General features: G+C 72.4%; 50 protein-coding genes and 3 tRNA genes (2 of these 53 running past the window's edge). 22 read left to right on the plus strand and 31 right to left on the minus strand.

All coding sequences use genetic code 11. The features are described from left to right. Positions 1 to 263: the 5' end (the start) of a 3-hydroxyacyl-CoA dehydrogenase family protein gene (locus BEP24_RS01210; protein ID WP_065959432.1), read on the minus strand. It extends 601 nt beyond the left edge of the window; the window shows 263 of its 864 coding nt (coding positions 1–263); its start codon is at positions 261 to 263; the stop codon falls past the left edge of the window. A gap of 123 nt (positions 264 to 386) precedes the next feature. Between BEP24_RS01210 and BEP24_RS01215 the strand changes: the two genes are divergently transcribed. Together BEP24_RS01215 and BEP24_RS01220 are read left to right on the plus strand one after the other, a co-directional pair. Then, a complete protein-coding gene (locus BEP24_RS01215) occupies positions 387 to 1,145 on the plus strand; it encodes an acetoacetate decarboxylase (protein ID WP_065959434.1) in 759 nt (252 codons plus the stop codon). Between the two features lie 9 nt (positions 1,146 to 1,154). Then, a complete protein-coding gene (locus BEP24_RS01220) occupies positions 1,155 to 1,784 on the plus strand; it encodes a TetR/AcrR family transcriptional regulator (protein WP_065959436.1) in 630 nt (209 codons plus the stop codon). Between the two features lie 175 nt (positions 1,785 to 1,959). On the opposite strand, the gene BEP24_RS01225 is transcribed toward BEP24_RS01220, so the two are convergent. Further along, positions 1,960 to 2,802, minus strand: a complete 843-nt coding sequence (locus BEP24_RS01225) for an SDR family NAD(P)-dependent oxidoreductase (protein ID WP_065959438.1) — start codon at positions 2,800 to 2,802, stop codon at positions 1,960 to 1,962. A gap of 300 nt (positions 2,803 to 3,102) precedes the next feature. On the opposite strand from BEP24_RS01225, the gene BEP24_RS01230 reads away from it, so the two are divergent. Further along, entirely contained in the window at positions 3,103 to 3,297 is a 195-nt protein-coding gene (locus BEP24_RS01230; RefSeq protein ID WP_065959440.1) for a hypothetical protein, read from the plus strand. Positions 3,298 to 3,363: 66 nt separating this feature from the next. On the opposite strand, the gene atzF is transcribed toward BEP24_RS01230, so the two are convergent. The 4 genes from atzF to BEP24_RS01250 form a co-directional block, all read right to left on the minus strand. Continuing rightward, positions 3,364 to 5,112 carry an allophanate hydrolase gene (gene atzF, locus BEP24_RS01235; RefSeq protein ID WP_065959443.1) on the minus strand — a complete coding sequence of 583 codons (1,749 nt, stop codon included), beginning with the start codon at positions 5,110 to 5,112 and terminating at the stop codon, positions 3,364 to 3,366. 38 nt (positions 5,113 to 5,150) lie between these two features. Then, complete coding sequence (uca, locus tag BEP24_RS01240; protein WP_065959445.1) at positions 5,151 to 8,810, minus strand: urea carboxylase; 3,660 nt, start codon at positions 8,808 to 8,810, stop codon at positions 5,151 to 5,153. A gap of 91 nt (positions 8,811 to 8,901) precedes the next feature. Then, a complete protein-coding gene (locus BEP24_RS01245; RefSeq protein WP_065959447.1) occupies positions 8,902 to 9,618 on the minus strand; it encodes a GntR family transcriptional regulator in 717 nt (238 codons plus the stop codon). Next, positions 9,615 to 11,309: a cytosine permease gene (locus BEP24_RS01250; RefSeq protein WP_083229979.1), complete on the minus strand. Its 1,695-nt coding sequence runs from the start codon at positions 11,307 to 11,309 to the stop codon at positions 9,615 to 9,617. The genes BEP24_RS01245 and BEP24_RS01250 overlap by 4 nt, the downstream gene beginning before the upstream one ends. A gap of 267 nt (positions 11,310 to 11,576) precedes the next feature. On the opposite strand from BEP24_RS01250, the gene BEP24_RS01255 reads away from it, so the two are divergent. Continuing rightward, entirely contained in the window at positions 11,577 to 12,227 is a 651-nt protein-coding gene (locus tag BEP24_RS01255) for a biotin transporter BioY (protein ID WP_065959449.1), read from the plus strand. A 176-nt stretch (positions 12,228 to 12,403) separates the two neighbouring features. Here BEP24_RS01255 and BEP24_RS01260 read toward each other — a convergent pair whose 3' ends face one another. Beyond that, the gene (locus BEP24_RS01260) at positions 12,404 to 13,069 is read right to left on the minus strand and encodes a hypothetical protein (protein ID WP_065959450.1); all 666 of its coding nucleotides are present in this window, start codon (positions 13,067 to 13,069) and stop codon (positions 12,404 to 12,406) included. Positions 13,070 to 13,412: 343 nt separating this feature from the next. On the opposite strand from BEP24_RS01260, the gene BEP24_RS01265 reads away from it, so the two are divergent. The 3 genes from BEP24_RS01265 (at position 13,413) to BEP24_RS01275 (ending at position 16,216) form a co-directional block, all read left to right on the plus strand. Continuing rightward, entirely contained in the window at positions 13,413 to 14,189 is a 777-nt protein-coding gene (locus BEP24_RS01265) for a Sua5/YciO/YrdC/YwlC family protein (protein ID WP_065959451.1), read from the plus strand. Positions 14,190 to 14,734: 545 nt separating this feature from the next. Continuing rightward, complete coding sequence (locus BEP24_RS01270) at positions 14,735 to 15,628, plus strand: NAD-dependent epimerase/dehydratase family protein (protein ID WP_065959454.1); 894 nt, start codon at positions 14,735 to 14,737, stop codon at positions 15,626 to 15,628. 105 nt (positions 15,629 to 15,733) lie between these two features. After that, complete coding sequence (locus BEP24_RS01275) at positions 15,734 to 16,216, plus strand: DUF4265 domain-containing protein (protein ID WP_065959457.1); 483 nt, start codon at positions 15,734 to 15,736, stop codon at positions 16,214 to 16,216. Positions 16,217 to 16,372: 156 nt separating this feature from the next. Here the strand turns inward: BEP24_RS01275 and BEP24_RS01280 are convergent, their stop codons facing one another. From BEP24_RS01280 to BEP24_RS01290, 3 genes are all read right to left on the minus strand, one after another. Further along, positions 16,373 to 18,178, minus strand: a complete 1,806-nt coding sequence (locus BEP24_RS01280) for a histidine-type phosphatase (protein ID WP_083229967.1) — start codon at positions 18,176 to 18,178, stop codon at positions 16,373 to 16,375. A 161-nt stretch (positions 18,179 to 18,339) separates the two neighbouring features. Beyond that, positions 18,340 to 18,412 (minus strand) — tRNA-Val (locus BEP24_RS01285). A 12-nt stretch (positions 18,413 to 18,424) separates the two neighbouring features. Beyond that, a complete protein-coding gene (locus tag BEP24_RS01290) occupies positions 18,425 to 20,014 on the minus strand; it encodes a long-chain fatty acid--CoA ligase (protein WP_065959460.1) in 1,590 nt (529 codons plus the stop codon). 225 nt (positions 20,015 to 20,239) lie between these two features. Between BEP24_RS01290 and BEP24_RS01295 the strand changes: the two genes are divergently transcribed. From BEP24_RS01295 to BEP24_RS17340, 3 genes are all read left to right on the plus strand, one after another. Continuing rightward, positions 20,240 to 20,782: a MarR family winged helix-turn-helix transcriptional regulator gene (locus tag BEP24_RS01295; RefSeq protein ID WP_065959462.1), complete on the plus strand. Its 543-nt coding sequence runs from the start codon at positions 20,240 to 20,242 to the stop codon at positions 20,780 to 20,782. Between the two features lie 79 nt (positions 20,783 to 20,861). Then, positions 20,862 to 21,011, plus strand: a complete 150-nt coding sequence (locus BEP24_RS17335) for a hypothetical protein (RefSeq protein ID WP_171898689.1) — start codon at positions 20,862 to 20,864, stop codon at positions 21,009 to 21,011. Continuing rightward, positions 21,008 to 21,178 (plus strand): hypothetical protein, encoded by a 171-nt coding sequence (locus tag BEP24_RS17340; protein WP_171898690.1) that lies wholly within the window; start codon positions 21,008 to 21,010, stop codon positions 21,176 to 21,178. Before BEP24_RS17335 ends, BEP24_RS17340 begins: the two co-directional genes overlap by 4 nt. A gap of 92 nt (positions 21,179 to 21,270) precedes the next feature. On the opposite strand, the gene BEP24_RS01300 is transcribed toward BEP24_RS17340, so the two are convergent. Continuing rightward, entirely contained in the window at positions 21,271 to 23,067 is a 1,797-nt protein-coding gene (locus BEP24_RS01300; protein WP_083229968.1) for an AMP-binding protein, read from the minus strand. Positions 23,068 to 23,136: 69 nt separating this feature from the next. Here BEP24_RS01300 and BEP24_RS01305 point away from each other — a divergent pair, with 69 nt between their 5' ends. From BEP24_RS01305 to BEP24_RS01315, 3 genes are all read left to right on the plus strand, one after another. Beyond that, on the plus strand, positions 23,137 to 23,664 hold the full coding sequence (locus BEP24_RS01305; RefSeq protein ID WP_065959464.1) for a hypothetical protein: 528 nt from the start codon (positions 23,137 to 23,139) through the stop codon (positions 23,662 to 23,664). Positions 23,665 to 23,909: 245 nt separating this feature from the next. Then, entirely contained in the window at positions 23,910 to 24,548 is a 639-nt protein-coding gene (locus tag BEP24_RS01310) for a sigma-70 family RNA polymerase sigma factor (RefSeq protein WP_083229980.1), read from the plus strand. Then, positions 24,545 to 25,441 carry a hypothetical protein gene (locus BEP24_RS01315; RefSeq protein ID WP_065959466.1) on the plus strand — a complete coding sequence of 299 codons (897 nt, stop codon included), beginning with the start codon at positions 24,545 to 24,547 and terminating at the stop codon, positions 25,439 to 25,441. The genes BEP24_RS01310 and BEP24_RS01315 overlap by 4 nt, the downstream gene beginning before the upstream one ends. Positions 25,442 to 25,513: 72 nt before the next feature. On the opposite strand, the gene BEP24_RS01320 is transcribed toward BEP24_RS01315, so the two are convergent. Further along, positions 25,514 to 26,800 carry an APC family permease gene (locus BEP24_RS01320; RefSeq protein WP_065959468.1) on the minus strand — a complete coding sequence of 429 codons (1,287 nt, stop codon included), beginning with the start codon at positions 26,798 to 26,800 and terminating at the stop codon, positions 25,514 to 25,516. 84 nt (positions 26,801 to 26,884) lie between these two features. Between BEP24_RS01320 and BEP24_RS01325 the strand changes: the two genes are divergently transcribed. Both BEP24_RS01325 and BEP24_RS01330 read left to right on the plus strand, forming a co-directional pair. Further along, positions 26,885 to 27,865 carry an aldo/keto reductase gene (locus BEP24_RS01325; protein ID WP_065959471.1) on the plus strand — a complete coding sequence of 327 codons (981 nt, stop codon included), beginning with the start codon at positions 26,885 to 26,887 and terminating at the stop codon, positions 27,863 to 27,865. Beyond that, a complete protein-coding gene (locus BEP24_RS01330) occupies positions 27,862 to 28,476 on the plus strand; it encodes a hypothetical protein (RefSeq protein WP_141693311.1) in 615 nt (204 codons plus the stop codon). Before BEP24_RS01325 ends, BEP24_RS01330 begins: the two co-directional genes overlap by 4 nt. Positions 28,477 to 28,591: 115 nt before the next feature. Here the strand turns inward: BEP24_RS01330 and BEP24_RS01335 are convergent, their stop codons facing one another. Both BEP24_RS01335 and BEP24_RS01340 read right to left on the minus strand, forming a co-directional pair. Continuing rightward, complete coding sequence (locus tag BEP24_RS01335) at positions 28,592 to 29,533, minus strand: alpha/beta hydrolase (RefSeq protein WP_171898691.1); 942 nt, start codon at positions 29,531 to 29,533, stop codon at positions 28,592 to 28,594. A 62-nt stretch (positions 29,534 to 29,595) separates the two neighbouring features. Beyond that, entirely contained in the window at positions 29,596 to 30,084 is a 489-nt protein-coding gene (locus BEP24_RS01340; RefSeq protein ID WP_065959476.1) for a peroxiredoxin, read from the minus strand. A 246-nt stretch (positions 30,085 to 30,330) separates the two neighbouring features. Between BEP24_RS01340 and aceE the strand changes: the two genes are divergently transcribed. The 6 genes from aceE (at position 30,331) to fabF (ending at position 38,097) form a co-directional block, all read left to right on the plus strand. Beyond that, positions 30,331 to 33,075 carry a pyruvate dehydrogenase (acetyl-transferring), homodimeric type gene (gene aceE, locus BEP24_RS01345; RefSeq protein ID WP_065959477.1) on the plus strand — a complete coding sequence of 915 codons (2,745 nt, stop codon included), beginning with the start codon at positions 30,331 to 30,333 and terminating at the stop codon, positions 33,073 to 33,075. A gap of 34 nt (positions 33,076 to 33,109) precedes the next feature. Then, a complete protein-coding gene (locus BEP24_RS01350) occupies positions 33,110 to 34,312 on the plus strand; it encodes a PucR family transcriptional regulator (protein WP_171898692.1) in 1,203 nt (400 codons plus the stop codon). Positions 34,313 to 34,390: 78 nt separating this feature from the next. Next, a complete protein-coding gene (locus BEP24_RS01355; RefSeq protein WP_065959483.1) occupies positions 34,391 to 35,353 on the plus strand; it encodes an ACP S-malonyltransferase in 963 nt (320 codons plus the stop codon). Continuing rightward, the gene (locus BEP24_RS01360; protein WP_065959484.1) at positions 35,350 to 36,405 is read left to right on the plus strand and encodes a beta-ketoacyl-ACP synthase III; all 1,056 of its coding nucleotides are present in this window, start codon (positions 35,350 to 35,352) and stop codon (positions 36,403 to 36,405) included. The genes BEP24_RS01355 and BEP24_RS01360 overlap by 4 nt, the downstream gene beginning before the upstream one ends. A gap of 83 nt (positions 36,406 to 36,488) precedes the next feature. Then, positions 36,489 to 36,737, plus strand: a complete 249-nt coding sequence (locus tag BEP24_RS01365; protein ID WP_017886710.1) for an acyl carrier protein — start codon at positions 36,489 to 36,491, stop codon at positions 36,735 to 36,737. A gap of 115 nt (positions 36,738 to 36,852) precedes the next feature. Beyond that, positions 36,853 to 38,097 carry a beta-ketoacyl-ACP synthase II gene (gene fabF / locus BEP24_RS01370; RefSeq protein WP_065959486.1) on the plus strand — a complete coding sequence of 415 codons (1,245 nt, stop codon included), beginning with the start codon at positions 36,853 to 36,855 and terminating at the stop codon, positions 38,095 to 38,097. A 261-nt stretch (positions 38,098 to 38,358) separates the two neighbouring features. Here the strand turns inward: fabF and BEP24_RS01375 are convergent, their stop codons facing one another. The 6 genes from BEP24_RS01375 to BEP24_RS01400 all read right to left on the minus strand — a co-directional run bounded on the left by BEP24_RS01375 (position 38,359) and on the right by BEP24_RS01400 (position 43,480). Next, positions 38,359 to 38,838 (minus strand): DUF3145 domain-containing protein, encoded by a 480-nt coding sequence (locus BEP24_RS01375; RefSeq protein ID WP_083229970.1) that lies wholly within the window; start codon positions 38,836 to 38,838, stop codon positions 38,359 to 38,361. Between the two features lie 240 nt (positions 38,839 to 39,078). Next, complete coding sequence (locus tag BEP24_RS01380) at positions 39,079 to 39,882, minus strand: DUF1684 domain-containing protein (RefSeq protein WP_065959494.1); 804 nt, start codon at positions 39,880 to 39,882, stop codon at positions 39,079 to 39,081. A 10-nt stretch (positions 39,883 to 39,892) separates the two neighbouring features. Continuing rightward, on the minus strand, positions 39,893 to 41,020 hold the full coding sequence (locus tag BEP24_RS01385) for an AI-2E family transporter (protein WP_083229971.1): 1,128 nt from the start codon (positions 41,018 to 41,020) through the stop codon (positions 39,893 to 39,895). 54 nt (positions 41,021 to 41,074) lie between these two features. Then, positions 41,075 to 41,149, minus strand: a tRNA-Ile gene (locus BEP24_RS01390). 10 nt (positions 41,150 to 41,159) lie between these two features. Continuing rightward, the gene (locus tag BEP24_RS01395) at positions 41,160 to 42,371 is read right to left on the minus strand and encodes a glycosyltransferase (RefSeq protein WP_065959495.1); all 1,212 of its coding nucleotides are present in this window, start codon (positions 42,369 to 42,371) and stop codon (positions 41,160 to 41,162) included. Between the two features lie 197 nt (positions 42,372 to 42,568). Then, positions 42,569 to 43,480, minus strand: a complete 912-nt coding sequence (locus tag BEP24_RS01400; protein WP_065959496.1) for a multidrug DMT transporter permease — start codon at positions 43,478 to 43,480, stop codon at positions 42,569 to 42,571. A gap of 39 nt (positions 43,481 to 43,519) precedes the next feature. Between BEP24_RS01400 and def the strand changes: the two genes are divergently transcribed. Beyond that, positions 43,520 to 44,095 carry a peptide deformylase gene (gene def, locus BEP24_RS01405; protein WP_065959498.1) on the plus strand — a complete coding sequence of 192 codons (576 nt, stop codon included), beginning with the start codon at positions 43,520 to 43,522 and terminating at the stop codon, positions 44,093 to 44,095. 115 nt (positions 44,096 to 44,210) lie between these two features. On the opposite strand, the gene BEP24_RS01410 is transcribed toward def, so the two are convergent. The 11 genes from BEP24_RS01410 to dusB all read right to left on the minus strand — a co-directional run. Then, complete coding sequence (locus BEP24_RS01410) at positions 44,211 to 44,699, minus strand: hypothetical protein (RefSeq protein ID WP_065959500.1); 489 nt, start codon at positions 44,697 to 44,699, stop codon at positions 44,211 to 44,213. Positions 44,700 to 44,845: 146 nt separating this feature from the next. After that, positions 44,846 to 44,918: transfer RNA gene (locus BEP24_RS01415), tRNA-Asn, on the minus strand. 115 nt (positions 44,919 to 45,033) lie between these two features. Beyond that, positions 45,034 to 46,053, minus strand: a complete 1,020-nt coding sequence (locus BEP24_RS01420) for a D-isomer specific 2-hydroxyacid dehydrogenase family protein (RefSeq protein ID WP_141693313.1) — start codon at positions 46,051 to 46,053, stop codon at positions 45,034 to 45,036. Then, on the minus strand, positions 46,050 to 46,988 hold the full coding sequence (locus BEP24_RS01425; protein WP_065959502.1) for a dipeptide/oligopeptide/nickel ABC transporter ATP-binding protein: 939 nt from the start codon (positions 46,986 to 46,988) through the stop codon (positions 46,050 to 46,052). Before BEP24_RS01425 ends, BEP24_RS01420 begins: the two co-directional genes overlap by 4 nt. Positions 46,989 to 47,159: 171 nt before the next feature. Next, a complete protein-coding gene (locus BEP24_RS01430; RefSeq protein ID WP_083229972.1) occupies positions 47,160 to 48,947 on the minus strand; it encodes an ABC transporter ATP-binding protein in 1,788 nt (595 codons plus the stop codon). After that, entirely contained in the window at positions 48,944 to 49,939 is a 996-nt protein-coding gene (locus BEP24_RS01435) for an ABC transporter permease (RefSeq protein WP_065959504.1), read from the minus strand. The genes BEP24_RS01430 and BEP24_RS01435 overlap by 4 nt, the downstream gene beginning before the upstream one ends. A 2-nt stretch (positions 49,940 to 49,941) precedes the next feature. Further along, positions 49,942 to 51,012, minus strand: coding sequence for an ABC transporter permease (locus tag BEP24_RS01440; RefSeq protein ID WP_253181527.1), 1,071 nt, complete (start codon positions 51,010 to 51,012; stop codon positions 49,942 to 49,944). Between the two features lie 96 nt (positions 51,013 to 51,108). Continuing rightward, positions 51,109 to 52,725, minus strand: coding sequence for an ABC transporter substrate-binding protein (locus BEP24_RS01445; RefSeq protein WP_065959510.1), 1,617 nt, complete (start codon positions 52,723 to 52,725; stop codon positions 51,109 to 51,111). Positions 52,726 to 53,374: 649 nt separating this feature from the next. After that, complete coding sequence (gene dnaG / locus BEP24_RS01450; RefSeq protein WP_065959512.1) at positions 53,375 to 55,294, minus strand: DNA primase; 1,920 nt, start codon at positions 55,292 to 55,294, stop codon at positions 53,375 to 53,377. A 74-nt stretch (positions 55,295 to 55,368) separates the two neighbouring features. Continuing rightward, positions 55,369 to 56,655 carry a deoxyguanosinetriphosphate triphosphohydrolase gene (locus BEP24_RS01455; RefSeq protein WP_065959514.1) on the minus strand — a complete coding sequence of 429 codons (1,287 nt, stop codon included), beginning with the start codon at positions 56,653 to 56,655 and terminating at the stop codon, positions 55,369 to 55,371. Beyond that, positions 56,652 to 57,389: the 3' portion of a tRNA dihydrouridine synthase DusB gene (gene dusB, locus BEP24_RS01460; protein WP_065959516.1), read on the minus strand. The gene runs 435 nt beyond the window's last position; only the last 738 of its 1,173 coding nucleotides appear in the window; its start codon lies beyond the right edge, outside the window; its stop codon occupies positions 56,652 to 56,654. The genes BEP24_RS01455 and dusB overlap by 4 nt, the downstream gene beginning before the upstream one ends.

A 57,389-nucleotide genomic window follows, 5' to 3' on the forward strand; every position in this document is an offset into this window, starting at 1 on the left:
AGCCAGGCGCCCTCGACGGCCGAGGCGAGGTCGCCGTCACCGCGGACCGAACCGGCGACCGCGCCGTCCCGCGCCGCGACGACCTCGGGCAGCGTGGCCTCGACGTAGGCGACCGCGTCGTCCCGGACCTGCTCGGAGCGGTCGTGGACGCGGACCTCGGCACCCCCGCTCGCGAACATGAGCGCGATGCGGCGGCCGAGCGTGCCGCCTCCGATCACGGCGACGGGGCGGGACCGGTGGTCTGCGGGCAGCTGGTACGCCATCTGGGCTTCCTCTCGGGTGCGGGGTCCCTCGTGGGGACGGATGGGGCCCGGGACTTGTCACTCCGGACCTCTCGATACAGACTGTACTCGATACGATCTGTACTGCAATCGGAAGGACGACCCATGGATCCCCTCGACGCGCTGCGCCGCGGCACCACCCCGCTCACCGCCCCCGTGTACCCGCTGCGCGCCACGCGCTTCCGGGACCGCGAGTACCTCAACGTCGTCTACCGCACCGACCCCGAGGCGCTCCGCGCGGTCGTGCCCGAACCACTGGTCGTCGAGGAGCCCCTCGTCCGGTTCGAGGTCATGAAGATGGGCGAGGTCGACGGCTACGGCCCCTACGTCGAGTCCGGGCAGGCGATCCAGGTCACCCACGACGGCGAGCACGGCGAGTACCTGCACGCCATGTACCTCGACAACTTCGCCGCCACGGTCTCCGGCCGCGAGCTCAGCGCGTACCCGAAGGTGCTCGGCACCCCGCGGCTGCGCGTCGACGAGGGCGCCCTGGTCGGGACGCTCGACCGCGGCGCCGAGCGTGTGGCGACCGCGACGATGGCGTACGAGTGGGAACCGCTCGACCTCGACGAGGCGCGGGCGCAGATCGCGGTGCCGACGTTCATGGTGAAGTTCGTGCCCGACGTCTTCACCCAGGGCCTGCGGGCCGCACACCTCGTGCGCACCGAGATCACCGACGTCACGGTCAAGGAGGCCTGGACCGGACCGGCGCGACTGCAGCTCTTCGAGCACGTCATGGCACCGATGGCCGACCTGCCCGTCCTCGAGGTCGTGAGCGCGTCGCACGTCCTGACCGACCTGACCCTGGCCCCGGTCCGGCCCGTCCACGACTACCTCGCCGCGGTGCCGCCGACGGCTCAGTAGCGTGGACGCATGAGCACTCCCCCTCCGGCAGCCGCGCGACCGGTCCGACGGCGCAGCAGCACCCGGGCGCAGCTCGTCGCGGCCGCCGAGGCGGTGTTCGACGAGACCGGCACCACGGCGGTGAGCGTCGAGGCGGTCGTCAGCCGCGCGGGGTTCACCCGCGGCGCGTTCTACTCGAACTTCAGCAGTGTCGACGAGCTCTTCTTCGCCGTGTACGAGCAGCAGGCGGCCCTGGTGTTCGAGCTGCTCAGCGGCGTGCTCGAGCGCGCCGAGACCGCCGACGACCCGACCATCGACGACGTCGTCCGCGGCGTCGTGTCGGGGCTCCCGCCGGAGGAGAAGTGGTACGCGATCCGCTCGGTGCTGATCACCCGCGCGCGGCACGACGAGGCGCTGAACCGGCTGCTGCGCGAGCACACCGACCACTTCCACGACACCCTGCAGCCGCTGCTCGTCGGCAGCCTCGCGCGGATCGGGCGACGACCGACCGTCGACCCGGCACTGTTCACCCGCGCCGTCGTCGCCGCGCACGTCGGCGCGGTCAGCCAGAGCGTCCTGCACGACGACACCGAGCGCGTCCGCATCGCGGCGGTGGAGGGCTGCATCCTCGGCCTCACGGAACCGGTCCCGCAGCGCTGACGGCGCCGCCTGCGCGCCGCCGCGATGACGGCTTCGGTCGGTGACCGGAGGACGGACGGGAGGCGCGGTGCGGGCCCGCACCGCGCCTCCCGTCCGTCCCGGCGTCCGTCCCGCTCACGGGTGTCGGCCCCGACGACCGGTCACCCGTCACCGGTCCGGCCCCGGCGTCGCCGGGTCAGCGTCCGGAGGACGCCAGTCCGACCATCGCGGCGCTCCGCTCCCAGAGTCCTGCGGCGAGGGCAGGGTCGGCTGCCTGCGGGTTGGTCCGCGCCACGACGCCCTTCTCGTAGTACTCGCCGGAGGTCCAGTCGACGCCGGGCTCCCCCTCGGCGAACTGCGAGATCGGCGCCGCGCCGGCCTCGGGGCCGATGAAGCCGAACACGCGGGCGAGCGGGGTGCGGTACACGAAGCGCATGAGGCTCGTCGTGTCGGCGGCGAAGTTGGTGCGGACCACCCCGGGGTGGAACGCGGCGGCGGACAGCCCGTCGGCGTGGAAGCGCCGGTGCAGTCCCTTGGTGAACAGGACGTTCGCCAGCTTCGCGTCGCCGTAGGCCTTGTTCGACGAGTACCGCCGCTCGTTGCCGAGGTCGTCGAGGTCGATCCGGCCGAACAGCCGTGCCGCGATGCTCGACGTGTTGACCACGGTCGCGTGGCTGTCGAGGAGGGTGTCGAGCAGCAGGTTCGTCAGCAGGAACGGGGCGAGGTGGTTGACCTGGAGCGTCTTCTCGAACCCGTCCGCGGTGCGGGCCCGGTCACCGAAGATCCCGCCGGCGTTGTTCACCAGCACGTCGATGCGGGCGTGCTCGGACCGGAGCGCCGCGGCGAGGGTGCGGACCTGCTCCAGCTCGGCGAAGTCGGCCAGGTGGAACGGCACGTGCAGTTCCTCCGCGAGAGCGCGCGTCTTGTCGGCTGAACGGCCGACGACCACGACGTCGTGCCCGTCCGCGACGAGCTGACGTGCGCCGGCGGCACCGATGCCGTCACTGGCCCCGGTGATGACGATGGTCTTGCGGGACATGGGTCTCCTCGTGCGTGACGACGTGCGGTGGCGGTCGGCTCCGGTCGGCGTCGACCACCCGGAGCCGCGCGCTCGACGGACAGGTCAACCCTGCCACGCGTCCCGGCTGCGGGCCGTCCTGGCGGCGCGGACGGCCGGCGGCTGGTCGGGTTCTCAGGGCTCGCGATGCAGGGTTCGCCATACGATCGTCTCGCGAGGCGGTGCGGCCTGCACTGCTCGGTCGGATCCGTTCCTGTCCGATCCGACCGTCCGCCCATCCGACCGTCCGTCCGTCCGTCCGTCCGTCCGGAGGAGAACCTGATGACGACCTCGACCTCGACCCCGTCCCTCTCGTCCCTGGGGGCGCTCGTGCCCCGGATCGGCCTCGTCGCCGCGGCGGTGGCCGTCGCGGCGACGGCTGCACTCGGCGGGCCCGCGACCCCGACGACCGCCCACGCCGAGTCGGCGCACGGGGGCTCGACCAACAACTCGATCGGGTGGCACGTGCACTGGTGACGCGTCGCACGTCGGCCGGGGCGGGGGGCGTGTCGCCGCCGCCCCGGCCGTCGCGCGTCGCGGGTCCTACCGCGCCGCGAGGTGGGACCTCCAGGACCCCGCGTCGGTGATGTCCGGTGCGTCGACGGTCGCGAGCGGTTCGCAGAGGAAGCCGAGGACCGTGTCGCCGGACCCGAGCTCGACGACGCCCACGGTCATCGGCGCGACGAGCTGCGTCAGGAAGGTGCCGACGCGTGCGGCGGGGATCGACCACCGCTCCCCCGTGATCGCGGCGCCGCCGTCGTGCACGCGGACCAGGCCGGGCTTCGGCGGCGTCGTCGGGAGGGCGTGGAGGCGGTAGCGCGGCGCGGTGACCGCGGGTCCGGCGTGGACGGCACCCAGGTCGGTGAGCTGCCGGTTCAGGGGTTGTCCGCTCATGTGGGCTCCGAACACGGCGATGTCGATCGTCGGCGGACGCCACGGCGCAGATCGCCCCGTCTCGTGCAGGAGGAACCGGTCGGCCAGGTCGGCGAGGGCTGCGTCGGAGAAGGCCGGACCGATGAGCGTGACGCCGAAGGGTCGGCCGTCGGCCTCGGCTCCGGGGACCGCGATCGCCGCGAGGTCGAGCAGGTTGACGAAGTTGGTGAAGGTCCCGACCCACGAGTTCACGCCGATCGGGTCGGCCTGCACGTCGGCGATGCTCGGGTGGCCGGGCGCGGTGGGCAGCAGGAGCGCGTCGACCTCGCCGAGGAGTGTCCGAGCGGTCAGGGCCGCGCGCCGGAGGGTCTGCTGGTCGGCCACCAGGTCGACGGCACTCGGACCGTGCCCGCCCCGGATGATCGCGGTCACGCTCGGGTCCCCCGATCCGTGGTCGGCGTCGAGGTGGTGGCCGACGGCGTACGTGCGCTCGGCGACGAGCGCACCGTCGTAGAGCAGCTTCGCAGCGTCCAGCAGCGGGGTGATGTCCGTCTCGACCAGTTCCGCGCCGGCGGCGCGCAACACCTCGAGCGTCTGGTCGTAGCTGGCGCGCCACGCGGGGCTGAGCGGCGCGAGGTCCGGTTCCCGCGCGATCGCCAGCCGCGACGTGGGCGGCGCGGCGGCGGGAGCAGCCGGGTCCCACGCACGGCTGGTGGGGTCGAGCGGATCGACCCCGGTGATGACGGCGGCGACGTGCTCGGCGACGGCGAGGGTGGGAGCGAACACCGTGACGGTGTCGTAGGACGGAGCCGCAGGGGCCATGCCGCGAGCGGGCACCAGTCCGAGGGTCGGCTTGATGCCGACGAGCCGGTTGTACGCGGCCGGGACCCGACCGGACCCTGCCGTGTCGGTGCCGAGGGCGGCGTCGACGATGCCGAGCGCGGTGGCGACCGCCGACCCGGAACTGGACCCGCCGGACACGAGTCCCGGGTCGAACGCGTTCCGGACGACGCCGTGGGGGCTGCGGGTACCGACGAGACCGGTGGCGAACTGGTCGAGGTTGGTCTTGCCGATCACGACCGCACCGGCGTCCTCGAGGCGGGCGACGGCCGTCGCGCTCTCGTCGGGGACGAACCCGGTCCACGGTGCTGCGCACGTCGTGGGCAGTCCCGCGACGTCGATGTTGTCCTTGACGGCGATCACCGTGCCGGCCAGCGGGAGGCGTTCGGCACCGACCGTGTCCAGGCGTTCCTGCACGGTGCGTGCCCGGGCCAGCGCGTCGTCCCGGTCCCGGAGGGTGATCCAGACCTCCGGTCGGTCGACGGACGCGATCCGCTCGTAGGCCGCGGTGACGCGGGCGACCGGGTCCGGCGTGGGAGCGGCGGCCGTGGGACGGAAGGTGGGAGTGGTGGTGCTCATGGTGCGGGTCGTCTCCGTTTCGGGGCGCTGGCCGGTGGTCAGACGTCGGCGTGGACGTCGGCTGCGGTGACGACGGCGAGGGGCTGGCCCGCCGCCACGGTGTCCCCGGGGGCGACGAGCAGTTCCAGCACGGTGAGGTGGTGCGGCGCCCGGACCGGTGTCTCCATCTTCATCGCCTCGAGCACCAGCAGGTCCGCGCCGTCGTCGAGGACGTCGTCCGCGGCGGCGTCGACCCGCCAGACGGCCCCGGCCATCGGTGCCTCGACGACGGTCGCTCCGTCGGGCAGGCGGCTGTACACGTCGTCCGTGGTCGTCGCAGCGGCCGCTCCGTCGTCGCGCGGTGCGAACTCGCCGGCGGCTTCCCACGCGAGGCGCTCGGTCTCGAACGCGGCGGCCTGACGGGCGCGGAACGCCTCGATGTCCGCGGCGTGTCGGGTGAGGAACTCCTGGTGCTGCCGGAGGGAGAACTCGCCGGGGCGGATGTCGAGCTGCAGCCGGTCCGCTGCCATCTCGGCGCGCAGGTCGGTGAGTTCGTCGGGGCTGACGAGGTGGAACCTGATGCGGTCGAAGAACCGCAGCAGCCAGGGGTGTCCGTCGGTGAAGGACGTCCGTCGCGCTCGGAGGCCGGCCCAGATGGGGACGGTGCGCCCGACGAGCTGGTAGCCGCCGGGGCTGTCCATGCCGTAGATGCACATGTACGTGCCGCCGATGCCGACGGTTCCCTCTGCCGTCCAGGTCCGGGCCGGGTTGTACTTGGTGGTCAGGAGTCGGTGCCGGGGGTCCAGCGGCGCGGCGGCGGGGGCGCCGAGGTACACGTCGCCGAGTCCGAGGACCATGTACTCGGCCTCGGTGACGATGCGTTGCACGTCGTCGGTGGTCTCCAGCCCGTTGGCGCGGCGGATGAACTCGATGTTCGAGGGGTTCCACGGGGCGTCGTCGCGGATGAGGGAGCCGTAGCGGGCGATCGCCTCGGCGACGGTCGGGTCGTCCCACGAGAGCGGCAGGTGCACTTCCCTGCTCGGGACGACGAGGTCGTCCGTGGCGGGCAGGTGCTGCTCGATCTCGACCAGCAGGTCGACGAGGCGTCGGATCGGCAGCACCGCGGGGTCGACGTGCAGGTGCAGCGACCGCACGCCGGGCGTCTGGTCGACCAGCCCGGCCGGCGCCGCCTCCCGGAGGCCCTGCATCAGGGCGTGGACCCGCATGCGCAGGCCGAGGTCCAACGTCATCGGCCCGTACTCGACGAGCACGTTGTCGTCGCCGCCGCGCCGGTACACCACCGCCGGCGTCGTCCCGATGGCGGGCAGGGCGGCCAGGACGCCGTCGTCGTCGTCGCGACGGCTCAGGGTCGGCGTGAAGACGGTGTTCGTGCGGTTCGCCTCGGCGATCGCGGGCAGCTGGGTGCTGTCGACGGGGACGAACCGGAGGGTGTCGCCGGGGCGGAGTTGGCCGAGCTTCCAGCGGTCCGCGCTCACCACGGTGACCGGACACGCGAACCCGCCGAGACTCGGCCCGTCCGGGCCGAGGACGGAGGGGGTGTCGCCGGTGAAGTTGACGGCGCCGACGGAGTACGCGTTGTCGTGCAGGTTCGAGGGGTGCAGGCCGGCCTCCCCACCGTCGCTGCGCGCCCACGTCGGTCTCGGGCCGATCAGGCGCACCCCCGTGCGGGCGGCGTGGAAGTGCACGGTCCACGTGGCGTCGTAGAGCTGCTGCACGTCCTCCCGGGTGAAGTACTCCGGGGCGGGCTGGGGGCCCTCGGTGACGTGCAGCTCCCAGCTGCTGCTCGTGCTGATCCGGGCGGCGGGATCGATGACGGTCGGCGTGGCCAGCGACGTGGTGGTGGTGGCACGGAGGACGTCCCCGGTGGCGATCGGGCGGCCGCCGTGCCCGCCGAAGCGGCCCTGCTCGAAGGTGGCTGCGCTGCCGAGGTAGCTGGGCACGTCGAGGCCGCCGCGGACGGCGAGGTAGGTGCGCACCCCGGTCCCGCGGACGGTGCCGACGTCGAGCGTGCCGCCCGCGGGGACGGTGATCGGCTCCCACTGCGGGACGGCGACCCCGTCGACCGTGACGGGTGCGGGTGCGCCGGTGACGGCGACGACGGTCTCCTCCGTGAACCGCAGCGCCGGTCCGGAGACGGTGCACTCCAGGGCCGGGGCGCCCTCCGGGTTGCCGACGGCGGTGTTCGCCGCCCGGAAGGAGCGGTCGTCCATGGGGCCGCCGGGGCTGATGCCGACCTGCCAGAGACCGATCCGGCCGGGCCAGTCCTGGACGGTCGTCGATGCGCCGCCCCGGAGCACGTCGATGCGTGGCCGGGGATCGGAGACGTCCTCGAGGAGGTTCGTGGTCACGGCCGCGTCGAGCACCGCGTCGGTGGTGCAGATCGCCCCCAGCAGGCCGAGGTTCGACTCGATGCCGGCGACCTCGGTGTCCGACAGGGCGCGCTGCAGGGCGGCGAAGGCGGTGCGACGGTCGTCGGCGGTGACGATCACCTTCGCGAGCATGGGGTCGTAGACCGGAGAGACCTCGTCGCCCGTCTCGACGCCCGTCTCGATCCGCACGTCGCCGCGCTCCGCACCGTCGGTGTCGGGGAACCGGACCCGGGTGAGCAGCCCCGTGGAGGGCTGGTAGTGCTTCACCGGGTCCTCGGCGTAGACACGCGCTTCGATCGCGTGACGACCGTTCGGGACGGGTGTGGTGCCGGCGAGGAAGCCGGACGGGCCGGTGTCGCCGAGTCCGACGCGGAGCATCCACTCGACGAGGTCGACGTCGAAGACCTGCTCGGTGACGGGGTGTTCGACCTGGAGGCGGGTGTTGAGCTCGAGGAAGTACACCTGTTGCGTGTCGGTGTCGTAGACGAACTCGACCGTCCCCGCGGACCGGTAGCCGACGTGCTCGGCCAGTGCGGTCGCGCTGGCGTGCATCAGCGTGCGGACGTGTCCGGGCAGGTCCGGGGCGGGGGCTTCCTCGACGACCTTCTGGTGTCGGCGCTGGAGGCTGCAGTCCCGGTCGCCGAGGATCCGGACGGTCCCGTCGCCGTCGCCGAAGACCTGCACCTCGAGGTGGCGCGCACGGGCGATGAACTTCTCGACGAAGACCCCCGGTGTGGCGAAGTTCGCAGCCGCCAGTCGGGTCACGGACCCGAACGCTGCCCGCAGGTCGGCCTCGTTCCAGCAGGTGGAGATCCCCACGCCGCCACCCCCGCCGGAGGCCTTGACCATCACCGGGTAGCCGATCCGCTCCGCGGCCGTCGCCGCCTCGTCGACGGTGTCGACCAGTCCTGACCCGGGCACGCAGGGCACACCGCACTCCGTCGCGATCGCGATGGCGGTGTGCTTCGGTCCGAACGCCTCGATCTGCTGCCACGTCGGTCCGATGAACACCAGCCCGGCGGCTTCGACCGCTCGGGCGAACCCGGGGTTCTCGGACAGGAACCCGTAGCCCGGGTGGACGGCGCCGGCCCCGGACGCCCGTGCGGCGGCGAGGATGCGGTCGACGTCGAGGTAGCTCTGCTCCGGGGCGGCCGGGCCGAGGCGGTGCGCTTCGTCGGCCTCGCGCACGTGGGCGCTGGCACGGTCCGCGTCGGAGTACACCGCGATGGTGCGCAGGCCCATCCGCTTCGCGGTGCGGATGACGCGGCGGGCGATCTCCCCGCGGTTGGCGATCAGGACGCTCTCGAACGCAGGCTGCTGCTCAGGCATGGTGGTGGTTGCCTTCCCGGGTGGTGGCGAGACGGAGGAGGGGCGCCGCCCGCGCCGACCGACGGCGGCGCGGGCGGCGGTCGGGGTGGGGTCAGAGGACGCCGCGGGTGACCATGTTGGTGATCGCGCGCGTCGCGCGCGCCATCACCGTGTCCATGGACTCGCCGATGTGTTCCCCGAGCGCGGTCTTGGCCTGCTCGAGGTGTCCGGCGACCACCAGGTCACCGATCGCGAGGTGTTCGTCGATGGTGGCGGTGATGCGGTCTTCGGTCACGTAGTCGTACATGCGGACCGCGCGGATGCGGTGGTTGACGCTCTCCAGCGCCTCGACGAGGGCTTCGTTCCCGGCGGCGCGGCACAGTGTGACGTGGAAGCGTTCGTCGTCCATCACGAACTGGGGCGTGGGCGACGGGGGCGATCGTCGCAGCTCCCGCCACCGGTCCAGCTCCGCGCCGAGGAGCGCGAAGTCGTAGCCGGCGAGCTCCCGTTCGACGGTGCGCTGCACGCCGCGCATCTCGATCGTGACGCGGAGCTCGTACAGCTCGGCCAGGTGGTGCAGGTCAGGCAGCACCACCCGGTACCCGTACTCGTCGTTGTCGATCAGCCCGTCGGCACGGAGCATGAACAGCGCCGTCCGGACCGGCGTGCGGGACACCTGCAGTTCGTGCGCGATCGCGTCCTCGCGGAGTCGGCTGCGCGGCGCGTACCGGCCGTTCATCAGCTGTTCCCGGAGGTGCTCGTAGACGACGTCGGTGCGGGAACGCCCCCGCCGACCCGTCGCGGGGGCCCGGTCGTCCGCGGCGGTCATCGCTGCTCCGGCAGGACGTACCGGCCCGTCTTGTCCGTCGCCAACGCCAGGGACGAGATGTACTGCGCCGACCCGTCCGGAGCGCGTTCTGCCGAGAGCAGCATGTCCGGGCGTTCGAACTCGAGGCCCGTGACGTGGCAGCGCAGCAGCTCCCCGCTGGGGTTCCCGTCGGCGTCGAGCATCGGCAGGTCGATGCCGTCGTCGGTGCGGCGCAGGTAGAACCGCCCGCGGGTCAGCACCGCCGTCAGGGGCGTCACCACGATCGGGATCGCGACGGCGAAGATCGCCGAGAACGGAGCGACGCCGGGACCGAACGCACCGAAGAAGACCGCGATCGAGACGCCGGCGGCGAGCAGGAGCGACACCACCCCGACCGGGTTCCAGGCGTACAGCATGCCGCGGCGGAACTCCGGGTGCTTCGGCGACAAGCCCAGCAGGTACTTGTTGACGGCGATGTCCACGGCGACCGTCACGATCCAGGCCATCCCGCAGTTGGCGTAGAAGCCGAGGATGGTGTTGAGGAAGTCGAACATCTTCAGCTCCATCAGCGCCAACGCGATCGCGAGGTTGACGACGACGAACACGAGCCGGCCCGGGTACGTGCGGGTGACCCGGGTGAAGGCGTTCGTCCACGCCAGCGAGCCGGAGTAGGCGTTGGTGACGTTGATCTTGATCTGCGACAGCACCACCAGGACCACGGCGAGCGTCATGGCCAGCCACCCCGGCATCATCCGCTCGTACACGCCGAGGAACTGGTGCACCGGCTCGTTCGCCGTCGCCGACGCTGCCGGGTCGAGCGTCGCGATCAGGTAGACGGCGATGAAGAGGCCGATCGCCTGCTTCAACGCGCCGAACACCACCCAACCCGGGCCCGCGATGATCACCGCACGCCACCACGAGCGACGGTTCGCGTCGGTGCGGGGCGGCATGAACCGGAGGTAGTCGATCTGCTCGGCGATCTGCGCGATCAGCGACAGGCACACACCCGCAGCGAGCATGACCGATGCGGGACTGACCCCGGTCCCGGAGCCGTCCTTGCCCGCGTAGGCGAAGAAGGTCGACAGCGACGACGGGTCGGAGACGAGCAGGTAGGCCAGCGGCACCACCATGAGCACCAACCAGAACGGGGTGGTCCACACCTGCAGCTTCGAGAGCGCCTTCATTCCGTACACGACCAGCGGGATGACGATCAGCGTGGACACGGCGTACCCGAGCGGCCGCGGCACGTGCAGCCCGAGCTCCAGGCCCTGCGCCATGATCGACCCCTCGAGGGCGAAGAAGATGAACGTGAAGGTGGCGAAGACCACGTTCGTGATCACCGAGCCGTAGTACCCGAAACCCGACCCCCGGGTGATGAGGTCCAGGTCGATGTTGTACCGGGCGGCGTAGTACGCCAGCGGGATCCCCGTGACGAAGATGACCACCGCGGCGACGAGGATGCCCAGCAGCGCGTTCGTCGTCCCGTAGGCGATGCCGGCGTTCGCGCCGATCGAGAAGTCGGCGAGGTACGCGATCCCGCCCAGTGCGCTCGTCGCGACGACTCCTGCGCCCCACTTCCGGTAGGAGCGAGGAGCGAAGCGCAGCGTGTAGTCCTCCAGGCTCTCCCGCGTCGCAGCGCGGGTGTCGGACGATGCGGAGGAGCCAGGAACAGTGATGGTGCCGTCGTGAGGTGCCTCGACGTCAGTGGACACGGCGAACCCTTTCGATCGGTGGTGCACGGCTGAGGTGAAGACCCGGAACGACACACACCACGTCATCGGAGTGGACCGGGCGACGCCACCGGGACACGACCGGGGGCGTGGCAACGAGCCTGGCGACGGGATGTTTCCGGCATGTTCCCCGGAACGAACTTTCCTGTGTCGACAGCGCTGGACACACTGTTGTACACAACTTCGCGGGCCCGGTCGTGCGACGCTCGGTGCACCTCACCCGTCCAGGAACAGACCCGGAGGCCTACCGTGACCACGACCAGCACCACCACCACGCCGCACGTCCTCGGCGATCTCGTCGCCCGCGGAACCACTGCGAACGTCGCCACCGTCGTCGCCGGGACCGGTCTCTTCGCAGCGGCAGCGCAGCTGACCGTCCCGCTGTGGCCCGTACCGATCACCGGTCAGACGTTCGCGGTCCTCGTCCTCGGCGCCGCGCTCGGCACCCGCCGGGCAGCCGCCGCCACCAGCCTCTACCTCGTCGCCGGCACCGTCGGTCTGCCGGTCTTCACCGGCGGCGCCTCCGGCAACCCGTTCGCGATGCCCTCCGGCGGCTACCTCGTCGGTTTCGTCGTCGCCGCCGCCCTCGTCGGCTTCCTCGCCGAGCGAGGCTGGGACCGCACACCGCTGCGCTCCCTCGCCGCGTTCGGGCTCGGTTCCGCCGCGATGTACGCCGTCGCGCTGCCCTGGCTCGCGATCAGCCTCACGCACCTCGGCGCTCCGCACTCCCCCGCAGCCGTCCTCGGCGCAGGACTCGTGCCGTTCCTCGTCGGTGACGCGCTCAAGGCCCTGCTCGCCGCCGGACTCCTCCCGCTGACCTGGCGACTGACCTGGCGACTCGTCCCCCGCCGTCCGCGCCGGGCACACCAGGGTCGACGGACCAGCGGACCTTCCGCCTGAGTCCTTCCGCGGCGCACGCGTCCCGTCCGGATCCTGTCCGGGGCGTCCGCTCCCTCCGCTCACCGCGACCGGCGACCGGCGACCGGCGACCGGCGACCGGCGACCGGCGACGATCGTCCCTCCGGAGCGCCGGTGGGCGGCGCGCCGGAGCACGCCGCCCACGCGCGTGTCGCACCTCAGCCGCAGTGCGACTTCCAGACCTGCGGGAAGTCGAACCAGTACCCGCGACCGCATCCACCGCTCTTGATGAACTCCGCCGCACCGGCGACGAGGACCCCGAGGGCGGTGCACGAGGTCTTCGACAGGTCGAGGCTGATGCAGACGGCGGCGAGGTAGACGCCCGCACCGACGGTGACGATCGTGCGGACCACCTGGCCGGAGAGGAAGTACTCGTGGTTGCTCCACCAGTGCTTGCTCTCCCCGATCTCGGCGGCCGGGTCCCCGGCCGCGGTGCGCGGCGCGGCGACGGCACCACCGTCACCGGAGGTGCCGAGCAGCTGCTGCGGCGTCATCCGCGATGCCGTCGCACGCGCCTCCGCGTCCTCCTGCGTGGTCAGGTCGGTCCAGTGGCGCATCGTCTGTCCACCGATGCTGAAGCCAGTCGTCGCGACCTGGTCGAGCATCGTCGACGAGAGCGCCCCGGACCGGATGTCCACCAGGACGGTGCCGCGCTCGATCGAGCGGACCACTGCCGCTCGTGCATCCGACGGAGTGGTCGTCGACGCGGACGCCGGCCCGGGCGCGACGAGCACCGCGAGTAGGACCGCCAGGGTCGACACGGTGAGCGCGAGGAGCGTGGTGCGCCGGCGCTCGGTGGCACGAGTCGGAACGAGGGTTCCCATGACTGTTCTCCTTGCTGACGAGGGGTGACCATCACCCGTCGGGATCGTCGGTGCCGGAACCGACGTACGGCCGAAGGACGACCCCTCCGCCGACCAACTCGGGGTGACGGTCAGACGAACGTCTGGTGAGTGCGCGTTCAGCGGCGCGACCCGACGCGATCCTGGTCGTGCAGGTCAGCAGGCCGCACCGCCCGATGGCACGGCCGCCGCCGGCTCGCTGAACGACCTCTCCGTCTGCGCCGACAGCCCGCGTGCACGCTGGGAATCAGCAGCGGTGGCCCCATCCTTCGCCATACGATCGTCTGACGAAGACCGATGATCTGTCAGGGACGAGGCCGGGCCGATGACCACAGCAGTGCGATGGAGTGACGACGTGCAGGCAGCGGCAGCGCAGCGCCTCGTGGCCCCGGGTGGCATGATCGTCGCCCCCACCAAGGTCGGCTACATCGTGATGACGACCGATCGACGTGGCCTGGAGCGGAAGTTCGACGCCAAGCAGCGGCCCCTGTCGAAGCCCGGGGTGGTCCTCGTCAGCTCGCTCGAGATGGTGCATCGACTGGCCGAGACGACGCCGGAGATCGACGCACTCTACGAACGCTGCTGGAACGAGGACGTCCTGCTCGGCTGCATCCTCCCCTGGCGCCCGGACGGACTGCGACACATCCCCGACGACGGCTCCCGCGAACTCGTGATGGACAGCCGGGCGACGTCGTGCTTCGTCATCCGCTTCGGAGTGCCGGCCGAATCGATCGCGCGAGACCTCTGGGAGCAGCACGAACTGCTCTCGTTCGCGAGTTCGGCGAACCCGTCCGGGCAGGGGAACCGCGGTGTCCTCGCCGGGATCGGCGATCGGATCGCTGGCGCAGCGGACCTCCTCGTCGAGGCCGACGACTACGTCGCCTCCGTCCAGCCCGACCGCGACGCTGACACCCGCTGGGAACAGGGCGTCATGGTGTCGATGGTCGACCAGGACGGGCACCTCGTGCCCGAGCAACACGGAGCCCGCTCGGTCGCTCCGGTTCCGACGCTCATCCGGAAGGGACTCGACCTCGACCGCATCATGCGGTTCCTGTCCGACCAGTTCCCGAGCTGGGACCACCGCCACGGGCAGTACCACTAGGCAGGCGTCCGACCGAGTGAGGACCGGGAGCACGCCGTCCGAACTCGTCGATCGCGTCGGGACGCGTCCGTCCGAAGTCCCCGATCGCGACCGCCCGCAGGAGCGGGTGCACCGACTGTCCTCACGAGCACGAGCACGAGCACGAGTCGCGGGACGGGTTCCGCAGCGCGGGATCACCCGCGACCACCCAGCCACCCGTCGGATCAGGAGTCACCATGACGAACACACCGTCCCCATCCCGCCACGTCGAGACGTTCACCGGCATCGCGACCGGTGAGCAGATCCTCGTCTGGTGCGACTGCCCCGTGGGGCACGACCACCGCTCCGGACCAGGCGACACCACTGGCGCTCGGTAGTCGATCGGCACCGGACACCGGATCGGGCCCACGAGTCGGCGGGGAGCTCGGGCTGGCACGGGACGGCTCGGTCCTCGACCGTGCACGTGGAGTCGAGCGCGCCGCCCGATGTGGAGCGCCGTCGAACGGTCCCGAACGCCCTAGAGTTCGAATCGAGGACGCGCGGCGTCCCTGACGGAAGAGAGACGCATGCGGGTTGCGATCACGGGCGGGACCGGCTTCGTCGGACGGCACCTCGCGGAGCGGTACGACCCCGAGGACGTGGTGATCGTCTCCCGTCGGACCGGGATCGAGATCGACGACGTCGACGCGCTCACCGAGGCGTTCGCGGGCGTCGACACCGTGGCGCACTGCGCGGGCATCAACCGCGAGATCGGTGACCAGTCGTTCGAGCGGGTGCACATCCGCGGGACGGCCGCCGTGCTCGAAGCAGCGCACCGGGCAGGGGTGCAGCGAGTCGTCCTCCTGAGCTTCCTGCGGGCGCGACCGGGCACGGGGTCTCCGTACCACGAGACGAAGTGGGCAGCGGAGGAGATGGTCCGCGCCTCTGGGCTCGACTACACCGTGCTCAAGGCCGGCATGATCTACGGCCACGGTGACCGCCTCGTCGACCATCTCAGCCACACCGTGCAGACCGTGCCGCTGTTCGCTTCCGTCGGTCTGCGCGAGAAGACGATCAGCCCGATCCCGGTCGCTGAACTCGTGGACGTGCTGGTCGGCGCACTGGAGGGACGACTGTCACGCAGGACCGTCGCGGTCCGCGGCGGCGAGGCGCTGCTGCTCAGCGAGGCCGTCCGCCGTGTCGCCGGCGTGGTCGGTCGGCCGGTGTGGGTGTTCCCGGCACCGGTCTGGGCGCACCGGGTGCTCGCGCAGGTCACCGAGTGGACGATGCGGGTGCCACTCGTCGCCAAGGCGCAGGTGCGGATGCTCGCCGAGGGTGTCACGGAGGCGACACAGCCCGCCGGGGAACTGCCCGACGACCTGGCACCGAAGGCCCGCTTCGACAGTGATCACATCCTGGCCGCACTCCCACCCCGAGGCGGCTTCACGTGTCGAGACCTCCGACTGCCGGGACGTCCCTGACCCGTTCGGAGGGCCGCTCTCTCCTGAGCCGCTCCCGCGCTCGACGCTCAGTACGCTTGCTCGCGGGCGCCGGCCGTCGGCTGTCGGTCAGTGTGGAAGGGAATCATGTTGCCGCTGCCGTCGAATCCGGACGAGTGGGTCCTCCACCCCGCTCCGGCGTGGGGCGACAAGGTCGACTTCGTTGCGAACACGACGTTCGATGACAGCGGCCCAGGGTCGCTCCGGTTCGAACAGTTGCTCTTCGAGAAGCTCCGTGACCAGCGCCACCGGCTGTGCTGCATCCCGTTCTTCACCTACGGCTTCTGCCTCGGTGATGTCGTCGCGCTCGCGGACGACGCCGAGATCGGCCTGACCCCTGGGGACGTCCTGGAGCGGAGCGATCACTGGTCGCTTCGCGTCCTCCTCGCACCCGACGGAGACGTCGCCGCGTTGCGGGACCTGCTCACGACCCACTGCGCAGCGGTCGAGACGCGCGGGCGCCTCGTGGCTTGCTCCGTCGTCGGTCGTGGACGGCTGGAGTCCCTCCGTCGGGGCCTCGACGAACTGGAGCGCGGCGAGCACCTCTCGTACGAGACCGCTTGGATCTGACGGAGCCAGCACCATCGGGTCCCGGTGGCCGCTCGGGTCGCGATGTGACCAGCCGAGAGTGGTGGGCTCATCCTGCCCGTAGCGCCACGCGCGGAGGACGCCGGCTGCGGGACGACGGAGCGGCGACCCCGGGGATGCCGACGCTCTACACCGGTGTCACTCGATGCGCCGACGCCGGCGACGCAGCACCAGCGTTGCGGTACCGGCGAGGAGGAGCAGCGTTGCGAGCGACGCCGGCCCGAGGGGCGACGGTGCTCCGGTCGCGGCCAGCGTGCCCGTCGCCGGGACCACCGGCGTGCCGGCGCCCTGAGCCGCTGATGTCGTGGTCACGGCCGGCATCGGGGAGGGCGACGAGGCGGGCGTCCCCGCCGGTCCCGGCGTGGCAGCAGCGATCAGCGGGCTCTCGGACGCCGCCGCGCCGGTGAGGCAGCGCTTGAGCTCGGTTTCCTTGACCCAGTTCGACCCGGCGGCGACCGCACGGCACCCGGCGGCGAACGCGATCTCACGCTCGTTGTAGAGCATGCGCACCAGCGGCGTGTAGGCCGCGCCGGTGGCGGGGTCGATGCCCGTTCGCGCCACGACGTCCCACTGCACGTTCGCGGCCATCGGTGTCACCTGGGACCCTCGCCACGGGTTGGTGGCGGAGTCGTAGACGTCGGCATCCGACGCCGGAGCAGGATCGTCGGGTGCGGCGACCGTGGATCCCGGAAGACGCAGCAGCGCAGCGAACGGGATGATCGTCTCGGCGTGCGCGAAGCGGAAGGTCGCGACCACGTCGCCGCCGGCGACGCGGTCGTCGATGGTCGCGAAGAAGTCGTCGAGCAGGGGCTCGGCGATCGAGTACGTCTCGTCGTGCCCGGCGAGGCTCGGGCCCTTCTCGTAGAAGTCCTCGGCGTCGAGCAGGTACGCGAACCACTCGGCATCCGCCGATCGGCCTGCGAAGTACTGGGTGAAGTCGAACTCGTGCGGAGCGACGTCCTCGTCGTGCATGTCCGCCGCGATGATGTCCAGGTTGTACAACGCCATCGCCGCATCGACCGGGGTCTTGATCGACTTCTTCGGATCGCCGCAGGCGTCGGGGTCCGCCGTCCTGTCGGCGCCGGGCGCGCACGTCACCCCGCCGCCCTTGGTGCCGTCGGCGGTGTCGTACCAGACGTGCGCCGCGTCCGTGCCGATCGCAGCGATGAACCGGGGCGTGAAGATGCCGGAGAGCAGGTCGTCGGCCGCCGTGACCGAACGCGGCCGGCTCTCGATGTACTGCAGCGCCGCCGCGATCGTGCCGCCGGCACCGGTCTGTCGGGCGATGTAGTCCTCGTACGCCTGGGCACGCGCACGCTCGGGCGAGCCCACGGCCTTGTCGGTGCCGTCCGGGTTCTGGACCTCGTGGAAGTAGAGCAGATCCGGACGCGGCTCGAGCGCGACACCCGGCATCCCGAAGCCCGCCAGGAAGTTCTCGCCCGACTCGGTGGCGCGTGGCTCACCCGAGGTCTCGGCGACGACACGCCCACCCGTCTTCGCCGCGTCCGCGAACAGCTGCGCGTTGCGCTGTGCGGCCCGCGCGCCGATGCCACGGTGCTGGGCGGCGCCCTGACCGGTGAGCATGCCGTAGCCGTTCTCGACGTTCGCCGCCGTGATGGCGTCCAGGTTCGCGGAGAACTCCCTCCCGATCTCCGGCGTCAGGAACCCGTTCTCGGCCTGCGCCGTCGCGGCGACACGGTGCAGGAGCGCGTCGTACTTGTAGGAGGAGAGCCCCCGGGAGCCGTGTCGGGCGACCGACTCCGTGGCGACGGGTGCGTAGCCGTCCGGAGCGGGCGAGTAGGCACCGATGTCCGACGGGCTGGGGGCGACGTAGGGCTGCTTGCTGCTGAGGGAGGGGGTGTCGTCGGCGTGTGCCGGTACCGCGAGCGCCAGCGACGCGAGGGCGGTGACGGCGATGCAGGACAGTGCGGTGCGCGCGTTCATGGGTTCTCCGATGTCGGGAGCCTCGGACGAGGTTCCGACGAGCAGAGGTAGTGGCAGCCGGTGAACAGCGCTTGACCCGGAGGTGGCCGGTCGGTGCTCCCGGCACGGCCCGCGGCGTCCGTGCGCGGCGCCGTCCGGCTCCTGCTCGGGGGTTTCTCCAGTGGGCCCTGCCGGGATCGAACCGACGACATCCACGGTGTAAACGTGGCGCTCTACCAGCTGAGCTAAAGGCCCTCCCGGCCGATCCTACCGGCCGAAGCGCTCGACCAACTCGCGCTTGAGCACCTTGCCGCTCGGGCCGAGCGGGAGCGCGTCGACGACGTGGACCGTGCGCGGGTACTTGTACGCGGCGATCTCGTCGGCGACGAACCGGACGAGCTCCTCCGGGGTGACGGTCGCTCCACCGCGCAGGACGACGGCGGCGGCGACCTCCTGGCCGTGCACCTCGTGCGGCACGCCGAACACCGCGGCCATGGTCACGTCGGGGTGGGTCGCGAGGACCTCCTCGACCTGCCGCGGGTACACGTTGTAGCCGTTGCGGATGATCATGTCCTTCGTCCGGTCGACGATGGTGAGGTACCCGTCCTCGCTCTTCGTCCCGAGGTCGCCGGTGCGGAACCACCCCTCTACCATGACCGCGGCGGTGTCCTCCGGGCGGTTCAGGTACCCGTTCATGAGGTTGTGCCCGCGGATGACGAGCTCGCCGATCTCGCCACGGGGCAGGAAGTGCACGGCGTCCTGGACCTCGGGGTCGGCGATCTCGATGTCGACGCCCCAGACGGGCGTGCCGATGGTCCCGGGCCGCGGTGCGGTGCCGACGTGGTTGAACGACGCGACGGGCGAGGTCTCGGTCAGGCCGTAGCCCTCGTGGATCGGAGCGTCGTACACCTGCTGGAAGCGCTCGAGCACGGCGAGCGGCAGGGAGGCTCCCCCGGAGATGGCGTAGCGCAGGGCCGGGCGCGCGTCGCTCCGGCTCGCGGCGTCGAGGAGCGCCATGTACATCGTCGGCACCCCCATGAAGATCACGCACTCGTGCTCGACCATCGCCGCGAGGGCCGCGTCGCCGTCGAACCTCGGCAGCATGACGATGGTGGCGCCGGCGCGGAAGCCGGTGTTCATCGTGCAGGTCTGCCCGAACGTGTGGAAGAGCGGGAGCGCGCCGAGCAGGACGTCACCGCGGCGCATGTCGAACGTGCTCATCAGGTTCGTGTCGACCTGGGCGAGGAGCGCGAAGTGCGACCCCTCGGCACCCTTGGGCCGCCCCGTCGTGCCGCTCGTGTACAGGATCGTCGCGGTGTCGAAGGGATCGCGGGGCGTGTACGTGGTGAGGGGCGTGGCGGCGGCGGCCAGCGCCTCCAGGCCGTCGTGCCCCGTGTCGGCGTCGGCCGGCGCGAGCACGGTGACCACGTCGACACCGGCGAGGGCCGCACCCGCGGCCCCCTCGGCGAGCAGCGGCGCCGCGCAGACGAGGACGGCTGCGCCGCTGTCCTGCAGGACGTACTCGATCTCGCGGCGCTTGAGGAGTGCGTGCACGGGCACGACGACCGCGCCGAGCGCGAGGGTCGCGTAGTAGACGCGGGCGAAGTCCGCGACGTTCGGGACGAGCATGGCGACCCGGTCGCCCTCGCCGATGCCGCGCGCACGGAGCGCACCGGCGTACGCGAGCGTCTGCGCCCACAGCTCCGAATAGGTCGTGCGCTCGTCCCCCACGACGACGGCGACGTCGTCGGGCAACCGGGCGGCGGACTCCGCGAGGATCGCGGCGACCGACGCGGTCGCCTGGGTACGGCGGACGGGGGTCGCCGTGGTGTCGGGGGTGGGTGCGGTGCTGGTCATGCCGACCTTCCGTCTCGTGTGACGAGTGCTCACCCCGGAGCATACGGTCCGTGCCGCTCCGGCGGACGGGTGCCCCGCCGACGGGTGGGGCGCGCCTCGGCGACGGGTCAGGCGTACCGCGCCGACGGGTCGGGGGTGTCCCGACGGTGGGACGACCGTGGATCTGTACCCCGACCTGCGAGCGGACCCCGGTACCGTCTGGGCCACTGCGGGAGGTGGTGCGGGGTGAGCGAGGACGACACGTACGGCGCGACGGGGTACTGGTACCCGGGCCGTCCCGGTCGGAGCGGTGTCGAGCTGCTGACGATGATGCGGCGCTACCGCGCCTCGGAGGTCGCGATGCGGGAACGCACGCGCCGGTCGATGGGCATGAACGCCACCGACATGGAGGCCGTGCGGTTCCTGCTCCGCGCCGGCGAACGCGGCCAGCAGGTGCGCCCGGGTGACCTGACGGCACACCTCGGGATCACCTCGGCGTCGACCACCGCGGTGCTCAAGCGACTCGTCGCCTCGGGGCACGTCGAGCGGCGCGCCGACCCGAACGACGGCCGCGGGGTGCTCCTGGTCGCGACCGGCCACACCGACGACGAGGTGCGGACCGAACTGACCGACGTGCACGCCCGGATGATCGCCGCGGCGGAGCGGCTGTCCCCGCAGACGATCGACGAGATGCGCGCGTTCTTCGCGGACGTGATCGATGCGATGGACGCCGACGGGTCGGAGGTGGGCGACCCGATGTCCCATATGCGTACGCATCCAAGTCGGTAGTTAGACAAACTAGGGAAACAGGCGCAGTCTGGTCCCAGCACCGCAGCAGCGGGTGCGACGACACAGGGAGGGCCCGGCCATGAGCACCATCGACGCGACACACTCGCAGTTCTCCGAGGTCCGGGAAGCGGCACACGGGCGCCTGCTCGCCGCGGTCGCGACCTCCGTCGGCATCGTGGCCGTGACGGTCACCGCCGCCGCCGTCAGCATCGTCACCCTGGGAGCGTGAGCCGCGTGGTCCACACCAGCGACCTCGGCGCCCTGCAGCGCGACCCGCACGAGTGGCACCGCCGCGGCATGCGGCACCCCGACGAGATCGAGGCGCTCGTGCACCACCGCACGCTCGGCGACGTGCCGCGCGACCCGTCCTACGGCGACTTCTTCCGGGTCGCCTGACCGACCCGTCCGTGCGGGCCGGCTGATCGGACCAGCGCGATCAGCCCGACACGGCTGCCGACGCCCCGGGCGAACGCCAGGTCGGTCCGAGCTCAGGACGAGGATCCGTCGACCCCGGACCCGTCCGCCCCAGCAGCGCCGTGCCGGTCGTCCGCGCGCCGCCCCACCGCACGCAGCTCGGGGAACTGGTCGTCGCGCCACTCCCCCGTCACCGCCGTCCCCGACGCCGCGGCACGCTCCTCGCGCTCCCGCAGCTCGACGCGACGGATCTTGCCCGAGATGGTCTTCGGCAGCTCGCCGAACTCCACCCGACGCACCCGTGCGTAGGCGGGCAGCGCGGTCCGGGCGTGCTCGAGCACACGGCGGGCGGTCTCGTCGGAGGGTTCCCACCCGGCGGCGAGCGTCACGTAGGCCTTCACCACGTTGAGGCGTGCCGCGTCGGGCGCGGGCACGACCGCGCTCTCGGCCACGGCTGCGTGCTGGAGCAGGGCGCTCTCGACCTCGAAGGGCGACACCTTGTAGTCGGACGACTTGAACACGTCGTCGGTCCGGCCGATGAACGTCAGCTGGCCGTCGGCGTCCCGCGAGGCGACGTCGCCGGTGTGGAAGAACCCGTCGCGCATCGCGTCCGCGGTGCGCTCGGGGTCGCCGAGGTACCCGGCCATCAGGTTGGTCGGCCGCTCGGTCAGGTCGAGGCAGACCTCGCCCTCGTCGACGGGCGCACCGGTCAGCGGGTCGAGCAGGGTGACGGTGACGCCGGGCAGCGGTCGGCCCATCGCACCGGGTGTGACCGGTGCGCCGGGGGCGTTCGCGATGATCGCGGTCGTCTCGGTCTGGCCGTAGCCGTCGCGGATGGTCAGGCCCCAGGCGTCCTGCACGCGGGCGATGACCTCCGGGTTGAGCGGTTCGCCGGCCGAGACGACCTCGCGGAGCGCGCGCGGCTTCGGTCCGAGGTCGGCCTGCAGCAGCATGCGCCACGCGGTCGGCGGCGCGCAGAAGGTGTCGACGCCGGCCTGGTCCAACTGGGCGAGGAGCCCGGCCGGGTCGAACCGCGGGGTGTCGTACACGAACACGGTCGCCTCGGCGATCCACGGCGCGAAGAAGCAGCTCCAGGCGTGCTTGCCCCAGCCGGGCGAGCTGATCGCCAGGTGCACGTCGCCGGGCCGGATGCCGAGCCAGTGCATCGTGCTGAGGTGGCCGATCGGGTACGAGGCCTGGGTGTGCACGACCATCTTCGGCTTCGACGTCGTGCCCGAGGTGAAGTACACCAGGCAGGGGTCGGTCGTCAGGGTCGTGACGACGGGGCGCGCGGCGGTGTCGGTCGGGGTGCCGAGGTCGTCGGGGTAGGTCGTCCAGCCGTCGGCCGCGCCGCCGATCACGATGCGCGACGGCGCTCCCGTGACACCGTCGAACTTCGGGGTCTCGCCGTGGTTCGTCACGACGTGTGCGACGCCACCGCGGTCGATGCGGTCCTGCAGGTCGGCGGTGTCGAGCATCGTGGAGGTCGGCAGGATCACGGCGCCGAGCTTCATCACGGCGAGCATCGTCTCCCACAGCTCGAGCTGGTTGCCGAGCATGACGAGCACGTGGTCACCCTTGCGGACCCCGAGGCGGTCGAGGTGCACCGCGAGGCGGTCCGAGCGTGCGGCCATCTCGGCGTAGGTCGTGCGCGACCCGCCCTCGCCGTCGACGATCCAGAGAGCGACGCGGTCGTTCCCCCGGGCGACGACGTCGAACCAGTCGGTCGCCCAGTTGAACGTCTCGCCGACGTCGGGCCACCGGAAGGCACGGCGCGCCGCTTCGGCACGGCCGGCGTCGTGCTCGTCGAGGACGGCGAGGAGCTCGTCGCGCGCCGCGCGGTAGGCCGTGGTCGGGTTCGAGGAGGGCACCGGTCGATCATGCCGCACCCCGGCCGTGCGCGCAGCGTCCCTCCCGCCGAGCCGGGTACGGTCGTCCCCGTGGACGGTGTCGGAGTGCTCGACGAGGCCGGGCGGCTCCGCCTGCTCGGTACCGCGGTTGCGGGCGCGGCCTTCGGCGCGGTCCTGGTCGTCCTCCTCGCCTCGTCCTGGGCGGAACCCACCACGGGTCTCCTGGTCGCGGTCGGGGTCCCGGCCGGACTGCTCGGTGCCGCGCTCGGCGTCTGGACCCAGCTGCGCAGCTGGCGCTCCGGCGGTGGCTACGAGCAGTCGGTGCGCGCCCAGCGCTGGGTCGCCGACGGAGCGGTCCCGCCCGACGTCACCGCCGACGTCTGGATCCCCCTCCTGCAGGCACAGGCCGACCGCGAGGGCGCCGGCTGGAGCAAGATCGTCCTCTGCGTGCTGTGGACGGCGATGACCTGGTCGGCCCTCGACCAGCACGGACTGCTCCTCACGCTGCTGCTCAGCGGCCTGTGGGTCGGCATGGGCGTGTGGTCGGCCTGCTGGGTGATCCCCCGTGCCCGCGCTGCGCGCGCGGTGCTGCGCCGCGGGGTCACCACCCCGTCCTGACGGCGCAGCCGTCGGTCTGGAGGCCCGGCTCGGCTCCGACACGGCGGGTCCGGTCGTCCGCGACCGGCCGGGAGGCGCGACCCGCCTCCTCGGGGCCCCGACACGACCGGTCCGCGGCGAGCGCGGCGCGCCCCTCGGGGGGCCGCACGGGTCGTGCGAGCCTTCCGCAGGTGGGGTCGACACGCGGGACGGGACCGGATCGGGACGGAGTGGAACCGATCGGCACCGAGCGGACACTCCTGGGCATGGGGAACGAGCAGCCCGGCAGACCGGGCACGACCACCGACGAGGACCGCGTCGACTGGGGCCGGGCCCTCGGTGGTGACGGCGAGGCGTTCGGCCGCGTGTTCGACCGGCACCGGCACCGTGTGCTGCGGCACGCGCAGCGACTGCTGCCCGTCGAGGCCGACGCCGCCGACGCGGTCGCGGTCGTGTTCCTCGAGGCGTGGCGGCTCCGGGCCCGTGTGCGGCTCGTCGACGGGTCCGTGCTCCCGTGGCTGCTCGTCACGGCGACGAACACGGCGCGGAACCAGGGCCGCGCGACCCGCCGGTACCGGGCGGCGCTCGACCGGCTGCCCCCACCGGAGCCGTCGCCGGACCACGCCGACCGCGAGACCGACGGGGAGGCCGTGCGTGCCCTCCGCACGCTTGCTCCCAGGGACCAGGAGGTCCTGACCCTCGTCGTCCTGGAGGGCTACGCCGAGCGGGAGGTCGCCGAGGCGCTCGGGATCCCGCAGGGCACCGTCAAGTCCCGACTCTCCCGTGCGCGTGCCCGGTTGGCGGCACGGGTCGCGCGGTCGTCGGATGCGGAGCCACACGACCACCACCACGAGCACCAGCACCAGCCCGCACGCCGGACCCGACCGAACGGAGCACGCCCGTGACCCACCACGACCAGCCCCGAGCCGACGACCGCGGCGCTCCGGCAGGCGCCGTCGACGAGCGGACCCTGGCACTGCGGTCCCTGCTCGTCACGACCGTCGAGCAGACCGCCCGGCGACGGCGGTGGCGGTCCGCGAGCGTCGGCGGTGCGCTGCTCTGCGTGCTCGCCGGTGCGACCGTGGGCGGGGCGATCACCGCCGCCGCGACGCCTGACGCCGACGCCGCGGCCGCCCGTGCCGGAGCCCGGGCCGCGGTGCAGGGCACGACGATGCCGTACACCCCGATCGTCGGGGATCCCGAGGCCGTGCTCGGGTCGGGGGACGACGAGGTCTCGGTCGGTGCACCACCGCCCGGCGCTGAGCAGCTCGCCTGGTCACTCCGCTGCCTGTCCGACGCCGGGGCGACGCGGGTCGGCTTCGCGGCATCGGACGCAGGCGGGTCCTCGGTGCCCTCGTGCGACCCGGGTCGGACCGTGACGGGCACGATCGCGGTCGGAGCGCTGCCGTCGCGCACCGTCGTCGTCCGCACCACGCCCGGTGCGCGCTGGACGCTGTCGACGGGGTGGCTCGGGGCTCCGCCGCTGCCCGGACCCAGCGCCGCGCAGCAGGAGGCGGTCCGGGACGGCGTCGTCACCCGGAGCGAGTACCTCGCGGCGTTCCACCGGTTCCAGGGGTGCATGACGGCCAGGGGCGAGTCCCTCGGCATCGTGCCGGAGTCCTCGCTGTTCGTGGTCTTCGGCGTCTCGGACCTGTCCGCGGGCGACTGGTGCGGCGCGTCCGAGTTCGACGACGTGAGCAGCACCTGGCAGTCGGAGCACCCGGCCCCACCCGGTGACGACGGGACCTGGGGCGACCAGCGGTACGACCCGTCGACGGACCCCCGCTCCGCGGACTGACGACTGGGACCGAGCGCGGCGCGACCCCGGTGGTCGGCCGGGCTCCCCTGGCGTCCGGCGCACCCGCGAGCATCAGTCGCCCGGCGGCGGACTCGGGCGCCGTGGAGCGGAACGGCGCAGCCGCACCCACCGCAGCGCGAGTCCGACCGCCAGCACCACGGTGCCCGCCACCACGGACGACGGTGGCAGGGCGGCGACGAGCACCACGCACCCGACCACCCCGGCGAGCGCCAGCGCCCGGGGCCAGCGGCGGTGCGCGCGGTCCTGCGTCCACGCCGCGGCGTTCGCGACCGCGTAGTAGAGCAGGACACCGAACGCCGAGGCGCCGATCGCCGCGCGCAGGTCGACGGTCGTCACGAGGACGCAGACGACGACGGCGAGGAGCGCCTCGGCGCGGTGGGGCACCCGGCGGCGGGGGTGCACGGCGGCGAGCGCCGCGGGCAGGTCGCCGCCGCGGGCCATGGCGAGGGCGGTCCGACCGATGCCGGCGACGATCGCGAGCAGCGCCCCGAGGGAGGCCGCGGCGGCCCCGACGCGGACGACGACCGGCCACGGCCCGCCGGGGAGCGCGGCGACGGCGGCGAGGGGTGTCGGCGTGCCCGCCGTGCCCGCCGGGCCGAGGGCGTGCAGGAGGGCGAGTGCGACCGCGGCGTAGACGACGAGGGCGAGCCCGAGCGCGAGGACGACCGCGCGCGGGATCGTCCGGGCGGGGTCGACGACCTCCTCGCCCATGGTGGCGATGCGGGCGTACCCGGCGAACGCGAAGAACAGGAAGCCCGCGGCCTGCAGCACTCCGAGTGGCGACGGGTCCCCGGCTGGTCCGTCCGCGGCGGGGGCGGTGGTCGTCGCGCCGATCACGACGACGGTGACGAGCGCGACGAGGGCGACCGCGACGAGCACGCGGGTGAGCCGCGCGGTCCGGGTGATCCCGAGCAGGTTCACCCCGGTGGTCGCGAGCACCGCGAGGACGGCGACCGGTCTCGTCCAGGGCCCCGGGGCGACGTGGGACGCGAAGGTGAGCGCCATGGCCGCGGCACTCGCGGTCTTCCCGACGACGAAGCACCACCCGGCGGCGTACCCGGCCCACGGTCCGAGCCGCTCCCGTCCGTACACGTAGGTGCCGCCCGAGGTCGGGTACTGCGCCGCGAGCTGGGCGGACGAGGCGGCGTTGCAGAACGCGACGGCACCGGCGACCGCCAGGCCGAGGAGCAGCCACGCGCCCGCGGCTGCGGCCGCGGGTGCGAACGCCGAGAACACGCCCGCCCCGATCATCGACCCGAGCCCGATGAGCACGGCGTCGGGCAGGGTCAGACGGCGGGCGAGCGACGGCTGGGGCGGTGCGGCGGCGGGACGGTCCACGTCGCCGATCCTGCCGCACGACGACGGTGCCCGGACCGGACAGCCCGGGCACCGCCCGCACCGGCCGTGACTACGCTCGACGGCATGCAGAGTCGCACCCTCGGCCGTACCGGCCGCTCCGTGTCCGTGGTCGGTCTCGGCACCTGGCAGTTCGGCGGTGACTGGGGTCCCGTCAGCGAGCAGGACGCCGCCGCCGTGATGGACGCCTCGGTGGAGTCCGGCGTCACCCTGTTCGACACCGCCGACGTGTACGGCGACGGCCGGAGCGAGCAGCGCATCGGCGCGTGGCGACGGGCCAACCCCGACGTCCCGCTCACCGTGACGACCAAGATGGGCCGTCGCGCCGACCAGGTGCCGGAGAACTACGTCGCCGCGAACTTCCGCGGGTGGGTGGACCGCTCGCGGCGGAACCTGCAGCAGGACACGCTCGACCTCGTCCAGCTGCACTGCCCGCCGACCGCGGTCTTCGAGGACGACCGTGTCTACGACGCCCTCGACGCCCTCGTCGCCGACGGGTCGGTCGCCGCGTACGGCGTGTCCGTCGAGACCGCGGACCAGGCGCTCTCGGCGATCGCCCGCCCGGGCGTCGCGAGCGTGCAGGTCATCCTCAACGCGTTCCGGCTGAAGCCCCTGGACCGCGTGCTGCCCGCCGCGCGCGAGGCGGGCGTGGGCATCCTCGCCCGGGTGCCCCTGGCCTCGGGGCTGCTGTCCGGCGGGTACACGACCGCGACGACGTTCCCGGAACAGGACCACCGCAACTACAACCGGCACGGCGAGGCGTTCGACCAGGGCGAGACCTTCAGCGGGGTCGACTTCGCGGACGGCGTGCAGGCGGCGCAGGCGTTCGCCGCCGCCCTGCCCGAGGGCGTCTCGGTCCCGCAGGCGGCGCTCGCGTGGATCGTCGCCCAGGACGGCGTGACGGCCGCGATCCCCGGTGCGCGCAACCCCGAGCAGGCCCGCTCGAACGCGGGCGCCGCGGACCTCGGCGAGGTGCCCGGCCTCGACGCCACGGTGCACGAGCTCTACGACCGGTGGTTCCGTGCCGCCGTGCACGACCGGTGGTGAGCACGACCGCGGCCGGGCCGCGTCGCCGAACGGGCGGTGCGGGCGCCCGCCCCGCGCCGCGCGCGGTGGTGCTGACCGTCGTGGCGGCGGTCGCCGTCCTGCTGCTGGCCGTCTGCTCGACGCCGGCCGCGGGCACGACCCGGTCCGCGCCTCCGTGGCCGGCCCCGACCGACCTGCAGACGCGGGCCGACGCGGCGGGCCTGCGCAACGTGTGGGATGAGCCGCTCGCGGAGCACGTGCACACCCACCTGACGATCCTGGACGGGGACGTGCCGGTCACGGTGCCCGGGAACGTCGGACACTCGTCGCGCGAGCGGTTCGCCGCGGAGCTGCACACGCACGACACGTCGGGCATCCTGCACGTCGAGTCGCCGGAGCGCCGCACGTTCACCCTCGGGCAGTTCTTCGACGAGTGGGGCGTCTCGCTCGGCGCCGGGCACGTCGGCGGGCTGCGGGGGGAACTGACCGTGTGGGTCGACGGCCACCGCTTCCTCGGCAACCCCCGGACCATCGCGCTCGAGGACCGTCGGCAGGTCGTCCTCGCGGTCACGACGATCGGCGAGGTCGCCCACCGGCCGGCGCCGTTCGACTGGCCGCCGCAGTACCGCTGACGTCCGGCACGTCGGTCGTCGGTGCAGGGCGCGACCGGGTCGCGCCCGGCGAGCCCGGCGGGTGCGGTCAGGCGAGCCCGAGCAATGCGGGTCAGCCGGATCCGAACGGTGCGGGTCAGGCGAGCCCGAGCAGCGCGGCGACGGCGTCCGGGTGCTCGACGTGCGCGAAGTGGCCGCAGTCCTCGAGCACCGCGGTCCGGACCCCGGGCAGCAGCGCCCGCAGGTCGTCCAGGTCGGTCGTCCGGGCGAACACGTCCTGCCTGCCGACGACCGCCGTCGCCGGGCTCGTCACCGCGCGCCAGCGTCCGACGTCGTACCCGGCCGCCGAGCGGGCCGCCGCGGAGAACAGCTCCGGCCGGAACTCGGCGACGAACGCGTCGAGCACGCTCGGGTCGAGTCGGCGGACGTGTGCGAAGACCGGTGCGGCGAGCAGCGGGAGCACCCCGACCCGGGCCAGCCCCCGCAGCAGCGACCGGGCGGTACGACCGGTGACCGCGAGCCCGGCGCGCAGGAGCGTGAACGCCGGCAGCGTGGCGAGGGCACGGACCGGGTGCCGTGCCGCCCGGACCGTCGCCGTGGTGGTGCCCGAGACGAGACCGAGCGAGCGCACGCGCGTCGGCGCCGCGACGGCGGTCTCGAGGCCCACGAACGCGCCCATCGAGTGCCCGACCACGTCCACGGGCCCGGTGCCGAGGGCGTCGAGCACCGTGACGACGGCCCGGACGACCGCGTCGAGGTCGGCTGGTCCGGCACCGACGGCCGTCGACGCACCCCACCCCGGCAGGTCGACGAGCACCAGCCCACGGCCGGGCAGCCCGTCGACGGCGGTCAGGAGCGGCGTCCAGGTCGTCCACGAACCCGCGACGCCGTGCAGGAACAGCACCGGCCGCGGTCCGGGCCGGTGGTGCACGACCACGGGGCCGGCGTCCGTCGCGACGGTGGTGCGCACGAGCGACCACACCGCGGGGTCGGCAGTGACCGGGTGCGGCGCGTACGAGCCTGGCGACGGGGTGGCGGTGACCACCCGTGCACCGGCGGGGTCGTCGACGGCGTGCACCGCGCCTCCCGTCCGGTCACCGGGACGCGGTCGCGCCCCACCGGTCCTTCGGAGCGGCGGCGTCAGCCGACGGGGACGGGTGCCGTGCAGGCGGCGAGGCGGTCGAGCGCTGCGCGGTACTCCGCGACGTCGCGCTGCAGGCCGGGCTCGGTGATGATCGAGGCCTTGATGCGGCCCTGCACGTCGATCACGAAGGTGGCCCGCGTCGCGAACCCCTTCTTGTCGAGGAACACGCCGTACTCCTTGGACACCGCGCCGTGCGGCCAGAAGTCGGCGAGCAGCTCGAAGTCGTAGCCGTTCTGCTCGGCGAACGAGCGCAGCGTGGCCTTCGAGTCGACCGAGATGCCGATCAGCTCGACGCGCTGGTCCTGGAACATCGCGATGTTGTCCTGCAGGGTGCACAGCTCGTTCGTGCAGCCCGACGAGAACGCGAGCGGGAAGAAGACGAGCGCGACCGGGCGGACGCCCCGGAAGTCGCTGAGCCGGACGTGCTCACCGAACTGGTTCGGGAGCTCGAAGTCCGGCGCGAGGGAGCCGATCTCCAGTGCCATCGGTGCGCTGCTGCTTCCTGGGCGTGGGGTCTGCCCGTCGACGTCGTACGGGCACGGGTCGCGCACGCACGATCGGCAATCGTACGCCGACGACACGCAGATGCAAGCACCTGTCCACCCGCACGGCACCGTCAGCCGGACGGTCGGCGGTGGGGCCTAGAGTGGTGTGGGTCTCCCTGCTCGGTCGCGACCCGACCGTCCCGGGAGCCACCATGTCCACCACCACGAGAACGAACGAGGTCAACGGTGACGGTGAACGACCAGGACCCGCGCAGCACGGCAGCGACCGACCAGGACCCGGAGGAGACCGCCGAGTGGCGTGAGTCGCTCGACGGACTCGTCGCGACGCACGGCCACCAGCGGGCCCGCGAGATCATGCAGAGCCTGCTGAAGCGCTCGAACGAGCTGCACCTCGGCGTGCCCATGGTCCCGACGACCGACTACGTGAACACCATCGCGCCCGAGGACGAGCCCGAGTTCCCCGGTGACGAGGAACTCGAGCGTCGCTACCGCCGGTGGATCCGGTGGAACGCCGCGATCACCGTGCACCGCGCGCAGCGCCCCGGCATCGCCGTCGGCGGCCACATCTCGACGTACGCGTCGAGCGCCGCGATGTACGAGGTCGGCTACAACCACTTCTTCCGCGCGCAGGACCACCCGTCCGGCGGCGACCAGGTCTTCTTCCAGGGCCACGCCTCCCCCGGCATGTACGCCCGCGCCTACATGGAGGGCCGCCTCAGCGAGGACCAGCTCGACGGCTTCCGCCAGGAGCACTCGCACGCCGGCGGCGGGCTGTCGTCGTACCCGCACCCGCGCCTCATGCCGCACTTCTGGCAGTTCCCGACCGTGTCGATGGGCATCGGCCCGATCAACGCGATCTACCAGGCGCAGCAGGCCAAGTACCTGTCCAACCGCGGCATCAAGGACGCGTCCGACCAGCAGGTCTGGGCGTTCCTCGGCGACGGCGAGATGGACGAGGTCGAGTCGCGCGGTCAGCTGCAGGTCGCGGCGAACGACGGGCTCGACAACCTGAACTTCGTCATCAACTGCAACCTCCAGCGCCTCGACGGCCCGGTGCGCGGCAACGGCAAGATCATCCAGGAGCTCGAGGCGTTCTTCCGCGGTGCCGGCTGGAACGTCATCAAGGTCGTGTGGGGCCGCGAGTGGGACGACCTGCTCGCCCGCGACACCGACGGCGCGCTGCTGAACCTCATGAACGCCACGCCGGACGGCGACTACCAGACCTACAAGGCCGAGAACGGTGCCTACGTCCGCGAGAACTTCTTCGGGCGCGACCCGAAGGCGCTCCAGCTGGTCGAGGGCTACTCGGACGACCAGATCTGGAACCTCAAGCGCGGCGGGCACGACTACCGCAAGGTGTACGCCGCGTTCAAGGCCGCGACCGAGCACAAGGGCCAGCCGACCGTCATCCTGGCGAAGACGGTCAAGGGCTACGGCCTCGGCCCGAGCTTCGAGGGCCGCAACGCGACCCACCAGATGAAGAAGCTCACGCTCGACAACCTCAAGCAGTTCCGCGACGAGATGCGCATCCCGATCTCCGACGCGCAGCTCGAGGAGAACCCCTACACGCCGCCGTACTACCACCCGGGTCACGACGACGAGGCGATCCAGTACATGCACGAGCGTCGCCGCGAACTCGGCGGCTACGTGCCGGAGCGTCGGACGAAGTACACGCAGTTCACGCTGCCCGACGAGTCGAAGTACCAGGTCGTCAAGAAGGGCTCCGGCAAGCAGGAGGTCGCCACGACGATGGCGTTCGCCCGCCTGCTCAAGGACCTGCTGCGCTCCCCCGACTTCGGCAACCGCGTCGTCCCGATCATCCCGGACGAGGCACGCACGTTCGGCATGGACGCCTACTTCCCGACGGCGAAGATCTACAACCCGAACGGCCAGCACTACACCTCGGTCGACCGTGAGCTCCTCCTCGCCTACAAGGAGAGCCCGCAGGGCCAGATCATCCACGTCGGCATCAACGAGGCGGGCGCCCTCGCGGCCTTCACCGCGGTCGGTACCTCGTACTCGACGCAGGGCGAGCCGCTCATCCCGGTCTACGTCTTCTACTCGCAGTTCGGGTTCCAGCGCACCGGCGACGCCATCTGGGCAGCCGGCGACCAGATGGTCCGCGGGTTCATGATCGGCGCGACCGCCGGCCGCACCACCCTGACCGGTGAGGGCCTGCAGCACGCCGACGGCCACTCGCCGCTCCTCGCCGCGACGAACCCCGCCGTCGTGTCCTACGACCCGGCCTACGGCTACGAGATCGGGCACATCGTCCGGTCCGGCCTCGAGCGGATGTACGGCACGAACGAGGACGGCTCGCCGAAGCACGCCGACCCGAACGTCATGTACTACCTCACGGTCTACAACGAGCCGCTCGTGCAGCCGGCCGAGCCCGAGGGCGTCGACGTCGAGGGCATCGTCAAGGGCATGTACCTGCTCAAGCCGAGCGAGCAGGAGGGCCCCAAGGCCCAGCTGCTCGCGTCCGGTGTCGCGGTGCCGTGGATCCTCGAGGCGCAGCAGCTCCTCGCCGAGGACTGGGGCGTGTCCGCCGACGTCTGGAGCGTCACGAGCTGGGGTGAGCTGTACCGTGACGGTCTCGACGCGGAGCAGCACGCGTTCCTCAACCCGAACGAGGCACCGCGCACCCCGTACGTGACCGAGCGCCTGCTCGGCACCGAGGGCCCGGTCGTCGCGGTGAGCGACTTCATGCACGCCGTGCAGGAGCAGATCCGCCCGTTCGTGCCGACCGACTACGCGACCCTCGGCGCCGACGGCTTCGGCTTCTCGGACACCCGTCCGGCCGCCCGCCGCTACTTCCACATCGACGGCCCCTCGGTCGTCGTGCGGACGCTGCAGCAGCTCGCCCGCCAGGGCAAGGTCGACCAGGCACTCGTCCAGCAGGCGATCGACAAGTACCGCCTGCACGACGTGACCGCCGGCACGACCGGCAGCGCGGGCGGCGAGAGCTGACCTGCGCGTGAGCACCCCCCGCACCGTCCCTGCCGTGGGCCAGCAGAGCGACCGCGACCGCGCGCTCTCCTGGCTCCGGCAGGTGTCGGGCGAACTCTCGACCGCGACCATCAAGCGGCTCGAGGACACCCTCCCCTGGTACAGCGAGATGCCCCCGGGTCGGCGGTCCGCCGTCGGCATGGTGGCGCAGGCCGGCATCACGTCGTTCATCTCGTGGCTCGAGGGCACCGCGTCGACCCCGTGGATCGCCGCGGCCGACGTCTTCGGCTCCGCGCCGCGCGAACTCCTCCGCTCGGTGAGCCTGCAGCAGACGCTGCAGCTCATCCGCGTGGTGGTCACCGTCGTCGAGGAGCGCGCGAAGGACGACGAGATGCTGCAGGAGGCGATCCTCAAGTACTCGCGGGACATCGCCTTCGCCGCGGCCGACGTCTACGCCCGCGCGGCCGAGGCCCGCGGGCTCTGGGACGCGCGGCTCGAGGCGCTCGTGGTCGACTCGATCCTGTCGGGTGAGTACGACGACGAGCTCCCGTCGCGCATCGCGGCCCTCGGCTGGCACGGCCACGGCGAGGTCGCGGTCCTCGTCGGCAACGCCCCGAAGCAGCTCGAGGTCGACCAGGTCCGCCGCACCGCGCGGCACATGGACGCCGACGTGCTCATCGGTGTGCAGGGCTCCCGGCTCGTCGTGGTCATCGGCCGCGCCACCCCGCGCGACGACGTGCCCGAGGGCGAGGAACCCGTCTCGTTCACCGCGATCGCTCAGGCCCTCGAGCCGTCCTTCGGCGAGGGGCACCTCGTGCTCGGCAACGAGGTCCCCGGGGTCGTCGACGCGTCGACGAGCGCGAAGGGCGCCCTCGCCGGGTTCGCCGTCGCGCGGGCGTGGCGCGGCGCACCCCGTCCCGCACTGGCCGACGACCTCCTGCCGGAGCGGGCGCTGGCCGGCGACCCCCTCGCCCGGTCGGCCCTGGTCCAGCGCATCTACGTCCCGCTCAAGGACCAGTCCACCGAACTGCTCCAGACGCTCTGGTGCTACCTCGACACCGGGCGCTCGCTCGAGGCCACCGCACGGGAGCTCTTCGTGCACCCGAACACCGTCCGCTACCGCCTCCGCCGGGTCGCCGACGTGATCGGCTGGGACGCCACGCACGCCCGCGACGCCCTCATCGTGCAGTCGGCGCTCATCCTCGGCGCGATGTCCGAGTCGAGCACCGGACGCCGCCGGGTCCCGTCCCGGCGCTAGGGATCGCACAACGTCTGGGCGTGTTTCGTGTGGCAACCCCACACGAACAGCAGCGGGCGCTCCCGGGAGGATTGTCCGGTGATCGTCGTCGTCGCGCCCGGACAGGGCTCCCAGACCCCCGGCTTCCTCGCCCCCTGGCTCGAGGACGCCTCCGTCCGTGACCGCGTCGGGGCGTGGTCCGAGGCGATCGGCGTCGACCTGGTCCGACACGGCACCGAGTCCGACGCCGACACCATCAAGGACACCGCACTCGCGCAGCCGCTGATCGTGGCCGCCGGGCTCGTCACCGCGGACGCCCTGCTCGCCGAGGGCCGCCGCACCCTCGTCGGCGGCGTCGCGGGCCACTCGGTCGGCGAGTTCACCGCCGCCGCGGTCGCCGGTGTCCTCGAGCCGACCGACGCGCTCGCGCTCGTCGCCGAGCGTGGCCGGGCGATGGCCGACGCCGCCGCGCTCGAGCCGACCTCGATGGCCGCCGTCCTCGGCGGCGACCCGGACGCCGTCGCCGCCGCGCTCGCGCAGCACGGCCTCGTGCCCGCCAACCACAACGGCGGCGGCCAGACCGTCGTCGCGGGTCCCGCGGACGGCATCGCGGCCCTCGCCGCCGAACCCCCCGCGAAGGCGCGCGTGATCCCGCTCGCGGTCGCCGGCGCCTTCCACACCGCGTTCATGGCCCCCGCGGTCGCCCGTGTCGCACCGGTCGCGGCCGCCGCGACCGCGCAGGACCCCACGCTCCCGATCTGGACGAACGCCGACGGCTCGCGCGTCGACGACGGCCGCCGCTTCGTCGACCTCATGGTCCGGCAGATCGAGAACCCCGTGCACTGGGACGCCGTCATGGAGTCGTTCTCCGCCGCGGGTGTCACCGGCATCATCGAACTGGCCCCGGCCGGTGCCCTGGTCGGCCTCGCCAAGCGCGGACTCCGCGGCACCCCGACCGTGGCGATCAAGACCCCCGACGACCTGCCCGCGGCGATCGAGCTCCTCGAGCGCGACGCCGACCGCGACGGTTCCGCAGGCCAGGAAGCAGACGCACCCGCATGACCGACGCCACCACCCCGACCACCGCAGCCGACGAGACGGCGCCGACCAGCGCCTCCCGTCCGCTGCTGCAGCAGCGTCGCGGCCACGAGTTCACCCGCATCCTGGCGTTCGGCGCCGCCCGCGGTGAGCACGTCGTGCCGAACGACGACCTCGTCGGCCCGATCGACTCGTCCGACGAGTGGATCCGGCAGCGCACCGGGATCGTCACCCGCAAGCGCGCCGGTGCCGACGTCGAGGCCGTCGACCTCGCCGAGGCCGCCGCCCGCGAGGCGATCGCCAAGGCCGGCATCGAGCCGTCCCAGATCGGCGTCGTGCTCGTCAGCACCGTCACGCACACCGTCGCGACCCCGTCGATGGCGTCCCTGCTCGCCGAGCGCATCGGCGCCACGCCCGCGGCCGCCTACGACGTCAGCGCCGCGTGCGCCGGCTACGCGTACGGCATCGCCCAGGCCGACTCGTTCATCAAGTCGGGCCTGGCAGACCACGTGCTCGTGATCGGCGCCGAGAAGCTCAGCGACGTCGTCGACCCGACCGACCGGTCGATCTCGTTCCTGCTCGGCGACGGCGCGGGTGCCGCGGTCGTCGGCCCGAGCGACTTCCCCGGCATCGCCCCGACGATCTGGGGCTCGGACGGCTCGAAGTGGGACGCCATCGGCATGACGGCGACCTACAACGAGTGGGCCGCCGGCGCTCCCCGCCCCACCATGCGCCAGGCCGGGCAGACGGTCTTCCGCTGGGCCGTGTGGGAGATGGTCAAGGTCGCCCGTGAGGCGCTCGAGGTCGCCGGGGTCCGCCCCGCGGACCTCGCTGCGTTCGTGCCGCACCAGGCGAACATCCGGATCATCGACGAGTTCGCCAAGCAGCTCGGCCTGCCCGACACGGTGACGATCGCGCGCGACATCACCACGACCGGCAACACCTCCGCCGCGAGCATCCCGCTCGCCACGCACCGCCTGCTCGAGGAGCACCCGGACCTGTCGGGCGGCCTCGCCCTGCAGATCGGCTTCGGCGCCGGACTCGTGTTCGGCGCGCAGGTGGTCGTCCTCCCCTAGTCCCCCGCGCCTCCGCGCACGGAACACACCCGTGCCCTAGGCTGTCCCACGGTCAAACGACACCCCCCTCAAGGAGAACACCCATGGCCCTGTCCAACGAAGAAGTCCTCGCCGGCCTGGCCGAGCTGATCAACGACGAGACCGGCATCGCGACCGACACCGTCGCCGCCGACAAGTCGTTCACCGACGACCTCGACATCGACTCCATCTCGATGATGACGATCGTCGTGAACGCCGAGGAGAAGTTCGACGTGAAGATCCCGGACGAAGAGGTCAAGAACCTCAAGACCGTGGGCAACGCCGTCGACTACATCGTCAAGGCGCAGGCCTGACGCGAGCTTCCTGAGCGCCGCGGCCCCGGCGGACCAGCCGCGGGCCGCGGCGCTCACCTCGTCCACCCCCGGCTCCTGCGAGCCAGCTCGTCCACACGAAAGAACGCGTCGTTCCATGACCAACAAGACCGTCGTCGTCACCGGGATCGGTGCCATCACGCCCCTCGCCGCGACCGCCCCGGAGACGTGGGAGGCGCTGCTCGCCGGGAAGTCCGGCATCTCCCGCATCGAGGACGAGCGCTACGCCGACCTCGAGATCCCCGTCGAGTTCGCCGGCCAGGCGCGACGCTTCCTCACCGACCAGCTGACGCGCCCCGAGGCCAAGCGCCTCGACCCGTCGTCGCAGCTCTCCCTCGTCGCCGCGCGTGAGGCCTGGGCCGACGCCGGCATCGACGCCGAGTCCGTCGTGCCCGAGCGCCTCATCGTCGACTGGGCCACCGGTATCGGTGGCGTCAACACGCTGCTCGACGCCTGGGACACCCTCCGCGAGAAGGGCCCCCGCCGCGTCCTGCCGATGACCGTCCCGATGCTCATGGCGAACGGCCCCGCCGCCGCCATCGAGATGGAGTTCGGCGCCCGCGGCGGTGCCCGCACCTACCTGTCCGCGTGCGCGTCCTCGACCGAGTCGCTGGCCGAGGCGTACCGCCACGTCGCGAACGGCGAGGCCGACATCGTCATCGCCGGTGGCGCCGAGGCCGCGCTCCACCCGCTGCCCCTCGCCGCGTTCGCGTCGATGCAGGCGCTCTCGCGTCGCAACGACTCCCCCGAGACCGCGTCGCGTCCGTACGACGTCACGCGCGACGGCTTCGTCCTGGGTGACGGCGCCGCGGCGCTCATCCTCGAGTCGAAGGAGCACGCCGAGGCCCGCGGCGCGAAGATCTACGCCGAGGTCGCCGGCTCCGGCATCACCTCGGACGCGTTCCACATCACCGCGCCGGACCCCGAGGGCAGCGCCGCCGCCCGTGCCGTCATCACCGCGCTCGAGCACGCCGGTGCCGCCCGCGAGGACGTCGTGCACGTCAACGCGCACGCCACGTCGACCCCGGTCGGCGACGTCGCCGAGTACCACGCGATGCGCCGCGTCTTCGGCGACCACCTCGACTCGATCGTCGTCTCCGCCACGAAGGCGTCGACCGGGCACCTGCTCGGTGGCGCCGGCGCGATCGAGGCCGTCTTCACCGTCCTCGCCCTGCACGAGCGCGTCGCCCCGCCGACGATCAACCTCACGCAGCAGGACCCGGAGATCGTGATGGACGTCGCGACCGCCCCGCGCGAGCTCCCCGCCGGCGACCTGGTCGCGGTGAGCAACTCGTTCGGCTTCGGCGGGCACAACGCCGTGGTCGCGTTCCGCACGGCCTGATCGCGTCCGGCGGGACCCCCGTCGGTCTGGAGGCCCGTCCTGCGTCCGCAGGGCGGGCCTCCTGCCGTCCGTGGCCGGTTCGGAGCGCGCGAGTGGGCAGGACGTGCCGCTCACGTCCGCGGCGCGCGCACGGGACGTCGGGTGGAGGCGCCGAGCGGGCCGGATGTGGCCCGCTCGGGGATGCTGCCCGGTGACGACGGACGCCGTCCGCTCCGGAGGGAGCGGACGGCGTCCGTGGTGGGGCGGAGGAACGGGAGGGGGTCAGCCGACGCGGTGCAGCCAGACGACGGGGTTGCCCTCGGCGGCGTGGCGGAACGGCTCGAGCTCGTCGTCCCAGGCCTGCCCGAGCGCGAGCCGGAGCTCCCGGTGCAGCTCGAGTGCGTTGCTGCCCGCGACCTCCATGGCGTAGCGGACACGGTCCTCGGGGACGACCATGTTGCCGGACACGTCGGTCTGCGCGAAGAACACCCCGAGGTCGGGCGTGTGCATCCACCGGCCGCCGTCGGAGTCGGTCGTCGGCTCCTCGGTCACCTCGTAGCGCAGGTGCTCCCACCCACGGAGGGCAGAGGCGATCGACGCGCCGGTGCCGACCGGGCCCGTCCAGGTGAACTCGGTCCGACGGGAACCGTCGAGCGCGGGCTGGTCGAGCCACGAGAAGTTCACGGCGCGGCTCATCGCGCGACCTGCCGCCCATTCGACGTGCGGGCAGAGCGCGCGTGGTGAGGAGTGCACGTAGAGCACCCCTGTCGTCGTTCCGTTCACGATTCCTCCGCTTCGTCAGGTGCGACTTCCCCATCGACCTGTGGTGCGGAGTCCCGGTTCCGGAACCATCGATATCCGATTGTGATGTCCTGTCGGACACGCCCATTATGCAGCGTCAGCGCTGGGAACGCCACACCCGGGTCACCGCACGGTCGTCGCCGAGCGGATCGGCGCCACCGTCGCCGAGCGGATCGGCGCGTCCGGCAGAGCCGGGAGCCCTCAGTGCAGGACCGCGCCCGACGCGTCGACCGGGTGCCGCTCCCCCGCCCGGATCGGCACGGTCAGGCGGTTCTGCTCGGGCGGGATCGGGCAGGCGTACTGGTACGAGAAGGCGCACGGCGGCAGCACGAGCCGGTCCCAGTCGAGCGCGACCTCGGCCTCGGTGCCGGGGTCGTCGAGGAACAGGAAGCGGCCCATCGAGTACGAGCTGCCCGGATCGTCCTCCGGCAGGGCACTCGTCGCGTCCTGCACGATGAGCTGGAGTCGGGGTGTCCCGCGGTGGACGGCGGCCTGCACCGCGAGCAGGTGCGCTGCGACGCCGCCGATGACGGCCGAGACGGTGCCGGCGACCAGCAGCGGGTCGCCGACGGCGTCGCGGACGCTGCCCCGTGCCTCCAGACCGGCGACCGGCGTGTACCTGCCGGTCGTGACGTGGGTCGGGTCGGCGGGGAACCGGGCGATGTGGTCGAAGCGGGCGACCGCGTCGGAGGCGGGGTCCCACACCCGCAGGGTGGTCCCGTGCACCGAGCCGGCCAGCCCGCCGGGGAAGGCGACCAGGGACGGGACGACGGCGGTGTGCCCTGCGACCAGCTCCGTGCCGTCCACCGGGACGCCGTCCACGACGACGCCGTCGGTCGCCTCGGCCGTGACGGACAGGCCGCCGGGCGCGGGAGCCCAGCGCCCCGGCACCGGCCACACGGGCTGCGGCTGCTCGACCGCCTGCGCCGTGACGAGCGCGAGCGGGCCGCGCGGACCCCGCGCCCAGCGGTCGCGGTCGGCGACGTGCTCCTCGAGGGAGGTCACCGGCGCCCGCTCACGAGAGCTCCTGGCGGGGGTAGATGACCTTCTGCACGATGATGATCGCCGACGCGGCGAACGGTACCGCGACGAGGGCGCCGAGCACGCCGCCGATCGTGCCGCCCGCGACGGCAGCGATGACGACGAACGCCCCGGGCACCTGCACCGCACGCGACATGATGCGCGGCGAGATGATGTACGCCTCGACCTGCATGTACACGAGGTAGTAGATCGCTGCGGCGAGGGCCGTCGCGGGTGAGGCGAACAGGCACAGCAGCGAGATGACGACCGCGGCCGCCAGCGTGCCCACGAGCGGGATGAGCGACCCGAGGAACGCGAACGTCGCGAGCAGCACGGGCAGCGGTGCACCGATGATGAGCAGGAACACCAGGCTGAGGATGCCGTTGATGAGCGCCTGGCTGATCTGCCCGACGACGTAGCGGCCGACCGCCTGCGTGATCTGCTCGCTCACGTCGATGAAGTTCTGGCGACGGGACGCCGGCACGAAGCGGTACGCCATCGACTTCAGCCCACGCATCGAGGCGAGGAAGTACAGCATCAGGATGATGACGATGACCGCGCCGGTGAGCCCGGAGAGGATGCCGCTGCCGACCGCCAGGATGCCGCCGCCGAGGCTGAGCAGGTTGCCCGGGTCCTCGACGAAGGACTGCAGGGACTGCAGGGAGTGGCCGATGTCGAAGGACCCGGCGAACTGCTTCGAGAGGTCCTGCACCCACTCCTGCCGCGCGATGTCCTCGACGATCTCGGGGAAGTTCTGGATGAGGTTCGTGGCCTGCTGGATGAGGATCGGCACGACCGCGAAGACGACGCCGGCGAACCCGCCCAGGACCCCGACCACCACGATCGTGATCGCCGTCCACCGCGGGATGTACCGCTCGAGGAACGACACGAGCGGGTCGACGCCGAGGGCCAGGAACAGCGCGACCCCGATGTAGACGAGCACGGTGCTCAGCTCGCTGACCACGGCCCCGACGACGAGGGCGATCAGGACGCCGAGCGCCCCGGTGAAGCCGAGCCGGAAGGCGTTGATGCGGACCCCGGTGCCGCCACGGGTCGTCTCGAGGGTCACGTTCGGCGTGGGTCCGCGGTCGTCGGCCTCGTCGTGCTTGCGCTTGAACTGCATCGTGGAACGGGAACCTTCTCTGGACCGGTCGTCAGCCCGCGGGCCGTGTACCAGTGGGGCGGGCGGGACTTGAACCCGCGGATCGTTCGGTTATGAGCCGACTGCCTTGACCAGCTTGGCTACCGCCCCGCGGCGACCGTCAGGCCACCGGTTCCCCACGATACAGCGACTCGAACGTCGAGAGCGTGCGGTTGATGTCGTGCGCCTCGATCATCGCGAGGCTCCGGGCCCGCATGGCCGCGTAGTCCTCGTCGGACGCCGTCAGGACGCTCGTCAGCTTGGCCGCGAGGTCGTGGACGTCGCCGGGCGCGAACAGGTACCCGTTGCCGTCGATGAGGTGCGGCAGGGCCATCGAGTCGGCGGCCACGACCGGCAGGCCGGACGCCATCGCCTCGAGCGAGGAGATGCTCTGCAGCTCGGCGGTCGACGGCATCGCGAACACGGTGCCGTTCGTCAGGGCCTCGCGCTTCGCCTGGTCGGTCACGAACCCGGCGAACCGGACGCGGTCGCCGAGGCCCAGCTCCTGCACGAGCGCGGTCAGCTTCGGGATCATCTCGCCGCCGCCGACGATCGTCAGGTGCGCGTCGAGCTCCGCCGGCAGCAGCGGCAGCGCCCGGACGAGGAGGTCGAGGTTCTTCTCCGGGGCGACGCGGCCGACGAACACGATGTCGTTCGTCGCCGGCCGACCGGGGCGGGCCACGTACCGGGTCGCGTCGATGCCGCACGAGATCGCCAGGACCTGCTGCCCGGCGATCGCCTTCCGCAGGTAGTCGGCGGCGAGGACCGTCGGGGTCGTGATGGCGTCGGCCAGCCGGTAGGTCTTCGCGGCGTCGTTCCACGCGATCTTCAGCGCGATCGGCAGGGTGCGTCGCCCGAACGGCACGTACTCGAGCAGGTTCTCGGGCATGAAGTGGTTCGTGCCGATCACGCGGATGCCGCGCTCGTGCGCCTCCTGCACGATGCCGCGGCCGATCACGAGGTGCGACTGGATGTGCACGACGTCGGGCTGCACGGCGTCGAGGATCGGGCCGGTCCACCTCCGGACGCTCCAGGGCCAGACGAAGCGGAGCCAGGCGTGCCACGGCCACTTGTACGACTTGAGCCGGTGCACCACGAGGGTGACGCCGCGGTGCTCCTCGTCGAAGGTGCCGTGGTGGGCGCTGGCCGCCGGGGCGACGACGTGCACCTCGTGGCCGCGCTCGGCGAGCCCGACGGCGAGCTGTTCGGCGAAGGTGGCCGCGCCGTTCACGTCCGGTGGGAACGTGTCCGCGGCGATCAGCACGCGCAGGGGTCGGGACCCGCCCGTCGCACCCGTCGTCGTGGCGGTGGCGGTGGTGGCGTCATCGGTCACGGCTGGCGTCGTCCTCTCGTGGGCGTTGCTGGTCGGGCCTCGACGGTACCGCACCGGTCCGGGCGGAGTCGTCCGCCTCGCGGTGGACCCGGGGACGCGTCGGCACGGCCGCCGTGCGGTGGGCGCCAGGGCGCAGCGGCACGGCCGCCGTGCGGTGGGCGCCGGCCCCCCGGAGGTCGGCCTGGGGACGGCCGCCGTCAGGACCGGCCCTGCGGGTGGTGCTTCGCGAGCAGGAAGACGCCGGTGATCGCGATCGCCGCCGCCACCAGGAACCCGAGCACCGCGAACCACGGCGCCCCGTCGGCCTCGCCGAGCACCACGACACCGATGCCGACGGCGATGATCGGGTCGATGACCGTGAGGCCGGCGATCACGAGGTCGGCGGACCCGCTCGAGTACGCGTTCTGCACGAAGTACCCGCCGAGCGCCGCCGCGACGAGCACCCCGACGATCGCGAGCACCGTGAGCCAGTCGAAGGTGCCGTTCACGAAACGGTTCAGCACGACCTTCGCGAGCGTCGCGACGAAGCCGTAGAGGACCCCCGCGCCGACGATGTAGTACAGCGCGTTCTGGTGCTTCGCCACGAACCGGAACGACGTCAGCACGATCGCGAGCACGACCGCCAGGATCACCAGCACCGTGACGAGCTGCGGCCGGTCGATCGCACTCTCGTGCCCGACGAACGCGGCGATGCCGACGAAGATCGCGACGCCGATGATGCACGTCCAGACCGCCCGTCGGGCGCGGTCGCCGAGCGGCACCCCCGAGGACCGCGAGGAGAACCACGTGGTGATCACGAGCGCGACGGCGCCGAGCGGCTGCACGACGATGAGCGGCGCGTACGTGATGCTCACGAGCTGGAGCACGACCGCGAGCCCGAGCATGAGGGTGCCGAGCACCCACCACCCGCTGCCGAGCAGCGCGAGCACGTGCCGCACGGACAGGCCCTTCGACTGCCGGCCGAGCTTCGCCTCGACGCGCTGCACGCCGCGGCTCTGGAACTGCGCCCCGAGCGACAGGAACACGGCCCCGACGAGGGCGACGGGGATCATCAGTGCCTGGAACGGTGTCAGGTTCACCGCGCCCGGGATCTGGAGGTCCGTCGTCACGCGATGAGGCTACCGGTCCCGTCCGGATAACCTGGGTGAATGGCCGTCCTCCCGATCCGCATCACCGGCGAACCCGTCCTGCACGAACGCGCAGCCGAGGTCACCGTCTTCGACGACGACCTGCGCGCACTGGTGGCGGACATGTTCGAGACCATGGACCTGGCACCCGGCGTCGGGCTCGCCGGTCCCCAGGTCGGGGTCGGGAAGCGGCTGTTCGTCTACGCATGGACCGATGATGACGACGTCCTGCACCGCGGTGTGGCGATCAACCCGGTCCTGTGGACGAGCCCGCTCGTCCCCGAGGCTGTGGAGGAGCTCGACGAGGACGACGAGGCCGAGGGCTGCCTGTCCATCCCGGGCGAGCGCTTCCCCCTCCGTCGGGCCGATGCCGCGCTGCTCCGTGCCGTCGACGCCGAGGGCAGCCCGTTCGAGGTCGAGGCCCACGGCTGGCTCGCCCGGATCTTCCAGCACGAGTACGACCACCTGGACGGCTACCTGTACGCCGACCGCCTCGTGCACCCGTACGCCAAGCAGGCCGCGAAGGCCGTCCGCAAGAGCAGCTGGGGCGGCCCCGGCAAGTCCTGGCTGCCCGGCCGCGACCACCCCGAGGGCTGACGCAGCGACGACCCCGCGGGCTGACGCAGCGACGACCCCGAGCGCTGACGCCGCCACGACCCCGCCACGACCCCGCGGGCTGACGCCGCCACCGGCGACGGCCGGGAGGCGCGGCTCAGCCCCGGTAGGCGCGCAACGCGTCCTGCAGGCGGTCGCGTTCCGGGTGACCGGGGCAGTACTCCAGGAGGCCCGCGGCCAGGCCCGCCTCGGCCGGTGAGGAGACCGGCGCGGTCCACGGCGCCACACCGCGCTCCGCGCAGGTCGCGGCGAGCTCCTGGAGCGTCGCCCCCTCGTCCGCCGCGCTGACTGCGGCCTCCTGCTGCGCGGACGGCTCGGTGCCGGTGACCGGCTTCGCGCTGCAGTCGGTGCGCTCGGCCTCCCACGCCGCGGCGTAGGTCGAGTAGGTCTCGGTCGCGTCACCGTCGCCCGTGCCGCACACGAACGCGAACACGATCGGCGCGCTGCCCGACGCGGCCACTCCGGTCCGGGAGCCGGTGTCCGCGGAGTCGGCAGCCTCGGGCTCCCCCGACGGTGTGCACCCGGCGAGCCCGAGCGCACCGACGACGACGAGCATCGTCACGAGGGCACGGCGGGAGGAGAGCACCTGTGAACGCTAACAGCTTCAGACCGGACGCCGCCTGCGAACACGACGGCGCCGGAGCACGGCGACCCCGGGACGCGAGAAGGCCCCGGAACACGAGGACTCCGGACGCGAGAAGGCCCCCACCGCGAACGGTGAGGGCCTGCCTGCTCCCCGAGTTGGACTCGAACCAACAACCTGCCGGTTAACAGCCGGCTGCTCTGCCAATTGAGCTATCGAGGATCACTGCCCGCCGAGGTGAACCCCCCGCGAACAACGGGTACCAGCATAGCAGGACCCGGAGCCCGGTCCGCGCATCCATCGCGCATCCCGGGCGCGCCGTGCTCCCGGAGGCGGATCAGTAGCCCGCGGCTGGGTCCACGACGCCGACGAACCCGGTCCCGTCCCCACCGAGGAACGCGGTCGTGTTCGCCCGCACGCGCTCGGCGAGCAGCGGCGCCACCATGTCCGGCGTGTCCGCCTGGTGCGGCGTGACGACCACGCCGGGGGTGGTCCACAGCGGGTGGCCGTCGGGCAGCGGCTCGGGGTCGGTGACGTCGAGTCCGGCGCCGGCGATCTCGCCGTCCCGGAGCGCGGCGACGAGGGCGTCGGTGTCGACGAGTCCCCCGCGGGCGATGTTGACGAGCCGCGCGGAGGGCTGCATCAGCGCGAACTGCTCGGCACCGAACAGCTTCGCCGTGCCGCTGGTCATCGCCGCGGCGACCACCACGACGTCGGCGTCGGGCAGCACCGCGTCGAGCTCGTCGGTCGTCACGGTGCGGTCGGCACCGTCGACGGGGTCGGGAGACCGTCGCACCACCGTGACCGAGGTCTCGAACGGCGCGATCAACCGGATGTACTCGAGCGCGATGCCCCCGGCACCGACGACGACGACGTTCCGGCCGTACAGCGACACGCCCTCGGGCTCGGTCGCCCACGAGGTCGCCCGCGCTCGCGCCGGCAGCACCCGCAGCGTCGCGAGCGTCAGGGCGAGGGCGTGCTCGGCGACGGGTTCCGCGTACGCGCCCTTCGCCGACGTGAACAGCACCCGGTCGCCGTGTTCCTCGATGAGGTGTGCGAACGCGTCGACACCGGCGAACGGGAGCTGGACCCAGCCGACGGCGGGTGCGTCGTCGAGTGCCGTGGCCAGACCGTCCGGGTCGCGTGCGTCGAGCCAGACGATCCCGCGGGTGTCGGCACCGAGGGGCGCGACCGTCCCGCCGGCGTCACGGACAGCGGCTTCGTGCAGGTCGGCGGCCTCGGGCAGGATCGCGACCGGACCCGGCGTCGGTGCCTCGACCGGCAGCGGTGCCCCGGCGTCAGTGACGACGGCGCGGTGTCCGCGGGCGCTCGACGTGGTCGGTGCGTCCCGGGTCATGCGTTCTCCTGCCGTCCGGCGCGGGGACCGGTCCCGGCGGCGGCGGGCTGTCGCGGCGCCGCAGACCGGCGTGCCACGGTGGGCGAGCTGCCCGCGGGACGACGCTTGACCGGCCGGGCCGCCGTCGCCGCGAGGGTCCGGACGTAGGGGTCGACGGGGTTGTCGAGGACCTCGTCGAAGGTGCCGAGACCGACGACGCGGCCCTCGGACATGATCGCGACACGGTCGGCCAGCGCCCGTGCCTCGCGCAGGTCGCTCGACACCACGATCGCCGAGAACTGACGGCCGCGCTGCAGGTTGGTGAGGGCCTCGAGGACCGACTGCCGGACGAGGACGTCGACGCCGCGTGCCGGTTCGTCGGCGACGAGCAGCTGCGGCTCGAGGACGAGCGCCCGGGCGAGCGCGACGCGCTGCCGCTGGCCGCTCGACAGCTCCCACGTGTTCAGGCGCATGACGCCGAGCGGCAGGTGCACCGCGTCGACCAGGCGGGCGACGATCAGGCCGGCCTCCTTGCGGTCGAAGCGGCGGTCGCGCATGTAGATGGGCTCGGCGATCGCCTCGCCGACGGTCAGGTCGGGGCTGAGCCGGTCCGCCCCGTCCTGGGGCAGGTAGCCGATGCGCCCGGTGAGCCGGGCGGCCTTCCGCGACGACGGCCGGAGCCCGCGCACGTGCTCGCCGAGGACCGTGAGCTCGCCGCCGGTGATGTGCCGACGGTGCGCCCCCTCGCCCTCGCCGGTGGCACCGAGCTGGCCGGCGACCGCGGCGGCGAAGGTGGACTTGCCCGAGCCCGACTCGCCGAGCACCGCGAGGATCTCGCCCTGCCGGACGGTCAGGCTGACGCCGTCCACCGCCCGGATCGGAGCCGAGCCACGTCCGCCCCGGTACTCGATCGAGACGTCGTCTGCGACGACCGCCGGGCCGTTCACCGCGATCATGGGTCCCCTTCCACGCCGCCCCTGGCGACGGTCCACACGCGGCCCGTGTCCCGGGCGCGGTGCGTGCCGTGACGGCGCGCGAACGCGGCCACGGCGGTGTGCCGCCTCGACGACGTGAGTTGTCGTCGGGACGGTTCGGTGCCCTGGAGGTGCCGGCCTGGAGGCGTCGGGTCAGGACCCGGCGCGCTCCAGTGCCTCCAGCGTACGCCGTCGCTCGGCCTGCTCCGCCGGGTCCGGGACCGGCAGCGACGCGAGGAGCCGCTGCGTGTACGGGTGCTGCGGCGCGCCGAGCACCTGCGCGGTCGTGCCGGTCTCCACCATGTCGCCCCGGTACAGGACCGCGATGCGGTCCGACAGGGCGCCGACGACCGCGAGGTCGTGGCTGATGAAGAGCGACGCGAACCCGAGGTCCTGCTGCAGGTCGAGGAACAGCTCGAGCACGCGCGCCTGCACGGACACGTCGAGCGCGCTCGTCGGCTCGTCGGCGATGAGCAGCTTCGGCCGGAGCGCGAGCGACCGGGCGAGCGAGGCGCGCTGGCGCTGCCCGCCGGACAGCTCGTGCGGGTAGCGGTCGCCGTACGCGGCGGGGAGCTGCACGGCCTCGAGCAGCTCGTCGACGCGCTTGCGGGCGGCGCGCGGGTTGCGCTCGGCGCCGTGCACGACGAGCGGCTCGGCGACGCACTCGGCGATCGTCAGGAGCGGGTTGAACGAGGTCGCCGGGTCCTGGAACACGAACCCGATGTCCTTGCGGTGCCGCTTGAAGTCGCGCTCGCGGTACCCGAGCATCTCGGTGCCGAGCACGTCGAGCGAGCCGCCCGTGATCCGGGTGAGTCCCGCGATCGCCCGGCCGATGGTGGTCTTGCCGGAGCCGGACTCCCCCACCAGGCCGAGGACCTCGCCGGGGCGGATGTCGAGGTCGACGCCCTTGACGGCGCGGAACGCGGGCGACCCGAGCCGTCCGGGGTACTCGATCTCGAGCCCGCGGGCCGACACGAGCGGCGTGACGTCCTCGGCGATCGCGGCGCGGCGGGCGGTGCCGGTCGACGCCTCGAGGCGGGGCACGGCGGCGAGCAGGCGCTTCGTGTAGTCGGCCTGGGGGGCGGCGAAGAGCTGTGCCGCCGGGGCCTCCTCGACGACCTCGCCCTGGTACATCACGGCCACGCGGTCGGCCAGGTCGGCGACGACGCCCATGTTGTGCGTGATGATGACGATCGCCGCGCCGAACTCGTCGCGGCACCGTCGGAGCAGGTCGAGGATCTCGGCCTGCACCGTGACGTCGAGCGCTGTGGTCGGCTCGTCGGCGATGATGACGCTCGGCTCGAGCGCCAGCGCCGACGCGATGACGACGCGCTGCTTCTGGCCGCCGGAGAACTGGTGCGGGTAGTGGTCGACGCGCTCCTCCGGGTCGGGGATGCCGACGCGGCGGAGGTAGTCGATCGCCGTGGCGCGCGCCTCCTTCTTCGAGACGCCGCCGTGCGCCCGGAGGCCCTCGGCGATCTGCCACCCGACCGTGAACACCGGGTTCAGCGCGGTCGACGGCTCCTGGAACACCATCGCCCCGGCGGTCCCCCGCAGTTCGCGGAGCTTCTGCGCGCCCACGCTGATGACGTCGGTGCCGTCGAGGTAGACCGCGCCGCCCAGGGTCGCCGTCTCCGGCATCAGGCGGAGCATGCTGCGCGCCGTGACCGACTTGCCGGAGCCGGACTCGCCGACGAGGGCGAGGACCTCGCCCGGGCGGACGTCGAGGCTGACGCCGCGGACCGCGTCGACGGCGCCGCCGTCGGTCGCGAAGGTGACGGTGAGGTCGTCGACGACGGCGACGGGTGCGCCGTCGGCGCTGCGTCGGCCGGTGCTGCTGCGGCTGGCGCGGTCGTCGCTGCTGCGGCTGGCGCGGTCGTCGCTGCTGCCGCTGGTGCCGTCGTCGCCGTCGGCCTGGAGGCGCTGGGTTGCGTCCGTCATGCGGCCGCCCCTTCCGTGCTGGTCGCCCCGCGGCGCGACACCAGCTGCTTCAGCCGGCGACGGGCACGCAGACGCGGGTCGGAGATGTCGTTGAGGCTCTCGCCGATGAAGGTCACGCCGAGCACGAGCACGACGATCGCGACGCCGGGGAAGACGCCGGTCCACCAGACGCCGGAGGCCACGTCGGACAGCGCACGGCTGAGGTCGTAGCCCCACTCGGCGCCCGCGGTCGGACCGATGCCGAACCCGAGGAAGCCGAGCCCGGCGAGCGTGAGGATCGCGTCGCTCGCGTTGAGGGTCAGGATGAGCGGCAGCGAGCGGGTCGAGTTCCGCAGCACGTGGCGGGTCATGATGCGCCACGGGTTCGTCCCGAGCACACGAGCCGACTCGACGAACGCCTCGTTGCGGAGGCGGACGGCCTCGGCACGGACGACGCGGAAGTACTGCGGCACGTAGACCACGGTGATCGAGATCGCCGCCGCGACGATGCCGCCCGAGTAGCTCGAGTTCCCGCCGGAGATCACGATCGAGACGACGATCGCGAGCAGCAGGGACGGGAAGGCGTAGATCGCGTCGGCGACCACGACGAGGATCCGGTCGAGCCAGCCGCCGAGGTAGCCGGACACCATGCCGAGGATCACGCCGATGGTGATCGAGACCACCACGGCGACGACCACGACGAGGACCGCGGTGCGGGCGCCGAACACGACGCGGCTGAACACGTCGAACCCGCCGACCGTCGTGCCCCAGATGTGCTCGGGGCTCGGGGAGCCGGTGCGCGGGAAGCTCTGGCCGTCGGCGCCCTGCAGCTGGCCGAAGCCGTACGGGGCGATGAGCGGCGCCGCGAGGGCGACCACGAGGTACAGCGCGCAGATGACGACGCCGGTGACGAGCATGCCGCGCTGCCAGCCGGTGCTCTTGCGGAGCTGGACCACCACGGGGAGGCGCTTCCAGAGCGGCTCGTGGCGGTCGACGAGCGAGGTGTCGGCCATCGCTAGAACCTCACTCTCGGGTCGATGAAGGCCGCGACGACGTCGACGACGAAGTTCGTCACGGCGACGATCACGGCGAGCATCGCGACGATGCCCTGGACCGCGACGAAGTCACGGGCGGACAGGTACTGGTTGAGCTCGAAGCCGAGCCCCCGCCAGCCGAAGGTGGTCTCGGTGAGGACCGAGCCACCGAGCAGCATGGCGATCTGCAGGCCCATCACGGTGATGATCGGGACGAGCGCCGGACGGAACGCGTGGGTCCGGACCAGCCGGGACTCCCGGACGCCGCGCGAGCGGGCCGCGTCGACGTACTCGGAGCCGAGCGAGCCGATCATGTTCGCGCGCACCAGGCGCAGGAAGATGCCCGCCGTCAGCAGACCGAGCGTGAGCGCCGGCAGCACGGCGTGCAGGAGCACGTCGCCGATCACCTGCGCGTTGCCGGTCCGCAGCGCGTCGATGATGTAGATGCCCGTCGCGCCGGGGATGTTGTCGAGGATGAGCGACACCCGTGTCGACGCGCGGTCCCCGAGGGGCAGCCAGCCGAGCCAGACCGAGAACACGAGCTTGAGCAGCAGACCGCCGAAGAACACCGGCGTCGCGTAGGTCAGGATCGCGAGGGCGCGGAACAGCACGTCCGGCCACTTGTCGCGCACGTAGGCGGCGACCATGCCGAGCGGGATGCCGAGCAGCAGCGCGACGATGAGCGCGTAGAACACGAGCTCCGCGGTGGCGCCGCCGTACGTGACGATGATCTCGGTGATCGGCCGGTTGTCGGTCGAGGTCGTGCCGAAGTCGCCGCGCACGATGTTGCCGAGGTACTCGAGGTACTGCACGAACACGGGGCGGTCGTAGCCGGCCGCGTGCAGGCGTTCCTGCAGCTGCGACGGCGTCAGTCGACCGCCGACCGAGGCGGTGATCGGGTTCCCGATGACGCGCATCAGGAAGAACACGAGCGTCACCAGGATGAAGACGGTCGGGAAGATGAGCAGGAACCTGACGAGGACGTACCGGCCGAGCCCGCCGCCGCCCTTGGCACTGCGCTGTGCCTGCGGCTTCGTGGGCTCCGACTCGATCGCCTCGGGTGGGATGACGGTCACGGTTGGGGGTGCCTTTCGGGACGTGACCAGGGGGCGTTCCTCGTGGGAACGCCCCCTGGTGTCCGGTGGGTGTTACTTGCTGAGCGTTGCGTAGCGGAACTTGTACGAGGAGTCGAGGACCAGGCCCTTGACGTCCTTCGCGGCGACCGCGACCGACTTGCCCTGCAGGAGCGGCAGCGTCGAGATCTGGGTGGCCTCGCGCTCCTGTGCCTGCTCGATGAGCGTGGCGCGCTTGTCCTTGTCGGACTCCTGCTGCTCGTCGGCGATCAGCTTCTGGATCTCGGCGTCGTCGTAGTGGTTCTGCACGAAGTTGTCCTTCGAGAAGAACGGCGACAGGTAGTTGTCGGCGTCCGAGAAGTCCGGGAACCAACCGAGCTGGTACACCGGGTAGGCGTCCTTCACGCGCTCCTGCGAGTAGGTCGTCCACACGGTCGACTGCAGGTTGACGGTGAACAGGCCCGAGTTCTCGAGCTGGGTCTTGATCGCCGCGTACTCGTCGTCCGAGGTGGACCCGTAGTGGTCGGGCGAGTACTGCAGGTCGATCTGCACCTTGCCGCTGACCCCGGCCTTCGACAGGGTCTCCTTCGCCTTGTCGACGTCGGGGCCACCGTCACCGTTGCCGTAGAGCTTCTCGAACGGCTTCGCGGCACCCGTCAGCCCGTCCGGCACCATCGAGTACAGCGGCGAGTAGGTGTCGTTGTAGACCTCCTTCGCGATCGACGCGCGGTCGACCACGTCGGCGACGGCCTGGCGCACCGCGAGGGCCTTGGCCTCGTCGGCGTCGGACTGGCTTGCACCGAACGGCTGCGTGTTGAGGTTGAAGACCATGTAGCGGATCTCGCCGCCGGGGCCGTCGGTGACCTCGAGCTTGTCGTCCTTGCGGAGGTCGGCGATGTCCGTCGGCGTCAGGGAGCGGTACGCCACGTCGACGTCGCCCTTCTGCACGGCGAGCTTGAGGTCGGTCTCCTTGGTGTAGTAGCTGGCCGTGACCGAGTCGGACTTGGCCTTGCCGAGGAGCCCGTCGTAGTTCGGGTTCGCCTTGTACTGGATCGTGTCGTTCTCCTTGTACGAGGTGATCTCGTACTGCCCGGCGAACGCCTTGCCCTTGACGATGTCCGCCGCGGGGGTGACCTTGTCCGCCGAGAACACCTGCTCGTCGACGATCGGACCGGCGGGGCTGGAGAGCACCTGCGGCCAGGTCTGGTCGGCGTGGTCCAGGTTGAACACCACGGTCGTGGCGTTCGGGGTGTCGATGCTCTTGAGGTTCGCCAGCAGCGACTGCGGGCCGTTCTCGTTGTTGATCTTCAGCTCACGGTCGAACGAGAACTTCACGTCGCTGGACGTGAGGTCGTGGCCGTTCGCGAACTTCAGGCCCTTCTTGAGGGTGACCTCGTACGTCGTGTCGTTCGTGAACTCCGCCTTCTCGGCGATGTCCGGCTTCACGTCGGGGCTGCCGACGGGGGTGTTCATCAGGAACGGGAAGACCTGGTTCTGCACGGCGAACGAGCCGTTGTCGTAGGAACCGGCGGGGTCGAGGGACGTGATCTTGTCCGTCGTGCCGATGCTCATGCCGTTCAGGTCGGTGTCGGAGACGCTGCTGCTCGCGCACCCGGTCAGCACCAGCGCCGTCGCTGCTGCCCCGGCGCCGAGCGCGATGCCGCGCTTGCCCCACTTGCTCACGGATGCCATGTCCGCTGCCTCTCTCGGTGGTGTTCGAAGGGGTCCCCGGACCGGAGGTGGATCGACTGTGTGCCCGGTCAGGGACGCTCATTGCTACCACCCTGACACGGAATTCCACGAGCTGAGGGAGATTTGTTTACACCCTTGTAATGCACGAGACCGCCGCATGGCGCATGATGCGCGCGTGCTGACACGGCGTGTCACGCAGGAAAGTTGCGTCTTGCAACGGTCGGCTCCGAGGGGCGGGTGGGATGGGCGCGCCCGGCCACGGTCGGCGAACGAGCGACGCCCGTCGGTCGCGGYGGCCGAGCGGSYCGGATACGGCTCCCRCGGCGAAGGRCGCACGGCGTGTCCTGCCCGCTCGCGCGACCGACCGGGAGGCGCGGGTCGACCCCGGCACGCGGGCTCGCCGACGCACGTGCCCCGACCGGGAGGCGCGGGTCGACCCCGGCGCGCCGACGCGCCCGGCCGCGATCGGCGAACGAGCGACGCCCGTCGRTCGCGGYGCYCGAGCGGCCCGGATACGGCTCCCGCGGCGAAGGGCCCACGGCGCGTCCTGCCCGCTCGCGGGACCGACCGGGAGGCGCAGGCCGGCCCCGGCACGCGGCACGGGGCACGGGGCACCGGCCTGCGAAGTCCGAGGACCGTACAGCGCCGATCAGCGCTGCGCGTCGGCCTCGGCGTCGGCGCGGAGCCGCATCCGCTGCTGGTCGATGTCGACGAGCTGCCGCTGGATCTCGGCGCGTCGGTCACCCTGTTCGTGCGGGTCGGCACGCTGCAGCTGCCCGAGGAGCGACGCCTTGCGGGCGAGCAGGTCACGCTCCACCAGGGCGACGACGATGCTCCGCGCGTACAGCGCGAGGTCCTCGTCGGTCCTGGCCGGGATCGGCGCGAGCGCGAGCTCCTGCACGAGGCCCCGGAACGGCGTCGGGACGTCCTGCAGCAGACGGTCGAGCCAGTTCGGCGCACCGATCACGTCGACGTTGGCGACGACGGCGTCCCGCACGACCGAGAGCATCGGCGCCGAGAACGTGGCCTGTGCCGCGAGCCCGAGCAACGGCGCACCGACGTACCCCGGTTGCTGCACCATCGCCATCACGGCGTCGCGCTCCATCCGGGTGATCGGGTCGTTCGGCAGCAGGCGCAGCCCGGCCACGGGCTCCTCTGCCGGGGTGACCAGTTCGCCACCGGGACCCGCCTGCCCGACCGGCACCGGGCCTCCCGGCTGGTCGGCGCGGGACGCGCGCTGGCGAGCCGACTCGACGGCGCGGCGGACGTCCGGGATGTCCATCCCGAGCCATCCGGCGAGCTCGCGGACGTACCCCTGGGTGAGCGACCGGTCGCGGATGCCGGCGAGGACGGGGGCCGCCGCACGGAGGGCGCTGACCCGGCCCTCGACGGTCTCGAGGTCGTGTCCGTCGAGGGTGCGCCGGATCATGAACTCGAACATCGGTCGCTTCGCGGAGACGAGCCGGCGGATCGCGTCGTCACCGCGCTGCAGGCGCAGGTCGCACGGGTCGAGCCCGCCCGGGGCGACCGCGACGAAGGTCTGCGCAGCGAAGCGCTGCTCCTCGGCGAAGGCGCGCGACGCGGCCCGCTGGCCGGCCTCGTCCGGGTCGAAGGTGAACACGACCTCGCCGTTGGCGTTCGGGTCGGCGCCGCTGACGTCGCCGAGCATCGGGCGGAGCACCTTGATGTGGTCGACGCCGAACGAGGTGCCGCACGTCGCGACCGCGGTCGTGATCCCGGCGAGGTGGCACGCCATGACGTCGGTGTAGCCCTCGACGATGACGACCTGCTTGCCCTTCGAGATGTCGCGGCGGGCGAGGTCGAGCCCGTAGAGCACCTGGCTCTTGTGGTAGATCGGCGTCTCGGGGGTGTTCAGGTACTTCGGGCCCTTGTCCTCGTCGAGCAGCCGGCGCGCGCCGAAGCCGATCGTCGACCCGGTGACGTCACGGATCGGCCAGACGAGGCGCCCGCGGAACCGGTCGTACGGGGACCGGTCGCCCTGCCCGGCGAGCCCGGCGGCGAGGATCTCGTCCATCGTGAACCCTCGCCCGCGCAGGTGCTCCCGCGTCGCGTCGTACGACTGCGGCGCGAAGCCGACACCGAAGTGCTGCGCCGCCGCCGGGTCGAAGCCGCGCTCCCCGAGGAACCGGCGGGCCGGCTCGGCAGCGGGGGTCGTGAGCTGCGCCTGGTAGAAGGCGAGCGCCGCCTCGTTCGCGGCGATCAGCCGGGCGCGCTGGTTGTAGTCGGTGCGGGGGCCGTCGCCCTCCTCGTAGTGGAGGGTGAAGCCGATCTTCGCGGCCATCCGCTCGACGGCTTCCTGGAACGTCGTGTGGTCCATCTTGATGATGAACTCGAAGACGTCACCGTCCTCACCACACCCGAAGCAGTGGTACCGGCCCACCTGGGGGCGCACGTGGAAGGACGGGGACCGCTCGTCGTGGAAGGGGCAGAGGCCCTTGAGCGATCCGACGCCCGCCGACTTCAGCGTGACGTGGTCACCGACGACGTCCGCGATGTTGACACGCGAGCGGACCTCGTCGATGTCGTTCCTCGCGATCCGGCCTGCCACCCCTCGATCCTAGTTCGTGCCGACGACGCCGACCGACCGGAGGGCTGCCCTGTGGACGGACGCCCGCGACCGGGTCAGACCGGGATGTGCGTCGTCTCGCGCTCCCCGACGACCAGCCGCTTGTGCCAGGCCAGTGCACCCTGGTCGGTCAGGCTCGCGACCTGGTCGACCACGGCCCGGAGCCGCCCGGCGTCGTCGGGGGCGTCGCGCCAGTCGGCGGCGAACCCCGGGTCGAGGTCGGCGCTGCCCGAGGCCGCCAGGGCGTCGAGGAGTTCGGTGAGCACCCGCCGCTGGTCCTCGTACACGGGCTGCCGGTCGCCCTGGGTCATCACGAACGCCGCGACGATGCCCTTGAGGACCGCGATCTCGCCGATGATCTCGGGCGGCGTGACGACCGAGGCGGCGAACCGCACGAGCGAGCCGGACGCGTAGGCCTCCCGCGTCGCCGCGGTGGCCGTGCGGGCGAAGCGACCGATGAGCTGCGAGGTCAGGTTCTTCAGGCGCGCGAGGTCGCGCCGGGAGCCGTCGTACGACGTCATCCAGAGCGGCAGTGAGCGGAGCCGGTCGAACGCCTCGAGCAGTTCGTCGCGGCTGAGGTCCGAGCCCACCCACGCGTGCATCGCACTCACGATGTCGTTCTCGCCCACGCGGTCGCCGAGCGCGGCCACGTCGATGAAGCCCGCGACGACGGCGTCCTCGAAGTCGTGCACCGAGTACGCGATGTCGTCGGACAGGTCCATGACCTGCGCCTCGATGCAGCGCTGGCGCCGGGGTGCACCCGCGCGTAGCCACTCGAAGGCGTCGTGGTCGTCGTCGTAGAAGCCGAACTTCGTGCGACCGGAGGACGCCTCGGCGACCCCCTGCGCGGCGGGCCACGGGTACTTGCAGCTGGCGTCGAGGGACGCGCGTGTCAGGTTGAGCCCGTACGGCCGGTCGTCGTCACCGGTGCCGTAGACCTTGGGCTCGAGCCGAGTGAGGAGCCGGAGCGTCTGCGCGTTGCCCTCGAACCCGCCGATGCCGGCGGCCCACGCGTTCACCGCGGTCTCGCCGTTGTGGCCGAAGGGCGGGTGTCCGATGTCGTGCGCGAGGCAGGCGGTGTCGACGACGTCGGGGTCGAGCCCGAGGGAGTCGGCGAGCTCCCGGCCGACCTGCGCGACCTCGAGCGAGTGCGTCAGGCGGTTGCGGGCGAAGTCGAGCCCGGTGGTCGGGCTGAGCACCTGCGTCTTCGCCGCGAGCCGGCGCAGGGCGCTCGAGTGCAGCAGCCGGGCGCGGTCGCGGGCGAAGTCGGAGCGGCGGTTGCCGTGGGTCTCAGGCAGCCAGCGCTCGGCGTCGGCGGGCCCGTAGGAGGCGGTGGCGCTCATCCGCCGCTGTGGTGCAGCTCGGCGGCGGCGAGCACCTTGCGGAACTCGGCGTCGACGTCGCGGGACTCGAGCCAGCGGTCGGGCAGCGCGGTGCGCTTCGGGTGCCCAGAACGGCCACGCGGGCCCTCGACGTCGGCGCCCGGGTACGGGGCCGACCAGTCGAGCTTGCCGAGCAGGTCGTCGATCTCCTGCAGGCTCGACGCCATCGCGAGCGCGCTGCGGACCTCGCTGCCGATCGGGTACCCCTTGAAGTACCACGCCACGTGCTTGCGGACGTCGCGGCAGCCGTGGTCCTCGGAGCCGAAGAACTCGACGAGCAGTTCGGCGTGCCGGCGGAAGGCCACGGCCACGTCGCCCATCGACGGCATCGCACGGACGTCCTCGCCGCGGAACGCCGCCGCGAGGTCCCCGAACAGCCAGGGACGCCCGAGGCACCCGCGGCCGACGACGACCCCGTCGCAGCCGGTCTCGTCGACCATGCGCAGCGCGTCGGCCGCCGACCAGATGTCCCCGTTGCCGAGGACCGGGATGTCGGTGATCGTCTCCTTGAGGGTCGCGATCGCGCTCCAGTCGGCGTGCCCGGAGTAGTGCTCGTTCGCGGTGCGGGCGTGCAGCGACACCGCGGCGACGCCGGCGTCCCGCGCGATGCGCGCCGCGTCGAGGTAGGTGAGGTGGTCCGCGTCGATGCCCTTGCGCATCTTCACCGTGACCGGGACGTCACCGGCTGCGCGGAC

The sequence above is a fragment of the Curtobacterium sp. UCD-KPL2560 genome (genome assembly GCF_001705035.1).
In the GTDB taxonomy this organism is placed as follows: Bacteria; Actinomycetota; Actinomycetes; order Actinomycetales; family Microbacteriaceae; genus Curtobacterium.

What these genes read in the sequence shown, in the direction of transcription:
- BEP24_RS01215 (WP_065959434.1), top strand. Translation starts at nt 387, where the DNA reads ATGGATCCCCTCGACGCGCTGCGCCGCGGCACCACCCCGCTCACCGCC.
- BEP24_RS01220 (WP_065959436.1), top strand. Translation starts at nt 1,155, where the DNA reads ATGAGCACTCCCCCTCCGGCAGCCGCGCGACCGGTCCGACGGCGCAGC.
- BEP24_RS01225 (WP_065959438.1), bottom strand. Translation starts at nt 2,802, where the DNA reads ATGTCCCGCAAGACCATCGTCATCACCGGGGCCAGTGACGGCATCGGT.
- BEP24_RS01230 (WP_065959440.1), top strand. Translation starts at nt 3,103, where the DNA reads ATGACGACCTCGACCTCGACCCCGTCCCTCTCGTCCCTGGGGGCGCTC.
- atzF (WP_065959443.1), bottom strand. Translation starts at nt 5,112, where the DNA reads ATGAGCACCACCACTCCCACCTTCCGTCCCACGGCCGCCGCTCCCACG.
- uca (WP_065959445.1), bottom strand. Translation starts at nt 8,810, where the DNA reads ATGCCTGAGCAGCAGCCTGCGTTCGAGAGCGTCCTGATCGCCAACCGC.
- BEP24_RS01245 (WP_065959447.1), bottom strand. Translation starts at nt 9,618, where the DNA reads ATGACCGCCGCGGACGACCGGGCCCCCGCGACGGGTCGGCGGGGGCGT.
- BEP24_RS01260 (WP_065959450.1), bottom strand. Translation starts at nt 13,069, where the DNA reads ATGGGAACCCTCGTTCCGACTCGTGCCACCGAGCGCCGGCGCACCACG.
- BEP24_RS01265 (WP_065959451.1), top strand. Translation starts at nt 13,413, where the DNA reads ATGACCACAGCAGTGCGATGGAGTGACGACGTGCAGGCAGCGGCAGCG.
- BEP24_RS01270 (WP_065959454.1), top strand. Translation starts at nt 14,735, where the DNA reads ATGCGGGTTGCGATCACGGGCGGGACCGGCTTCGTCGGACGGCACCTC.
- BEP24_RS01275 (WP_065959457.1), top strand. Translation starts at nt 15,734, where the DNA reads ATGTTGCCGCTGCCGTCGAATCCGGACGAGTGGGTCCTCCACCCCGCT.
- BEP24_RS01280 (WP_083229967.1), bottom strand. Translation starts at nt 18,178, where the DNA reads ATGAACGCGCGCACCGCACTGTCCTGCATCGCCGTCACCGCCCTCGCG.
- BEP24_RS01290 (WP_065959460.1), bottom strand. Translation starts at nt 20,014, where the DNA reads ATGACCAGCACCGCACCCACCCCCGACACCACGGCGACCCCCGTCCGC.
- BEP24_RS17335 (WP_171898689.1), top strand. Translation starts at nt 20,862, where the DNA reads ATGAGCACCATCGACGCGACACACTCGCAGTTCTCCGAGGTCCGGGAA.
- BEP24_RS01310 (WP_083229980.1), top strand. Translation starts at nt 23,910, where the DNA reads ATGGGGAACGAGCAGCCCGGCAGACCGGGCACGACCACCGACGAGGAC.
- BEP24_RS01325 (WP_065959471.1), top strand. Translation starts at nt 26,885, where the DNA reads ATGCAGAGTCGCACCCTCGGCCGTACCGGCCGCTCCGTGTCCGTGGTC.
- BEP24_RS01340 (WP_065959476.1), bottom strand. Translation starts at nt 30,084, where the DNA reads ATGGCACTGGAGATCGGCTCCCTCGCGCCGGACTTCGAGCTCCCGAAC.
- BEP24_RS01360 (WP_065959484.1), top strand. Translation starts at nt 35,350, where the DNA reads ATGACCGACGCCACCACCCCGACCACCGCAGCCGACGAGACGGCGCCG.
- BEP24_RS01365 (WP_017886710.1), top strand. Translation starts at nt 36,489, where the DNA reads ATGGCCCTGTCCAACGAAGAAGTCCTCGCCGGCCTGGCCGAGCTGATC.
- fabF (WP_065959486.1), top strand. Translation starts at nt 36,853, where the DNA reads ATGACCAACAAGACCGTCGTCGTCACCGGGATCGGTGCCATCACGCCC.
- BEP24_RS01385 (WP_083229971.1), bottom strand. Translation starts at nt 41,020, where the DNA reads ATGCAGTTCAAGCGCAAGCACGACGAGGCCGACGACCGCGGACCCACG.
- def (WP_065959498.1), top strand. Translation starts at nt 43,520, where the DNA reads ATGGCCGTCCTCCCGATCCGCATCACCGGCGAACCCGTCCTGCACGAA.
- BEP24_RS01420 (WP_141693313.1), bottom strand. Translation starts at nt 46,053, where the DNA reads ATGACCCGGGACGCACCGACCACGTCGAGCGCCCGCGGACACCGCGCC.
- BEP24_RS01425 (WP_065959502.1), bottom strand. Translation starts at nt 46,988, where the DNA reads ATGATCGCGGTGAACGGCCCGGCGGTCGTCGCAGACGACGTCTCGATC.
- BEP24_RS01430 (WP_083229972.1), bottom strand. Translation starts at nt 48,947, where the DNA reads ATGACGGACGCAACCCAGCGCCTCCAGGCCGACGGCGACGACGGCACC.
- BEP24_RS01435 (WP_065959504.1), bottom strand. Translation starts at nt 49,939, where the DNA reads ATGGCCGACACCTCGCTCGTCGACCGCCACGAGCCGCTCTGGAAGCGC.
- BEP24_RS01445 (WP_065959510.1), bottom strand. Translation starts at nt 52,725, where the DNA reads ATGGCATCCGTGAGCAAGTGGGGCAAGCGCGGCATCGCGCTCGGCGCC.
- BEP24_RS01455 (WP_065959514.1), bottom strand. Translation starts at nt 56,655, where the DNA reads ATGAGCGCCACCGCCTCCTACGGGCCCGCCGACGCCGAGCGCTGGCTG.